General features: G+C 61.7%; 59 protein-coding genes, 1 tRNA gene and 1 pseudogene (1 of these 61 cut by a window edge). 34 read left to right on the top strand and 27 right to left on the bottom strand.

Translation table 11 applies throughout. The features are described 5' to 3' along the window. Positions 1-153 precede the first annotated feature (153 nt). A complete protein-coding gene (locus ATY78_RS25055) occupies positions 154-435 on the top strand; it encodes a hypothetical protein (RefSeq protein ID WP_088685141.1) in 282 nt (93 codons plus the stop codon). Positions 436-507: 72 nt separating this feature from the next. Here ATY78_RS25055 and ATY78_RS25060 read toward each other — a convergent pair whose 3' ends face one another. Further along, positions 508-762, bottom strand: a complete 255-nt coding sequence (locus ATY78_RS25060) for a GlsB/YeaQ/YmgE family stress response membrane protein (RefSeq protein WP_088685003.1) — start codon at positions 760-762, stop codon at positions 508-510. 539 nt (positions 763-1,301) lie between these two features. Between ATY78_RS25060 and ATY78_RS25065 the strand changes: the two genes are divergently transcribed. The 3 genes from ATY78_RS25065 (at position 1,302) to ATY78_RS25075 (ending at position 3,716) form a co-directional block, all read left to right on the top strand. Further along, entirely contained in the window at positions 1,302-1,457 is a 156-nt protein-coding gene (locus ATY78_RS25065) for an entericidin (RefSeq protein WP_088685004.1), read from the top strand. Between the two features lie 464 nt (positions 1,458-1,921). Beyond that, positions 1,922-2,794 carry a transglutaminase family protein gene (locus ATY78_RS25070; protein ID WP_088685142.1) on the top strand — a complete coding sequence of 291 codons (873 nt, stop codon included), beginning with the start codon at positions 1,922-1,924 and terminating at the stop codon, positions 2,792-2,794. Positions 2,795-2,888: 94 nt separating this feature from the next. Beyond that, on the top strand, positions 2,889-3,716 hold the full coding sequence (locus ATY78_RS25075; protein ID WP_088685143.1) for a transglutaminase family protein: 828 nt from the start codon (positions 2,889-2,891) through the stop codon (positions 3,714-3,716). Between the two features lie 45 nt (positions 3,717-3,761). Here the strand turns inward: ATY78_RS25075 and ATY78_RS25080 are convergent, their stop codons facing one another. The 4 genes from ATY78_RS25080 to ATY78_RS25095 form a co-directional block, all read right to left on the bottom strand. Continuing rightward, positions 3,762-3,986: an alkylphosphonate utilization protein gene (locus ATY78_RS25080; protein ID WP_010035073.1), complete on the bottom strand. Its 225-nt coding sequence runs from the start codon at positions 3,984-3,986 to the stop codon at positions 3,762-3,764. A 141-nt stretch (positions 3,987-4,127) separates the two neighbouring features. Further along, positions 4,128-4,457, bottom strand: a complete 330-nt coding sequence (locus tag ATY78_RS25085) for a hypothetical protein (protein WP_245313628.1) — start codon at positions 4,455-4,457, stop codon at positions 4,128-4,130. A gap of 283 nt (positions 4,458-4,740) precedes the next feature. Beyond that, positions 4,741-4,830, bottom strand: a tRNA-Ser gene (locus ATY78_RS25090). 235 nt (positions 4,831-5,065) lie between these two features. Then, entirely contained in the window at positions 5,066-5,887 is an 822-nt protein-coding gene (locus ATY78_RS25095) for an Ig-like domain-containing protein (RefSeq protein WP_088685005.1), read from the bottom strand. Positions 5,888-6,385: 498 nt separating this feature from the next. Between ATY78_RS25095 and ATY78_RS25100 the strand changes: the two genes are divergently transcribed. From ATY78_RS25100 to ATY78_RS25115, 4 genes are all read left to right on the top strand, one after another. Next, positions 6,386-7,492 (top strand): septal ring lytic transglycosylase RlpA family protein, encoded by a 1,107-nt coding sequence (locus ATY78_RS25100; protein WP_088685006.1) that lies wholly within the window; start codon positions 6,386-6,388, stop codon positions 7,490-7,492. Between the two features lie 72 nt (positions 7,493-7,564). Beyond that, positions 7,565-8,758 carry a D-alanyl-D-alanine carboxypeptidase family protein gene (locus tag ATY78_RS25105; protein WP_088685007.1) on the top strand — a complete coding sequence of 398 codons (1,194 nt, stop codon included), beginning with the start codon at positions 7,565-7,567 and terminating at the stop codon, positions 8,756-8,758. A 132-nt stretch (positions 8,759-8,890) separates the two neighbouring features. Further along, positions 8,891-9,574 carry a dTMP kinase gene (tmk, locus tag ATY78_RS25110; RefSeq protein ID WP_088685008.1) on the top strand — a complete coding sequence of 228 codons (684 nt, stop codon included), beginning with the start codon at positions 8,891-8,893 and terminating at the stop codon, positions 9,572-9,574. Then, positions 9,567-10,592: a DNA polymerase III subunit delta' gene (locus tag ATY78_RS25115; protein WP_088685009.1), complete on the top strand. Its 1,026-nt coding sequence runs from the start codon at positions 9,567-9,569 to the stop codon at positions 10,590-10,592. Before tmk ends, ATY78_RS25115 begins: the two co-directional genes overlap by 8 nt. Positions 10,593-10,637: 45 nt before the next feature. On the opposite strand, the gene ATY78_RS25120 is transcribed toward ATY78_RS25115, so the two are convergent. Next, complete coding sequence (locus ATY78_RS25120; RefSeq protein ID WP_088685010.1) at positions 10,638-11,426, bottom strand: sulfite exporter TauE/SafE family protein; 789 nt, start codon at positions 11,424-11,426, stop codon at positions 10,638-10,640. Between the two features lie 233 nt (positions 11,427-11,659). On the opposite strand from ATY78_RS25120, the gene metG reads away from it, so the two are divergent. The 3 genes from metG to ATY78_RS25135 are packed head-to-tail and all read left to right on the top strand — an operon-like array spanning position 11,660 to position 14,826. Continuing rightward, complete coding sequence (gene metG, locus ATY78_RS25125) at positions 11,660-13,210, top strand: methionine--tRNA ligase (protein WP_088685011.1); 1,551 nt, start codon at positions 11,660-11,662, stop codon at positions 13,208-13,210. 4 nt (positions 13,211-13,214) lie between these two features. Then, positions 13,215-13,997 carry a TatD family hydrolase gene (locus ATY78_RS25130; protein ID WP_088685145.1) on the top strand — a complete coding sequence of 261 codons (783 nt, stop codon included), beginning with the start codon at positions 13,215-13,217 and terminating at the stop codon, positions 13,995-13,997. A gap of 4 nt (positions 13,998-14,001) precedes the next feature. Next, positions 14,002-14,826, top strand: a complete 825-nt coding sequence (locus ATY78_RS25135) for an MBL fold metallo-hydrolase (RefSeq protein WP_088685012.1) — start codon at positions 14,002-14,004, stop codon at positions 14,824-14,826. 29 nt (positions 14,827-14,855) lie between these two features. On the opposite strand, the gene ATY78_RS25140 is transcribed toward ATY78_RS25135, so the two are convergent. Further along, entirely contained in the window at positions 14,856-15,464 is a 609-nt protein-coding gene (locus ATY78_RS25140) for a TerC family protein (RefSeq protein ID WP_088685013.1), read from the bottom strand. A 262-nt stretch (positions 15,465-15,726) separates the two neighbouring features. Between ATY78_RS25140 and ATY78_RS25145 the strand changes: the two genes are divergently transcribed. Both ATY78_RS25145 and ATY78_RS25150 read left to right on the top strand, forming a co-directional pair. Further along, complete coding sequence (locus tag ATY78_RS25145; protein WP_088685014.1) at positions 15,727-16,413, top strand: hypothetical protein; 687 nt, start codon at positions 15,727-15,729, stop codon at positions 16,411-16,413. 67 nt (positions 16,414-16,480) lie between these two features. Continuing rightward, positions 16,481-16,849: a hypothetical protein gene (locus ATY78_RS25150; RefSeq protein ID WP_088685015.1), complete on the top strand. Its 369-nt coding sequence runs from the start codon at positions 16,481-16,483 to the stop codon at positions 16,847-16,849. Between the two features lie 235 nt (positions 16,850-17,084). Here the strand turns inward: ATY78_RS25150 and ATY78_RS25155 are convergent, their stop codons facing one another. Together ATY78_RS25155 and ATY78_RS25160 are read right to left on the bottom strand one after the other, a co-directional pair. Beyond that, the gene (locus tag ATY78_RS25155; protein ID WP_088685016.1) at positions 17,085-17,303 is read right to left on the bottom strand and encodes a hypothetical protein; all 219 of its coding nucleotides are present in this window, start codon (positions 17,301-17,303) and stop codon (positions 17,085-17,087) included. A gap of 200 nt (positions 17,304-17,503) precedes the next feature. After that, positions 17,504-17,869 (bottom strand): hypothetical protein, encoded by a 366-nt coding sequence (locus tag ATY78_RS25160; protein WP_088685017.1) that lies wholly within the window; start codon positions 17,867-17,869, stop codon positions 17,504-17,506. A 227-nt stretch (positions 17,870-18,096) separates the two neighbouring features. Here ATY78_RS25160 and ATY78_RS25165 point away from each other — a divergent pair, with 227 nt between their 5' ends. Continuing rightward, a complete protein-coding gene (locus tag ATY78_RS25165; protein ID WP_088685018.1) occupies positions 18,097-18,927 on the top strand; it encodes a universal stress protein in 831 nt (276 codons plus the stop codon). Positions 18,928-18,973: 46 nt separating this feature from the next. Here ATY78_RS25165 and ATY78_RS25170 read toward each other — a convergent pair whose 3' ends face one another. Beyond that, the gene (locus tag ATY78_RS25170) at positions 18,974-19,429 is read right to left on the bottom strand and encodes a pyridoxamine 5'-phosphate oxidase family protein (RefSeq protein ID WP_088685019.1); all 456 of its coding nucleotides are present in this window, start codon (positions 19,427-19,429) and stop codon (positions 18,974-18,976) included. Positions 19,430-19,754: 325 nt separating this feature from the next. On the opposite strand from ATY78_RS25170, the gene ATY78_RS25175 reads away from it, so the two are divergent. Both ATY78_RS25175 and ATY78_RS25180 read left to right on the top strand, forming a co-directional pair. After that, positions 19,755-23,000, top strand: coding sequence for an adenylate/guanylate cyclase domain-containing protein (locus tag ATY78_RS25175; protein ID WP_088685020.1), 3,246 nt, complete (start codon positions 19,755-19,757; stop codon positions 22,998-23,000). Positions 23,001-23,066: 66 nt separating this feature from the next. After that, entirely contained in the window at positions 23,067-23,747 is a 681-nt protein-coding gene (locus ATY78_RS25180; protein WP_088685021.1) for a peroxiredoxin-like family protein, read from the top strand. Positions 23,748-23,767: 20 nt separating this feature from the next. Here ATY78_RS25180 and ATY78_RS28930 read toward each other — a convergent pair. Next, a pseudogene (locus tag ATY78_RS28930) lies at positions 23,768-23,887 on the bottom strand (cytochrome C); the annotation flags it as partial. Positions 23,888-23,963: 76 nt separating this feature from the next. Here ATY78_RS28930 and ATY78_RS25190 point away from each other — a divergent pair. The 8 genes from ATY78_RS25190 (at position 23,964) to ATY78_RS25225 (ending at position 29,466) form a co-directional block, all read left to right on the top strand. Then, complete coding sequence (locus ATY78_RS25190) at positions 23,964-24,467, top strand: cytochrome b/b6 domain-containing protein (RefSeq protein ID WP_088685022.1); 504 nt, start codon at positions 23,964-23,966, stop codon at positions 24,465-24,467. 110 nt (positions 24,468-24,577) lie between these two features. Then, the gene (locus ATY78_RS25195) at positions 24,578-24,982 is read left to right on the top strand and encodes a hypothetical protein (RefSeq protein WP_190237522.1); all 405 of its coding nucleotides are present in this window, start codon (positions 24,578-24,580) and stop codon (positions 24,980-24,982) included. A 92-nt stretch (positions 24,983-25,074) separates the two neighbouring features. Then, positions 25,075-25,302: a hypothetical protein gene (locus ATY78_RS25200; RefSeq protein WP_088685023.1), complete on the top strand. Its 228-nt coding sequence runs from the start codon at positions 25,075-25,077 to the stop codon at positions 25,300-25,302. Beyond that, positions 25,299-26,762, top strand: a complete 1,464-nt coding sequence (locus ATY78_RS25205) for a TolC family protein (protein ID WP_088685024.1) — start codon at positions 25,299-25,301, stop codon at positions 26,760-26,762. Before ATY78_RS25200 ends, ATY78_RS25205 begins: the two co-directional genes overlap by 4 nt. Positions 26,763-26,776: 14 nt before the next feature. Then, positions 26,777-28,123: a copper oxidase gene (locus ATY78_RS25210; RefSeq protein WP_088685025.1), complete on the top strand. Its 1,347-nt coding sequence runs from the start codon at positions 26,777-26,779 to the stop codon at positions 28,121-28,123. A 35-nt stretch (positions 28,124-28,158) separates the two neighbouring features. After that, the gene (locus ATY78_RS25215) at positions 28,159-28,638 is read left to right on the top strand and encodes a plastocyanin/azurin family copper-binding protein (RefSeq protein ID WP_088685026.1); all 480 of its coding nucleotides are present in this window, start codon (positions 28,159-28,161) and stop codon (positions 28,636-28,638) included. 21 nt (positions 28,639-28,659) lie between these two features. Then, a complete protein-coding gene (locus ATY78_RS25220; RefSeq protein WP_088685027.1) occupies positions 28,660-28,947 on the top strand; it encodes a copper-binding protein in 288 nt (95 codons plus the stop codon). A 57-nt stretch (positions 28,948-29,004) separates the two neighbouring features. After that, a complete protein-coding gene (locus ATY78_RS25225; RefSeq protein ID WP_088685147.1) occupies positions 29,005-29,466 on the top strand; it encodes a DUF411 domain-containing protein in 462 nt (153 codons plus the stop codon). 34 nt (positions 29,467-29,500) lie between these two features. On the opposite strand, the gene ATY78_RS25230 is transcribed toward ATY78_RS25225, so the two are convergent. Beyond that, positions 29,501-29,863 carry a hypothetical protein gene (locus ATY78_RS25230; protein WP_088685028.1) on the bottom strand — a complete coding sequence of 121 codons (363 nt, stop codon included), beginning with the start codon at positions 29,861-29,863 and terminating at the stop codon, positions 29,501-29,503. Positions 29,864-29,944: 81 nt separating this feature from the next. Continuing rightward, entirely contained in the window at positions 29,945-30,379 is a 435-nt protein-coding gene (locus tag ATY78_RS25235) for an EF-hand domain-containing protein (protein WP_088685029.1), read from the bottom strand. A 342-nt stretch (positions 30,380-30,721) separates the two neighbouring features. Between ATY78_RS25235 and ATY78_RS25240 the strand changes: the two genes are divergently transcribed. Continuing rightward, a complete protein-coding gene (locus ATY78_RS25240) occupies positions 30,722-31,690 on the top strand; it encodes a substrate-binding domain-containing protein (RefSeq protein WP_088685030.1) in 969 nt (322 codons plus the stop codon). A gap of 73 nt (positions 31,691-31,763) precedes the next feature. On the opposite strand, the gene ATY78_RS25245 is transcribed toward ATY78_RS25240, so the two are convergent. From ATY78_RS25245 to ATY78_RS25270, 6 genes are all read right to left on the bottom strand, one after another. After that, the gene (locus ATY78_RS25245) at positions 31,764-33,029 is read right to left on the bottom strand and encodes an ABC transporter substrate-binding protein (protein WP_088685031.1); all 1,266 of its coding nucleotides are present in this window, start codon (positions 33,027-33,029) and stop codon (positions 31,764-31,766) included. 26 nt (positions 33,030-33,055) lie between these two features. Continuing rightward, on the bottom strand, positions 33,056-33,889 hold the full coding sequence (locus ATY78_RS25250; RefSeq protein ID WP_088685032.1) for a carbohydrate ABC transporter permease: 834 nt from the start codon (positions 33,887-33,889) through the stop codon (positions 33,056-33,058). Beyond that, on the bottom strand, positions 33,886-34,809 hold the full coding sequence (locus tag ATY78_RS25255; RefSeq protein WP_088685033.1) for a sugar ABC transporter permease: 924 nt from the start codon (positions 34,807-34,809) through the stop codon (positions 33,886-33,888). Before ATY78_RS25255 ends, ATY78_RS25250 begins: the two co-directional genes overlap by 4 nt. Further along, entirely contained in the window at positions 34,802-35,983 is a 1,182-nt protein-coding gene (locus ATY78_RS25260; RefSeq protein WP_088685034.1) for an ABC transporter ATP-binding protein, read from the bottom strand. The genes ATY78_RS25255 and ATY78_RS25260 overlap by 8 nt, the downstream gene beginning before the upstream one ends. Continuing rightward, a complete protein-coding gene (locus ATY78_RS25265) occupies positions 35,980-36,810 on the bottom strand; it encodes a metallophosphoesterase (RefSeq protein ID WP_088685035.1) in 831 nt (276 codons plus the stop codon). Before ATY78_RS25265 ends, ATY78_RS25260 begins: the two co-directional genes overlap by 4 nt. Before the next feature lie 158 nt (positions 36,811-36,968). Further along, positions 36,969-37,364: a hypothetical protein gene (locus ATY78_RS25270; protein ID WP_088685036.1), complete on the bottom strand. Its 396-nt coding sequence runs from the start codon at positions 37,362-37,364 to the stop codon at positions 36,969-36,971. Positions 37,365-37,560: 196 nt separating this feature from the next. Here ATY78_RS25270 and ATY78_RS25275 point away from each other — a divergent pair, with 196 nt between their 5' ends. From ATY78_RS25275 to ATY78_RS25290, 4 genes are all read left to right on the top strand, one after another. Beyond that, positions 37,561-37,749, top strand: coding sequence for a hypothetical protein (locus ATY78_RS25275; protein ID WP_088685037.1), 189 nt, complete (start codon positions 37,561-37,563; stop codon positions 37,747-37,749). Positions 37,750-37,868: 119 nt separating this feature from the next. Further along, positions 37,869-38,372 carry a helix-turn-helix domain-containing protein gene (locus ATY78_RS25280; protein ID WP_088685038.1) on the top strand — a complete coding sequence of 168 codons (504 nt, stop codon included), beginning with the start codon at positions 37,869-37,871 and terminating at the stop codon, positions 38,370-38,372. 13 nt (positions 38,373-38,385) lie between these two features. Further along, complete coding sequence (fabF, locus tag ATY78_RS25285; protein WP_088685039.1) at positions 38,386-39,651, top strand: beta-ketoacyl-ACP synthase II; 1,266 nt, start codon at positions 38,386-38,388, stop codon at positions 39,649-39,651. An 80-nt stretch (positions 39,652-39,731) separates the two neighbouring features. Further along, a complete protein-coding gene (locus tag ATY78_RS25290; RefSeq protein ID WP_088685040.1) occupies positions 39,732-40,160 on the top strand; it encodes a DUF4864 domain-containing protein in 429 nt (142 codons plus the stop codon). Between the two features lie 17 nt (positions 40,161-40,177). On the opposite strand, the gene tgt is transcribed toward ATY78_RS25290, so the two are convergent. From tgt to coaD, 5 genes are all read right to left on the bottom strand, one after another. Then, positions 40,178-41,308, bottom strand: coding sequence for a tRNA guanosine(34) transglycosylase Tgt (gene tgt / locus ATY78_RS25295; RefSeq protein WP_088685041.1), 1,131 nt, complete (start codon positions 41,306-41,308; stop codon positions 40,178-40,180). Next, complete coding sequence (gene queA, locus ATY78_RS25300) at positions 41,305-42,390, bottom strand: tRNA preQ1(34) S-adenosylmethionine ribosyltransferase-isomerase QueA (RefSeq protein WP_088685042.1); 1,086 nt, start codon at positions 42,388-42,390, stop codon at positions 41,305-41,307. The genes tgt and queA overlap by 4 nt, the downstream gene beginning before the upstream one ends. Positions 42,391-42,462: 72 nt before the next feature. Beyond that, a complete protein-coding gene (locus ATY78_RS25305; RefSeq protein ID WP_088685043.1) occupies positions 42,463-42,972 on the bottom strand; it encodes a peptidylprolyl isomerase in 510 nt (169 codons plus the stop codon). 28 nt (positions 42,973-43,000) lie between these two features. Then, positions 43,001-43,573, bottom strand: a complete 573-nt coding sequence (locus tag ATY78_RS25310; RefSeq protein WP_088685044.1) for a peptidylprolyl isomerase — start codon at positions 43,571-43,573, stop codon at positions 43,001-43,003. Between the two features lie 26 nt (positions 43,574-43,599). Beyond that, on the bottom strand, positions 43,600-44,094 hold the full coding sequence (gene coaD, locus ATY78_RS25315) for a pantetheine-phosphate adenylyltransferase (RefSeq protein ID WP_088685045.1): 495 nt from the start codon (positions 44,092-44,094) through the stop codon (positions 43,600-43,602). 105 nt (positions 44,095-44,199) lie between these two features. Here coaD and ATY78_RS25320 point away from each other — a divergent pair, with 105 nt between their 5' ends. From ATY78_RS25320 to ATY78_RS29020, 3 genes are all read left to right on the top strand, one after another. Then, the gene (locus ATY78_RS25320; RefSeq protein WP_088685046.1) at positions 44,200-44,529 is read left to right on the top strand and encodes a hypothetical protein; all 330 of its coding nucleotides are present in this window, start codon (positions 44,200-44,202) and stop codon (positions 44,527-44,529) included. A 93-nt stretch (positions 44,530-44,622) separates the two neighbouring features. Continuing rightward, positions 44,623-44,778 carry a hypothetical protein gene (locus ATY78_RS28645; protein WP_190237523.1) on the top strand — a complete coding sequence of 52 codons (156 nt, stop codon included), beginning with the start codon at positions 44,623-44,625 and terminating at the stop codon, positions 44,776-44,778. Between the two features lie 36 nt (positions 44,779-44,814). Further along, entirely contained in the window at positions 44,815-44,949 is a 135-nt protein-coding gene (locus ATY78_RS29020; protein ID WP_010056528.1) for a hypothetical protein, read from the top strand. A 140-nt stretch (positions 44,950-45,089) separates the two neighbouring features. Here ATY78_RS29020 and ATY78_RS25325 read toward each other — a convergent pair whose 3' ends face one another. Both ATY78_RS25325 and gyrA read right to left on the bottom strand, forming a co-directional pair. After that, entirely contained in the window at positions 45,090-47,090 is a 2,001-nt protein-coding gene (locus ATY78_RS25325; RefSeq protein WP_088685047.1) for an ABC transporter ATP-binding protein/permease, read from the bottom strand. Between the two features lie 172 nt (positions 47,091-47,262). Continuing rightward, positions 47,263-50,067 carry a DNA gyrase subunit A gene (gyrA, locus tag ATY78_RS25330; RefSeq protein ID WP_088685048.1) on the bottom strand — a complete coding sequence of 935 codons (2,805 nt, stop codon included), beginning with the start codon at positions 50,065-50,067 and terminating at the stop codon, positions 47,263-47,265. A gap of 226 nt (positions 50,068-50,293) precedes the next feature. Between gyrA and ATY78_RS25335 the strand changes: the two genes are divergently transcribed. Beyond that, positions 50,294-50,941: a MarC family protein gene (locus tag ATY78_RS25335; RefSeq protein WP_088685049.1), complete on the top strand. Its 648-nt coding sequence runs from the start codon at positions 50,294-50,296 to the stop codon at positions 50,939-50,941. A 750-nt stretch (positions 50,942-51,691) separates the two neighbouring features. Here ATY78_RS25335 and ATY78_RS25345 read toward each other — a convergent pair. Further along, entirely contained in the window at positions 51,692-52,213 is a 522-nt protein-coding gene (locus ATY78_RS25345) for a single-stranded DNA-binding protein (protein ID WP_088685051.1), read from the bottom strand. 282 nt (positions 52,214-52,495) lie between these two features. On the opposite strand from ATY78_RS25345, the gene uvrA reads away from it, so the two are divergent. Then, positions 52,496-54,531: the 5' portion of an excinuclease ABC subunit UvrA gene (gene uvrA, locus ATY78_RS25350; protein WP_088685052.1), read on the top strand. The gene runs 886 nt beyond the window's last position; the window shows 2,036 of its 2,922 coding nt (coding positions 1-2,036); the start codon lies at positions 52,496-52,498; the stop codon falls past the right edge of the window.

Raw genomic sequence — 54,531 nt, forward strand, 5'->3', positions numbered from 1 at the left:
ACCCGACAGGAAATGAAGGGTTTGTCGCGCGAAAAGCTGCGCGGGGCGACGGCCGTCGCGACCGGTCCCGGCGAGGAACAAAAGATCGGCTGGAACGGAACCTTTCCGGCCGTCATTTCGTTGAAGCGGCATCCCATGAAACAGGAGCAGACCATGGCAGAATTGAAAACCGCTTCCGCCGAATCCACCGCTGCGCGCGTCAAGGCTGATATCGCAGCAGACGATCTGTCGGCGCAGGTCACGGCGCTGCGCGAAGACCTCTCCAGGCTGACGGAAAGCGTGCGGGCGCTGGGGCAGGGAGCAAAGTCGGTCGTTACCGACGAGGCTTCGCTGATGACGGAGCGGCTGCGCGACAAGGTGCGCGAAGAACCGCTCATGGCGCTCGCGATGACGGCGGGCATAGCCTATCTTTTCGGCCTGCTGAGCCGCCGCTGAACTCGGACATTGGACAAGGAAAAAGCCGGACGCGATCAGCGCCCGGCTTTCGGTGTTGTCTGCAATAAAGGGTTAGCGGCGAATGACTCGCCCGACCGCGATCAGGATGCAGGCACCGACGAAACCGGTGATCAGATAACCCAGCCAACCGGCCAGCGGCTGGATGTGCAACAGACCCAGGATCCAGTTGGCGACGATAGCGCCGACGATGCCGAGCAATATGTTCATGAGCAGGCCCATATTGCTGCTCATGACCTTTTCGGCCAGCCATCCGGCGATACCGCCAATGATGATGGCCGCGATCCAACCCACGCCTGCATTTTCCATAATAGTTTCCCTCCTGATGAAATGCCTCGTCACTATGCACGAAACGAAAAAAAGTTCCACTCCTGGAAGAACTTAAGCCTTCACGGCTGCAACAGGGTGACCGGAGTTTCCAGTGCATGAACGGCGACCTGGAACAGGAGGCCGGCAATGGCGAGCACGGCGAAGCCGACAGGCATGATCAGACTTTTGCTAAACATCTTCCTCTCCCTTTTGAGTAAAGCATAAGCTGAAGATGACGCCGCGCAAGGATATTATTAATGATTAGTTAAGCGCCATATTTGATTAAAATTTAATACATCAAAATGGTACAAGGTGTTATTCTATGGGACATGGCAAGAAATACTCGAGCAGATGATGCAGCTGACGCGATATGTGGCTTTCTGCGATTTTCGTCACTTCGGAAAGCAACGATCTGGTATAACCGCCATCGGTCTACACCAGCCATTCCGCAATTGTTGCGCTCCGGACCTCCGGCGATTGATTTTGCCGCGGAGTGCATCATTTTCTTCTGATCACGATTCATCCGGGGAAGACACTCGATGCCAAAAGCTGCCATCGCCATTACCTGCATCTGCCTGCTCACGCTTTCCGGCTGCGGCAATACCGCATACGGGCTGAAGAAGGATGGGCAGGAAACCAGCCACGCACTGGACAATGCAACGCATCGGGTGCTTTCGGCCGGCGCCAAAAAGTAAAGCCGGGCGGCCGGAATAACCGCGCAAAAAAGCCCGCCTGGGGTGAGGCGGGCTTGGTAACAGAGAGAAATAACGGACAAGCCGTCTGGAAACTAATAGCGCAGGGCTATGTCATTCGACGTCACCGCGACCGACACCGTTCCGGCAAGGATCGGCACAATCGAGGTCAGAAGTTGCCCCAGTTCTGAGCGCGGGCACGGGCGCGAATAATCCGGTATTCGCGACCGCCATAGAGCGAACCGATTGTCAGCAGAAGCGTAAGAACGTCCCAGGCGATATGCATCGTACCCTCCTTAGGTTGGACGGCTCTGCCGTCGATCGGTGAAGCTACAATAGCAATCTTTCGAATCCGCTTATATGACAAGAAATCGGGATGAGCGAAGAAGTGGGCAGGGCACGTCCAAGGGAAAGGCGGCATGGCCGCCTTGGAGCAGCAACGTGAACAGATCGCGGGGCGGCGGCCCATGACAATTTTCACTGTCCGCCATATCACCTCCTATCGCTATCTCAGAGAGGTCTATTTCGGCCAGCATCGCCTGATGTTCCGGCCACGCGACAGCTTCGACCAGCGGCTCATGGAGGCGTCGTTGACGATCTATCCGGAGCAAAGCCGCGTGCGCTGGATCCACGACGTCTTCGGCAACTGCGTCGCACTCATCGATATTCCGACCCCATCCTCCGAACTTCGTTTCGAAACCTGGATCACGCTCGATCATACGCCTCAGGTCGCGCTCGATCTCCGGGTCGAAGATGCGGCCCTGAGCTATCCCTTCCCCTACGATCAGGACGAAATCGCCGATCTCGCGCCATCGATGCAGCGTCATTATCCCGATCCGAATGATGAGGTCGGGCGCTGGGCAAGCCGGTTCGTGCGACAGGGGCGCCCGACGGAAACCGGGCATCTGCTGATGACGCTCTGCTACGCCATCCGGGAAAGCTTCGTTTATGCGCGGCGCCTGGAACATGGAACGCAGCCGCCGGTCCAGACCTTGCAGCTTCGCTCCGGCACCTGCCGGGATTTCGCGCTTCTGATGATGGAAGCGGCACGGGCGCTCGGCCTCGCGGCGCGATTCGTCACCGGCTATGTCTATGTTCCCGACCGGGACGGCTCCACCGTGCTAGGCGGCGGCTCCACCCATGCATGGTGCCAGATCTATCTTCCCGGCGCCGGCTGGGCGGAGTTCGACCCGACCAACGGGATCGTCGGCAACCGCGACCTCATCCGCGTCGCCGTTGCCCGCGACCCCCGCCAGGCGGTCCCGTTGAGCGGCAGCTACGACGGTGGGCAAGGGGATTTCGACGGCATGACCGTGCAGGTCAACGTCACGACCGGATAGCCGCGCCGAAACGCCCGCAGCCTGCGGAACCGCGCAGCGCCGATCAACGTTCGATAGGCAGCCGCACATGCGCAATCGCGACGAGGAAGCCGCCATGAAGATACGCGCCGGGTTTCATCTGGGATACGAATGCGTACAGCCGACACCCATGCTGCTCGTCCTCAACATTCATCCCTCGCGGCGTGCCGATCTTCTGAGCGAACAGGTCCTGACATTCGACCGGCCGATCGAAGTCTGGGAGTATATTGACGTGTTCGGCAATGCCTGCAGCCGCATCGTGGCGCCACCCGGACTGACGACGATTTCCACCGAGTTCGAGATCTACGACAGCGGCCAAGCCGACATCGTCCCTGAGAATGCCGTGCAGCACGCGATCAAGGACCTGCCTGACGAGGTGCTCGTCTTCCTGCTCGGCAGCCGCTATTGCGACACAGACAGGCTTTCGGATTTCGCCTGGGCGACCTTCTCGTCGACGCCGCTCGGATGGGCGCGCGTCCAGGCGATCTGCGATTTCGTTCACAGCCATATTACCTTCGATTACCAGAAGGCCGATGTGCTCAGGACCGCGCATGGCGGCTTCACCGACAAGAGCGGCGTCTGCCGCGATTTCGCCCATCTCGCCATCGCGCTTTGCCGGTGCTTGAACATCCCGGCCAGATACTGCACGGGCTATCTCGGCGATATCGGCGTTCCGATCGACCCCAATCCGATGGATTTTAGCGCCTGGTTCGAGGTCTTTCTCGGCGGTCACTGGCACACGGTCGATGCCCGCCACAATACGCCGCGCATCGGCCGGATATTGATGGCGACGGGCCGCGACGCCACCGACGTCGCGATGTCGACGGCCTTCGGCCCGGCAACGCTTTCCCGTTTCGAGGTGATCACCGCGGAAGTGCCTCAGGAAGACGCCGACGAGGAGTGACCCGCAGGATCTGTCTCGGAATGCATCGGCGAGGCGAGGGAGGTCCTACGCCTTCTTCAGGAATTCCGTTTTCAGCACGAGACCTTTGACCTGCTTGGTGTTGCACTCGATCTCGCCGGGATTGTCCGTCAGACGAATGCCCTTGACGAGCGTTCCGCGCTTCAGCGTCTCGGAGGTTCCCTTGACCTTGAGGTCTTTGATCAGCGTCACGGAATCACCGTCGTGAAGCTGGCTTCCGTTGCTGTCCTTTACAATGATGTCGTCTGCCATGATGTCCTCGCTTGATGATGCGGGACGGGAAATCATGGCAGCACGGGATAGTCAACCGCTGTCGGCGGGTCGACCTGGTGCCCGGAGCTAGATTTACGCCATAGCGCCCTAGCAGGCCTGTCGCGCACAAGCCGGCGGGATTCAGCCTGCCTCACGCTTGCCGGTCAGGCGGTTTCGCCCCTTCCAATATGAGCAATCAGGGCAGGCTTCGCCGGACGGATAATCGATCCCCTCCTCGTGAGGACAACCGAAAATCCCCTCCATCGCCGCCACCGATTTCACATCATTTTCGCGCAGGAAGGCGGCGATCTCGGCAATGATAGTATCGTCCGTCCTGAGATCGCCGGTTTCGGCAAACCATCGGCGCAGATCAGCCGCGTCCGAATCCGTCGCCGGGATGATGGACACGGCCGCCTTCGTGGCGCGGCGGTTGTCGGGACCATAGTAGGCGATCGGACCAAGGTCCGACACGCCCCGGACTTCATGCCCATAGCAACTCTCAGCCGCGACGATAGATTTTTTCGGCACGCATGAAGGTATTCGGAGTTTTTGCTGTGACTAAGATCATCGTCGCGGGGATGATATTGACGCCCGTCATCTTCTGGGGGGCTATTGGCGTCCTGATATATTCACTGTTGTCGTAGAGCTCTTTCGCGCATCACGAATGAGGATGAGCGAACCGGCAGCGCCCCGAAACCGCGGCATCGCGCGCCATGGCGTCGGTCTTGAACGATCATAAAATTTGCTTGGAAATTGGCGGAAGAGGTGGGATTCGAACCCACGGTACGGTTTCCCGCACGCCGGTTTTCAAGACCGGTTCCTTAAACCACTCGGACACTCTTCCAGGCAATTGAGAAGCCCAAGGAAATTCCGTTTCGGTATTCCGTTGGATCGGTGTCTTCCACCGATTTGCCGCCCATCACACAGGCGGGCTTTGTAGCAGCTTTGACCGCAGCGTCAACTTGTTCCGCGCCGTTCGCTTCATACCGGCATGGTAGGAATAAATCGGTTGCTTCGAAAGCGCTTAGCGCTCACGAGAGCCTCAAGGAGCGACTTCAACGGCCGCTTCTCGACCGTCGTCAGACGAGGACGGTGAAGTTGTCGAAGGCGAGCTGCGGAAAGCCCGTGGGCTCGACATCAGGCGCGATATCGAAACGGACGAAATCGACTGCTCCAAGCGCTTCCAGTGAAATATGCTGGCCATCGGCGATGGTGTCGCCATAAACCTTCACGGTCATCTCGCTCACCTTGTTGCCATCGATGTAGCCCTCGAAGGTCACGAGGGCATCGACCCCTTCATAGCCGGGGTCGAAATTGGTCGCGACGTCGACGCCTTCTATCGTGAAGAGCTTGCCGTCGACACGATCGAAAAAGGGATTGTAGGGATTGCTGACGACGTATTCGTTGCCGGCGGCTTCCGCGACCGCCCAAAGGTTGCCGTCGACTTTGTCGCCGAACTTGAAGCCTGCATAGCCGGAGGCGATATCGGATTGCCCGGGATATTCCGTCGGCGCGTTCTCGAAATCGATCGAATAGAGTCCTTGCGGCGGCGTGTTGACGGCAATGTGAAAATTGGCGACGTCGGTGCCGCCTTTTCCATCGGAGACCTTGAAAGAGAATTTCTCGGAGAAGGCCCCGCCGGGCTCGAGGCTCGCCGGATCGTTGACCTCGTAACTATAGCTGCCGTTGCTCCAGATCGTCAGCGTCCCGTGCTCGCCCTCGACGGTAAGATATCCGGGCTCGCCTACCTTGCTGGGAATTCTCATCCCGTTGACGAACTGAACCTGAAGCAGGTCGCCATCCGGATCCGATGCGTTGTCGAGAAGGCTTCCTTCGATGGCTTCCGTAGGTGAATAGTCGTGGATCGACACGCTAGGCACTGTTGGCTTGTGATTTGCCATGGCTCGTCCCCCTAAAGGTGAGCGTGGAAAGGACGCCGGGCTACCACCCGAACGCCCGCAAATAAACTTTCTACTCCACTTTGAGTCAAGAAATAAACTACACGTTCAAAGGGAGGCGCTACCGGTGTTGGCGGTCGGCAGCGAATACCTGATGGCGACCACCTGAGCCTCATACTACCAGAGGATGAAACGAATAACTTCGGCTGATGCCGCCCATCGGAGCCTATTTCAGCATAAGGACCCACCCGCTCGTTTACCGTCTGTCACATATCGGCACGGTAAATTCCGGCTCATGGGCGCCGCTGGAGGGCAGGGCAGGGATCGCCGCGTTAGCAATTTATAAACCATAATCCCTAGAATTGTCGCTATCGCTGCGAAATCGTTCGCAAATTTGCCACGAAGCTCGCAAGATTAAGGTCTCGTTAGGCGGGTGGGAATAAGGCGCTATTGACCCATTATCGGGCAGGGTTCCTTAACCATATAAGCGGCGTGGGACACATGAAACTGGAATACGGGGCGGCGTCATTCGCAACGACAGCGCGGTGGCTGGCGATATCGGCGATGTGTGCGACGGTTGCGGCATGCGGCACGACGCAGGCGGTGCCTAAAAAGAAAGCCCATGGCAAAGAGTATTTTTCCGAATCCGAATATGGCGTGAAGGCAAGTCCGCGCGTCGCCACCGGCAACAACATCCCGAAGGGCGGCGGCCGTTACATGGTCGGCAATCCCTACGAAGTGAAGGGCAAGTGGTATTATCCGAAGGAAGACTTCTCCTATAACAAGGTCGGCGTCGCCTCGTGGTATGGCTCGGCCTTTCATGGGCGCCTGACGGCGAACGGCGAAGTCTACGACCAGATGCATCTCTCCGCGGCCCATCCGACCTTCCCGCTGCCGAGCTATGCGCGCGTTACCAATCTCGAATCCGGTTCCTCCGTCATCGTGCGCGTCAACGACCGCGGCCCCTATCACGAGGGCCGCATCATCGACCTTTCCAACAAGACGGCCGATATGCTCGATCTGCAGCACAGCGGCACCGGCAAGGTGCGCGTGCAATATGTCGGCCGCGCCCGCATGGACGGCCACGACATGCCCTATCTGATGGCATCCTACGTGCCGAAGGGCAGCCGCATTCCCGGCGTCAATCCGGAAGGGCAGATCGCAACCGGCGTCATGGTCGCCTCCAACAGCCGCAAGATCACCCGTGATCAGCTGCAGAGCGCGGAAAGCTACGAGACGCCCGCGAACGTGCCGGTGCCGATGTCGGCCACCTCCTATGCCGGCTCAACGCCGAGTGCGCGCTACAATGCAGCGCCGGCGCTCGCCGCCCCGGCTCATGTTCTGGTCGCGCCGTCCGCGCAATCCGCAAGCAACGGTGCTCCTGCTTTCGAGCAGATGGTCATCCTGCCGGAAATCGGACCCATGCCCTATGAGCGGCCCTATGGCGGGCGTCAGGGCTCGCTTGCGCTCGGCTACCAGAACGAGGAGGTGAAGACGGTGACTGTCGATCTCGCCTTCGACGCGGTGATGGCGCGCAATGACGGGCTGACGCAGGAATCGATCCTGGCCTCTGCCAAGCGTCGGCAGGCAAAATCCGCCGCGCGCTGAGCATGGCAATTGCATCGGATTTCCTCTCGCTCTAACCTTCTGAAATCTGCCGCTCGATCGATGGAAATTGCAATGCTGAAGCCCTTGCTTCGCCTTTTTGCATGCCTGATGCCCCTAGCCACCGGCGCGCTCGCAGCCGACGGCGGCGCCTCCGGATTTGCTACGAAGGCAACGCAAGCCTACATGATCGAGGCCTCCACCGGCACGGTGCTTCTTGCCAAGAACGAGGACCAGGGCTTTTCGCCGGCTTCGCTTTCCAAGCTGATGACACTGGATCTCGCCTTCGAGGCGGTGACCAAGGGCCAGATCACGCTGGATACTGAATATCCCGTTTCGGAATATGCCTGGCGGACGGGCGGAGCGCCGTCGCGGACGGCAACGATGTTTGCCGCGCTCAAATCGCGCGTGCGCGTCGAAGATCTGCTCAGAGGGATCGCCATCCAGGGCGCCAATGACGGTTGCATCGTGCTTGCGGAAGGCATGGCGGGAAGCGAACAGCAGTTCGCCGAATCGATGACGCGCCGCGCCCGCGAACTCGGCATGGAGAAGGCGGTGTTCGGCAACTCCACCGGACTTCCCGATGGCAAGAGCAAGGTGACGGCGCGCGAAATGGTGACGCTCGCCGCCGCCCTTCAGCAAAACTATCCGAGCCTCTATCCTTATTTCGCGCAGCCGGAATTCGAGTGGAACAAGATCCTCCAGCGCAACCGGAACCCGCTGCTCGGGCTGGATCTCGGCGCCGACGGGCTGGCAACCGGCTTTGCCGAGGGCGAGGGCTATTCGATCGTCGCCTCGGTCGAGCGCGACGGCAGGCGGCTATTTCTGGCGCTTGCCGGCATCGCCTCCGACAAGGAGCGGACGGAGGAAACCAAGCGCGTGCTCGAATGGGGGCTGACGGCCTTCGAGAGCCGGCAGGTCTTTGCCGACAAGGAAGTGATCGGCGCAGCCAGCGTCTATGGCGGCACGGCGCGCACCGTCGATCTCATCGCCAAGGCGCCGGTCAGCGTCTATATTCCGATCAGCAACCCGGACCGGTTGTCGGCGCGCATCGTCTATCGCTGGCCGCTGATGGCGCCGGTCAAGCCGGATACCCAGGCCGGCACACTCAGGATTTTCGCGGGCAGCCGGCTGCTCAGGGAAGTGCCGCTCTATACCGTGGAGGCGGTAGGGGAGGGTTCGCTCAGCAGCCGGGCGGTCGATGCCATGCTGGAACTCGGCGAATCGCTGTTCTTCTCCTGGCTCTGGGATAAATCTGCGCCGGGTTGAACGCCTTCTTTCCGATACGATTTATCGGGAAAGGTGAATATGTCGCCGCGGCGAAAGGTTTTCCTCCCCGCTATCTTCGGATAGATAGAAGGAGCGGGGCGCATATGGCGCCTGGAATGCGGGAAGCTATCATTGTCCTCCGGTACGGGATTGTTCGTTACGTTTGAAGGCGGGGAAGGCGCTGGGAAATCCACGCAGATCCGCCGCCTCGCCGAGGCGTTGAAGAGCGAAGGCCATAACGTTCTGGTGACGCGGGAGCCGGGCGGATCGCCGGGTGCGGAAGCCGTGCGCCATGTGCTTCTTTCCGGCGCCGCCGAAGCCTTCGGCACGCGCATGGAGGCGATCCTCTTTGCGGCAGCGCGCAACGACCACGTCGAAGAGGTGATCCGGCCGGCACTTGCCGAAGGCAAGGTCGTGCTCTGCGACAGGTTCATGGATTCCTCCCGCGTCTATCAGGGCGTCACCGGCAATCTCGAACCGGATTTCATCGAGACGCTGCAGCGCGTGGCGATCAACGGCGTCGTGCCGGATTGCACCGTGATCCTCGACATCCCTGCCAGGATCGGTCTGGAGCGGGCGCAGAAGCGCGCCGCGGCCGAGGCTCCCGACCGCTTCGAAAAAGAGCAGCTCGAAACGCACGAGAAACGGCGCGAAGCCTTTCTGGATATCGCCGCCCGCGAACCGGAGCGCTGCCATGTGGTCAACGCCCTACAGGCAGAAGAGGCGATCGCAGCCGAGATCCTGGCGATCGTCAAGCAGCTCAAATCGCCGCCCGCAGGTCATATCAGAACGCCGGAAGCCGCCCATCATGAGTGAGGAAAGGCCCGGACTGCTCGACGGCGCCATCTGGCCGGCGGAAAATACCAGGCTGTTCGGCCATGAGGAGGCGGAGTCCTTCCTTGCCCAGTCCTATCGGTCCGGCAAGGGCCATCACGCCATCCTGATCGAGGGACCTGAGGGCATCGGCAAGGCGACGCTCGCCTTCCGCTTCGCCAATCATGTGCTTTCGCATCCCGATCCCGGCACGGCGCCGGAGACGATCGCCGATCCGGATCCCTCCTCGACCGTCAGCCGGCAGATCGTATCCGGCGCTTCGCACAATCTCCTGCACCTTGCGCGGCCCGTGGATGAGAAGACCGGCAAGGTGAAATCGGCGATCACCGTCGACGAGGTGCGCCGCGCAGGCAAATTCTTTTCGCAGACGTCGGGCACCGGCAACTGGCGGATCGTCATCGTCGACCCGGCCGACGACCTGAACCGCAATGCGGCCAATGCTATCCTGAAAATCCTGGAGGAGCCGCCGAAGCGGGCGCTGTTCCTGGTGCTCTCGCACGCGCCGGGACGGCTGCTGCCGACGATCCGCTCACGCTGCCTGCCGCTGAAACTGGCGCCGCTTGCCGACGACGCGCTCGCCGCCGCCCTTGGCAATCTCGGCATATCGGGCGAGGACGGGGCGGTGCTTGCGGCCGCCAAGGGCAGCGTCGGCGAGGCTCTGAAACTACTGAACTACGGCGGCGGCGAGATCATCGCCGCCTATGACGAAATGCTTTCCGCCGAAGGGCCGGCGGCCCGCAAGGCGATGCACCGGCTGGCCGACGCGCTGTCCGGCAAGGAAAGCGACACGATCTTCGATTTCTTCGTCAGCCATATCGGCGACGACATCATGAACCGGGCGCGTGTGGCGGCGGGTGAGGGGAAGATCACTGCCGCGGAGCGGCTGGCGCGGCTCTATTCCGAGATCACCGAGCGGCTGACCGTTTCCGATGCCTATAACCTCGACCGCAAGCAGACGATCATCGGCATTCTCGCCGACATCAAGCGGCCTGGCCTCTAAAGCGCATCGCATCGAACTTGATTCATGCTCGGCATCAGGCCCTGATCAGCCGGCCAGCAGCTTGCATGCGACGAGTGCAAGCGTGACGGCAAGGACGATGCGAATGGTGCGCTCGTGCAGCTTCGGCGCCAGAAGGCTTCCGATGATGATGCCGGGGATAGAGCCGATGAGCAGGGCAAACAGCATCGACCAGTCGATCTCGCCGATGAACCAGTAACCCATGCCGCCGATCAAGGTCAGCGGTACGGCATGGACGATATCGGAACCGACGATCTCGCGCACATCGAGCCTGGGATAGAGGACCAGCAGGATGGTCACGCCGAGCGCACCGGCGCCGACCGAGGTCAAGGTGACGAGCACGCCGAGAAGGAAGCCGAGGATGACGGTGAAGACGATGATGGTCATCGGCTTCGGCGGCGTGCGATCGCCGATGGCGCGGCGCGCGAACTCGAGTATCTGCCCCCGGAAGACCAGCATGATCGCGGTCATGACGAGAAGCCAGCCGAGCGCAGTCGTGATGGTGTTCGTCACGCCGATGCTCTTGCGATCGACGCCGGCCAGCAGCCAGAGCATCAGCAACGCGGCCGGCACGCTGCCGGCGGCGAGACCTCCGACGATCTTCCAGTTGATGCGTCCGTGCATGCCGTGAACGGCCGTGCCGGCCGTCTTGGTGATCGCCGCATAAAGAAGATCGGTGCCGACGGCGGTGGCGGGGTGGACGCCGAAGAGCAACACCAGCAGGGGCGTCATCAGCGAACCGCCGCCAACGCCGGTGATGCCGACAAGTGCCCCGACAAGCAGGCCCGAAAGCGAATAGAGAGGCTCGAATGTCAATCAAGCGCCTCCGACGGCGCGCGGCTGCGACGCTTCCGGTAGATGAAAACTAGCACTTCGTTCTGTCCCGCCCTCTTTTTCATGACGGGTAAATTGCGGCGCAACATGAGTCAAGTTCACGACGCCGTATCCCGGAAATCATTGGCGGCGGCGAAACTTGATGTTTCGCTCGGCGGTGACATGCGCTAAGAGCGGCTGACCATTTTTATAGAGTTAGCCGGACATTGGCCGCCATGACAGACAAGACACCCTTCTACATCACCACCGCGATTTCCTACCCCAACGGCAAGCCGCATATCGGCCACGCCTACGAGCTGATCGCGACGGATACGATGGCGCGCTACCAGCGCCTGGACGGCAGGGACGTATTCTTCCTGACTGGCACCGACGAACACGGCCAGAAGATGCAGCAGACGGCGCGCGCCGAGGGGATCACCGCGCAGGCGCTCGCCGACCGCAACTCCGGCGAATTCCAGGCGATGGCGAAGCTGCTCAACGCCTCGAACGATGATTTCATCCGCACGACGCAGGAGCGCCATCACGAGACCTCGCGCAATATCTGGAACCTGATGGCCGACAACGGCGACATCTACAAGGACAGCTATGCCGGCTGGTATTCGGTGCGCGACGAGGCCTATTACCAGGAAAACGAGACGGAGCTGCGCGCCGACGGCGTGCGCTACGGGCCGCAGGGCACGCCTGTCGAATGGGTGGAAGAGGCAAGCTATTTCTTCAAGCTCTCCGAATACCAGGACAAGCTGCTGAAGCACTACGAGGAGAACCCCGATTTCATCGGTCCGGCCGAGCGCCGCAACGAGGTGATCTCCTTCGTCAAGTCGGGCCTCAAGGACCTTTCAGTCTCGCGCACGACTTTCGACTGGGGCATCAAGGTGCCGAACGATCCCGCCCACGTCATGTATGTCTGGGTCGATGCGCTGACCAACTACATCACGGCGACCGGCTATATCGAAGACAGGAACGGTCCCCGGGCGAAATACTGGCCCGCCGACGTGCATATCATCGGCAAGGACATCATCCGCTTCCACGCCGTCTACTGGCCGGCGTTCCTGATGTCGGCGAAGCTGCCGCTGCCGAAACGCGTCTTTGCCCACGGCTTCCTGCTCAACAAGGGCGAGAAGATGTCGAAGTCGCTCGGCAATGTCGTCGATCCGGTCAATCTCGTGAACCATTTCGGCCTCGATCAGGTGCGCTACTTCTTCCTGCGCGAAGTCTCCTTCGGCCAGGACGGAAGCTACAGCGAAGAGGCGATCGGCACGCGCATCAATTCCGATCTCGCCAACGGCATCGGCAACCTCGCCAGCCGCTCGCTGTCGATGATCGTCAAGAATTGCGACGGCAAGATCCCTGAATGCGGGCCGCTGACCGACGAGGACAAGGCAATGTTGGCGCAGGCCGACGCGCTGCATGCATCGACCCGCGAAGACATGGGCAAGCAGCTCATTCATCGTGCGCTTGCCTCGATCATTGCTGTCGTTTCGGAAGCCGACCGCTATTTTGCCGGGCAGGCGCCATGGGCGCTCAAAAAGACCGATCCGGCACGCATGGGCACTGTGCTTTACGTTACGGCCGAAGTGGTTCGCCAGATCGCGATCCTGCTGCAGCCCTTCATGCCGGAATCGTCAGGCAAGCTGCTCGATCTGGTGGCCGCACCTGCCGACAAGCGCGATTTTGCCGCCCTCGGTGAGGCAGGCCGCCTCGTTGCAGGAACGGCGCTCGAGGCACCGGCGCCGGTCTTCCCGCGCTATGTCGCTCCGGAGGCTTGAGGCCGTGCTGGTCGATACGCATTGCCATCTTGATTTCGCCGACTTCGAAGCGGAGCGCGACGAGATCGTCGCGCGCGCCCATCAGGCGGGCGTCGCGCAGATGGTGACGATCTCGACGCGGGTGCGCAAGCTCGACGGGCTGCTCGCCATCACCGAGAAATATCCATCCGTCTTCTGCTCGGTCGGCACCCATCCGAACAATGCCGGCGACGAGCTGGATATCCAGACGGAAGATCTGGTGCGGCTGGCCAATGCCCATGAAAAGGTCGTTGCGATCGGCGAGGCCGGTCTCGACTATTTCTACGATACGCAGAAGCCCGAGGACCAGCAAACCGGCTTTCGCCGGCATATCGCCGCCGCCCGGCAAACGCAGCTTCCGCTCGTCATCCACAGCCGCAGCGCTGACGAGGACATGGCTGCGATCCTGACGGAAGAAATGGGGAAGGGGGCCTTCCCCTTCATCCTGCACTGCTTTTCGGCCGGCCCGGAACTGGCGAAGGCCGGCGTCGAGCTCGGCGGCTACATCTCTTTCTCGGGCATCCTGACCTTCCCGAAATCGGAAGAGCTGCGCGAGATTGCCAAGACGATCCCGCATGAGCGGCTCCTCGTCGAGACCGACGCACCCTATCTCGCGCCGAAGCGCTGGCGCGGCAAGCGCAACGAGCCTTCCTACGTCGTCAATACGGCGGAGGTGCTCGCCGACACCATCGGCCTTTCCTATGCCGACGTCGCACGGATCACGACGGATAACGCTTTCCACCTGTTCTCGAAGATGCCGAGGATCTGAGAGCGTGCTCTACCGGCGGCGTTTCACCATTCTCGGCTGTTCGTCGTCACCGGGCGTACCACGCATCACCGGCGACTGGGGCGCCTGCAATCCCGACAATCCGAAGAACCGGCGCACGCGCGCCTCGTTCATGGTGCAGCAATTCGCGCCTGATGGTGGTGTGACGACCGTCGTCATCGACACGGGACCGGATTTTCGCGAACAGATGATCAGGGCAGGGGCGGACCATGTCGATGCCGTGCTCTACAGCCATCCGCATGCCGATCATATCCATGGCATCGACGATCTGCGCGGCTATTTTCACAATACGCGCCGGCGCGTGCCGATCTTTGCCGATCAATTCACGATGGACAGGCTGCGCGAAGCCTTCGGCTATTGCCTGGAAACGCCGCCCGGCAGCAACTATCCGCCGATCGTGCTGCCTGTTGTCATCGAAAACCTGGATGGCCCCGTCGAAATCCGCGGTCCTGGGGGCAGGATAGATTTCTATCCGCATATCCAGCAGCACGGAGACATCCACTCGCTCGGCTTCCGGATCGGCGATGTCGCTTATTGCAGCGATATCAGTGACTTTCCGCCCCAAACCGTCGACAAGCTTCGAGATCTCGACGTGCTGATCATCGACGCGCTGCAATATACCTACCATCCGAGCCATCTGTCGCTGGAACAGTCGCTTGACTGGATCGGCAGGCTGAAGCCGAAGCGCGCGATCCTCACGCACATGCACACGCCGCTCGATTACGACGCGGTGATGGCTGAAACGCCGGACCATGTGGAGCCGGCCTATGACCAGATGAGTTTCGAGACCGAGGTCAGGATCGGGGGCTGAGCCCGCCCCCGAACCGAACTAATGAAACGTCACTGCACGTAGGGCAGGACTTCGGTGGCGCCGCGATAGATCATGTCGAGCGAGACGTAGAGGATGATCAGCAGGCCGACATAGGCGATCCAGCGGTGGTTGTTGAGCAACCGGGCGATCAGGTTTGCGGCGAGGCCCATGAGCGCGATCGACAATGCAAGACCGATGATCAGAACGCTCGGATGTTCGCGCGCCGCGCCGGCGACGGCAAGCACGTTGTCGAGCGACATCGAAACGTCGGCGATGACGATCTGGGTCGCAGCCTGGAAGAAAGTCTTTTTCGGCGCGCTTGCAGCGCCCCCCGCTTCGTGATGTTCGCCATGGCCGGCACGCAGCTCACGCCACATCTTCCAGCAGACCCACAGGAGCAGCAGGCCGCCGGCCAGCAGCAGGCCGACGATCGCCAGCAGATAAACCGCGACGCTGGCGAAGAGGATACGCAGAATGGTCGCGGCGAGAATGCCGACGATGATTGCCTTGCGGCGCTGCGCGGCCTCAAGGCCGGCGGCGGCAAGGCCGATAACCACGGCGTTGTCGCCGGCGAGAACGAGGTCGATAGCAATGACCTGCAGCAAAGCCGTCATAGCGGCTGCCGAAAAGAAATCCATGATGAATTATCCCCGATACGTTGAAAGCGTGCTAGCGCCTCGAAGGTTTGACGTCAACCGCTCAAGGCGCGCATCGAGCAGCGTGATCCACGACACTTCGCCTCTGAGGTAATTTGGGCACGTTATGGAACCGAGGGCAAGGGGCGGCCACCGCCGCTCTCATCGCCATTGTCTTGGAACCTTCACTTCATCCGCCGGTTCTCCGTTTCAGGAAGCCAGACGTCGATCGGCGGCTGGATCTGCACATCGAGAGGAGAGCCCCGTGAGCAGCATTTACAACGATACCAACCCGGCCTTTTCAGGCCCGACGGGCGGCAGCAGCCTTACGGCATTTTTCGATAGCCGATCGGAAGCCGAGTCTGCCGTTTCCCGTCTTGAAGACGCGGGCGTGCCGGTTGCGCGAATACGGCTGATGCCCGGATATGAGGCGGATGGAAAAAATGCCGGCGCGATGAGGGACGACCGCAGTGGCTTCTTCGATGCGCTGGCAGACTTTTTCCTCCCCGACGAGGATCGCGCTGTCTATGCGGAAGGGCTGCGGCGAGGCGGCTTCCTCGTCCAGGTCAACGATATCGACGATGCGCTCTATGAGACCGTCCACGATATCCTGGACGACGAGGGCAGCATCGATATGGATGAGCGGGCAGATCTCTGGTCGTCAGAGGGCGCCTTCCAAGGCGCCTCGAACACGGGCTTTGCCGGATCGGCCCACGGGGGCAAAGCTTCCGATGACCTCGCCGTGTCGGAGAGCGCATTCGAAGGCCGGGAATCCGTTTCGGCTTCCGACGACGCTCGCCCGGTCGCGACGCGCGACACCACGCATGGAAGCGCCAAAGTACGCGCCTACACCTTCACCGGTTCGGCGCCACCCGACGCTGATGATCGGCAATCGCAGACCCAGTCGCAAGGCGGCTCGCAACAAAGCCAGCGTTTCCGACGCGATCACTGATGTTCACGAGGCCCCGCGGTCACGCGGGGCCTCAATTCGTCCTGCTCGCATATTCGAGGATACGTCCATGCAATCATCCATCAACCGCGACGGGTTCCTTCCGCCGGATCCCGATGAACTGATAGAGGAAGGTGAACTGCCTTTTGTCGATGCCGCGCGCGACGATGCCGACCAGAGCCTGGCCGCTCTGCAGCGGGAGCTAAGGCTGCTGCGCGCCCGCATCGGCATGCTGCGCGAAGATGCGGAAACGGCGCTGAAAGCCAAAGCGGCATCGATCGATGCAAACGCCCACGTCCAGCTCGGAGATTATCCTTGGGCAAAGCTTGCCTTGGCCACAGGCGCTGCTTTCGTTGCCGCCAGGGTCATTCGAAGTGTCCCGTTCGGTGTCGTGCTTGCCGGCCTGGCAGGGCATTTCTCCGAGGCGAGACAACGATGACAGGATATCAGATATCGAACGTCGTCATCCGGTGCGATTATATGGCGGACTGAACGAACTGGGCACGTCCGGCAAATTAGTGCAAAGGGCGGAAACCGCAGGCCCTTATGCATCAGGGCATACGCCAATGTTCCATAATCTATCTTATGCGATCAAGCCACGATCGAACTGCATCATATTTCGGTCGCCAAGGAGACGCTGCGGCAATGAATGACCGAGACCTGCCCAACCAAGCTCAGACTGTCCGTCCGAGTGTTGCCAACGCATCATGCAATCTGAGCGTCGCCAAGGCCCTGGTTGCCTCTTCGGGAGGCCACCCTGCTTCCACGGCGGCGGCAAGAAGCGTCGACTCCGTCTGCATTTCCAGCTTTTCGTAAAGTGGCTCGAGAGCCTCGCGGGCTGTAACGACGTGTTCGTCAGGTGGCGTGACCTGCGTCGCTGCGAACGTAGGCATGAAATCCTCCTCTTCTTGCACCGAAGAGCGAAAACGCGGAAGGCGTCGACTTGTTCCAACGCGATTGCTTTTTCTTTGAGTTGCAGCCTGAGGTGGTTTCCCGCGCGCCAACCGGTCGGAATGCGGCAGCAGCTCAAGCTGGTCTCTGTTGAGCCATTCGTTCCTGAAAGGCCGTGACTTGCATCGCAAACTTTCCGAAACTAGCGGCGTTGCGGAGCTCGCACTGCCCTGAGCCGGCGGATTGCATCGCAGCCGTCAGCGGTTCGCGAAACTCTCGGCTTCTTTCCGGCCGCTTCCGCGGCGGCTTCCACCAGTTGGAATGCATACTCCACCGCCGCCTCCGTATCGTCACGGCAGAGTTTTTCGCCCTCGCAACGGGCCTCCAGCAATCGCCTGACTCGACGTTTGATCACCGGCACGGCGGCGGCACCGGAGTGAGTGAGAAGCTGTCGCAGGCAGCTGGTCGCGACGACTTCGCACACCAATAGCTTTCCCTCGATTTCGCCGAATGTCGGCACGGCAAAACGTGCGCCTCCTTCCTGGCAGTCACGATCTGTAATCAACATCTTCGCTCTCCTGTCACTCACTTTTCGTCGGCTCTTCACGACGTAAGTGGGAGCCTGTGGCGAATCCGGCAGTATCGCGAAAATATAAATCGGATCTGACGCCGTCCGCCCTCACCTATCTGAGCATCCTAGTCTTCGCGAACTTCGCCGCTTTGCGACAGATCAATGCATGACATGAGCATGGATGATTAAGCTTCGCCATCTCCAACAGGAAAGGCGATCCGATCATGGCCATCAAAACTGTTTTGAGTGTTCTCGGCGTCAATCAATTCCACGAGGATTTGAAAGTCGCGATAGATTTTTGCGAAACCCATGGCGCCCATCTGACCGCCATGGTGATTTCGATGGGCGCAACGGCCACCGGTTCCTACGGACTCGTCTCGACGGTCTGGATCGAAGAGCGCCAGCGCGACATCGAACGCCTCGCGGAAAAGGCAGCCGATATCAAGTCGATCCTCGCACAGAGCGAGACCTCCTCCGAAGTGGTGGAGATTTATACCGACTTTGCCTGGGCGGATGAAGATATTGCCGAGCGGGCACTCTATGCCGATCTTGTCCTGATCGGTCCGCAGGCCGCAAGTGATGAAGACCTCCGGCGCAGAGTCATCGATGGCGCCTTGTTCCAGTCGGCGACACCGATGCTGATCAGCCCAAGAAAAACGAGCATCGCCTACGCTCCGAAGACAATATTGCTGGCCTGGGATTCCAGCAACCAGGCTTCGCGGGCGGCACGACAGTCGATCGAGTTCTTGAAGGATGCGCAGTCTGTGCATGTCACTCTTGTCGATCCGCTGGCATCTTCATCAGCGAACGGCGAAGAACCAGGCGCCGACGTGGCGACCTTCCTGGCGCGCCATGGCGTGAAGGTCGATGTCGATCGCGTGGCAAGCGGCGGGCGCAGCGTCGACGAGGTGCTGCGCCAGCGCGCCCTCGACATCGCAGCCGACATGATCGTCATGGGCGCCTATAACCATCCTCGGCTGCAACAGCGTCTCTTTGGCGGTGTAACGCGATCGATGCTGGAGGAAAGCCGGGTTCCCCTCTTCCTCGCCCATTGAACAAGGCGCCCCGGGATCATCGTCCCGGGGCGCCCCTGCCATTGTCTCAATCAATCGAAAGCGCCGTCCGACCGGTCAACTCCCGGACGAATATGCCGTAAAAGATGGGATCGGAGGCCGTGTTCGTTTGCTCCGCCGGTTTCAGCACGCCGATTTCCCACCAGTCGAAATGCTTTTGCAACAAAGACCACGCATGCAGTCTTTCCTCGCGCCAGAGATCGCTATCGGGAAACTCCTGAAAGCGTCCATCGATGACGACACTGGTCCAGCCTCTACCAGTGCCGCGCTGATCGATCTGGAGACACACATTTTCGTTCGCGCGCATCCAGTCGACTTTCTGGCCCGGCATTGAAAAACTGTAGATCGCGCCCTTTGCATAGGCGAAATAGATGGGCACGACGTAGGGCCGATCATCCTTGCAACACGCCAGATGGCCAAAGCGGGACTGCTCAAGAATGGCCGAGCATTCTGCTGGGGTCAGGTTTTTCAGCATATAGGTCATCGGCATCTCTCCCTGCAGCCAACGGGTCGCCACAATACAACCCAATCACGACCCCGTCGTTGATGGAGCGCAAGGAAGCGGTTTCTTCTCCATCAAAACATCTGAGAACCGCGACAATGATGCGTCCCGATGCTTGTTCCAGTGCGCGTGAATGATCCATCAAGCGGCGCGCAGTTCCGCGGAATTGCCTAAGGCCGCGACCGCCGCCGTGCAGCCGCTTGTTAGCGCTTGCGGAGTTGGGGCGGCAGGTTCATTCTGGCTGTCGTTGGCTCGTGGGTTGCGGCTGAACGATCGTGACGCATCGAGCTTTCGGTGAGACGCTCCGATGGAATGCGCCGGCTGCGGTTTCGATATTCAGAGCGATTTTGCTTTCTGTCCGCGATGCGGCGCAAAGCAGCCACTCTCCTGTGCCGCCTGCGGCTATCCCTCTCAGCCCGACTTTGCCTTTTGCCCCAAATGCGGTGCGTCGCTCTCGAACAAAGCTCAACCTGCGGCGAAGCCTCCCATCGAGACGGTTCCGTCTCAATCAGACGGCGATGCCGACCGGCGGCCGGTGACCGTGCTCTTTGCCGATCTCTGCGGCTTCACGACGCTCAGCGAGCAGATCGATCCGGAAGTCATGCGGGTGCTGCAGAACGAATTGTTCGAAGAGATGACCCAGGCGGTCGAGGCCTATGGCGGCTTCGTCGACAAGTTCGTGGGCGACGCGCTCCTGGCGCTGTTCGGCGCCCCGGTCGCACATGAGGACGATCCGGTGCGGGCGCTGAGCGCCGCCCTCGATATGATTGATCGGGCTAGCAAGGTTGGGAAGCGCTGGCATTCGCGCGCCGGCGTGCCGCTTCGTCTGCATATCGGCATCAACAGCGGCCCTGTCGTCACGGGCGGCTTCGGTGCGGTCAGCGCAAAATCCTACTCCGTCACCGGCGACACGGTGAACACCGCGCAGCGCCTGCAATCCATGGCCGGCGAAAACGATATCCTCGTCGGGCCGCTGACCTATCGCCTCACCCGCCATGCCTTTGCCTTCGAGAGCCTCGGCGCGCAGGCATTGCGCGGCAAAAGCGGAAACGTGCTCGTCCATCGGCTGACAGGGCTGCTGGAGGCGCCCCATACGGCGCGTGGGCTCGAAAGCTTCGGCCTCGAGGCGCCGATGATCGGGCGGGACACGGAGTTGTCGCGGTTGCTGACATGCCTCGATCTTGCCTGCGGCGGCGCGGCACAGCTTGTCCGGCTGATCGGCGAAGCGGGCATCGGCAAATCGCGGCTGGCGAATGAATTCGTGACAATCGCCGGCAATGCCGGCCGTTTCCCGGGGCTGGCCATTCGCAAAGCCACCTGCTCTCCCCTTGGCGAACAATCCTATGGCACGCTCGCCGCCGTCGTGCGCAGCGCCTACGGCATCGGCGAGCGGGATGATCCCGACACAACGCGGCAATTGCTGACGACGGGCTTTCGTGCATTGGATCTTACGCAGGAGGACGTCGAGGGGCTTTTACCGCTTTTCCTGCACGTCCTCGGGCTCGGCGATCCCGACGGCGTATTGCGGCATATCGAACCGGAACAGCTGCGGCGGCAGATCTTCTATGCAATCCGCACAGTCTTCGAGCGGCGGCTGGGGCAAGGTCCGCTGCTGCTCATCATCGAGGATCTGCATTGGGCAGACGCCGCCTCGCTCGAGGTGCTTCGCTTCATGATGGACCGGCTGGAACGCAGCCGCCTCATGCTGCTCGCGATTTACCGGCCGACATCGCAGACCGATCCGCTGAATTCCGGTCGTGTCAGCGTCACCGTGCAGCGTCTCGGCCCGCTTGCTGCAACCGATGGGCAGAAGCTGCTGGCCGCCTTCTTCGGCGAGAGTCACGGCAAGCTGCCAGTGGCGATGCGCAAACGAATCCTGGAGCGCGCCGGCGGCAATCCGCTTTTCATCGAGGAATTCCTGCGGGGACTGATCGACATCGGCGCGCTGCACAAGGACGGTCAGCGCTGGCATGTGGCGGCCGAGGACACAGATGCCGATATTCCGGTCAATCTGCAGGCCTTGCTGCTTGCCCGTGTCGATCGTCTGCCGCAGGAGATAAGACGGCTGGCGCAGGAGGCGGCGGTCGTCGGCCCGAAGTTCGATACCGCCCTCCTCCGCGCTGTCGCCACCGATCCGGCCGGCATCGACGCCGCCCTGGATTATCTCTGCGATGCCAACATCGTCGAGGAACTGCGCGGGCCAGATGCCGTGATATCGCCGGGCTATCGCTTCAGCCAGACGCTGATGCACGACGTCATCTACCATAATCTCCTGCTGCAACGGCGTATGGAGCTCCATCGGCGGATCGGCGAGGTTCTGGAACATCAATATGGCGCGGCGCCCGACCGGCCCGAGCATCTGTCACAGCTCGGCCATCATTTCAGCCTGACCACCGAAAAGGCCAAGGGGGCCAGCTATCTGATGGCGGCGGGCGATCTGGCGCGCAAGACCTACGCCAATGACGACGCGATGCGCCTCTATCGTCAGGCGCTTGCGGCCTTCGCAAACGAGGCGAAAGTGACCCCGGAGCAACTGGCGCTCCTCGAGCGTCTCGCCGATCTCTGCGGTCCTGCGGGCCTGCGCGAGGCCGCGTTGAACCATTATCAGCAAGCGCTTGCGATCCACCGCGGCAAGGACGATCCCATCGCCGCAGCGAGGATATTGCGGAAGATCGGCCGTCTGCATCTCGACGCAGGCCGCCGCGATCAAGCCGAGATCCATTGCGCCGAAGCCGAAGCGATGATCGCGTCGATCGATGCGCCGGTCGAACATGCGCATCTCCTGCAGGAGCGCGGCCATCTGGCTTTCCGCATGGGGGATCAGGCCGCCGCCGCCGAATGGGCGACACAGGCGCTCCAATGCCTGCAGACGCTGCCGATCGACGGAACGACCGAAGCCGGACGGGAGGCAGCGCGGGCGATGGCCGAGGCGCTGAACACCAAAGGGGCGGCGCTTGCGCGGCTCGGGCGCCGCCGCGATGCCGTGCAGGAAGTGGAGCGCAGCCTCTCGGTCGCCGAAAGGGCCGATCTTCAGAGCGCCGCCTGCCGCGCCTATTCCAATCTCGGCGTTCTCTACACGATCGTCGATCCCGCCAATGCCATCAAGGTCTGCCGGCGCGGGCTGGAGGTCGCCACCCGCATCGGCGATCTCGGCTTCCAGGCGCGCCTTCTCGCCAATCTCGCGGTTTCCTGCTGCACCTTCACCGATCGCTGCGGCGCCGAGGGCGTACCGGCAGCTGAGAAGGCCGTCGAAATCGACAGGGCACTCGATCAGCGCGACCATCTTTCCGTGCCCTTGATCGTGCTCGGTCAGATTCACCAATGCCACGGGCAGCCGAAGCTAGCTCGTAAGTATTACGAAGAAGCCCTTGAGGTTGCAAAAGAAATTGACGAGCCGCAACTGCTCTTTCCGTGCTATGATGGCTTGGCGACATTAAGCCTCGAATACGACGATATGGATGAGGCGGAACGATATTTCGCGCTGGCGCAGGACGTGTGCATCCGCCACAACCTCGATCCGTCCACGCTCGTCGTCCTGCCGTTTCTAGACTGATCGCCGTCATTACCATGAGGGTCGGTTAGTCCAGTCGATTCAAAAGGATAAAGGGAGGAACGAAACATGCAGGAGAACCACGCTGAAAGACCGTTACAGCCCGGCGATCGCGCGCCGAACGTGGTGCTGGATGCGATCACCCGCCAGGGCAAGATAGCCATCGACGATTTTCGCGGCCAAAAGCCGGTGCTCGTCGGCTTGTTTCGCGGACTGCATTGCCCCTTCTGCCGGCGGCAGATCGCCGCCATGGCCGAACTCACCGATGCTCTGCAGGAGAAAGGCATCGACAGCCTGACCGTCGTCAACACGCCGATCGAACGCGCCCGCCTCTACTTCCGCTATCACCCGCTTCCCAACCTGCTGGCGGCCTCGGACCCGGAGCGGGTATCGCACCGAGCCTTCGGCTTGCCGAGCCTTCAGTTCACCGACTCCGAGGACGACTGGCCACACAAAATCAGCATGGGCACGGTGACCTCGATGCGCGTGGACATGCCGAACGAGCTCCCTGCTCCGATGAACGTGATGGCGGCGACGGAATACCTCGACAAGGCGGATGGCTATGAGTTCACCGAAGACGACACGCGAATGATCGCTTCCGGCGAAGGCCAGCTCGTCGGGGAATTCCTGCTCGACCGCGATGGCGTGGTGCGCTGGTGCTTCACGGAGGTCGAGGAGGCTGGCCGCCATATGTTCGGCGTTCCCGCCCCTCGGGAAGTGATGTCGGCGGCGTCGAACATGGCTGTTTGAACGTGTAGCGGCAATACCTGTTGCGCCCTGAACCTGGCGTGGCAGGTCGTGCAGGTCTGGAGCATGAGGTGAAAGGCGTGCTCCGCCGGCATTGCCGACAGCGCCTGCTCGCTGCGGACGTGCGTGCCGAGCGCTCCCCCGAGGTTCCCGACTATTGCCTATGAGGAAGCGTTAACCGCCGCCGATTAGTCTGCGCCTCTGGCAGGGAGAGGATCGATGAAGGGTGGCTATTCGCTCGCTCAAATAGGGCTTCACTGGCTGGTCGCCCTCATGGTGCCAGTGCAGTATCTGACTGGCGGCAGCATCGAGAGAATTCATCATGCCGTCCATATGGGGACGACCCCATCCGCGTGGGACGTCGTCCAGCATCAGGTCCACAACTACGCTGGGATCGGCATCGGCCTGCTGATGGGCATCCGGCTCGTTCTTCGCATATTTCAGCCACCCGAGCCTGCCGCGCCCGGCACATGGACCGGGCGGATCGCCACGGCGCTTCATCACGCCTTCTACGCCGCGATCATCGGACAGGCCTGCATGGGATTCATCGCCAGCTATTTCTGGTTTGGGATCGCGCCCTACCATGTCATCGGGTCGAAGATCATCCTGGCGATGGTGGCGCTGCATCTTGCCGCAGCGGCCTGGCACACGCTGGTCGCCCGTGACGAGACGGTCGACCGGATGCTGTTGCCGCGCCGGAAGCGGCCGGCAGAAAACGTCTAAGTGGCCAGCGTCACACGTCTTGCGGGATACGTCATATAAAGGACTCGAACGTCGGCGGTAGATAGTTTCCGCGATTGAAAACGAGCTGCTTTACCTGTAGCTCTTCGGGAATGGGCAAGATGTACCGAATCACAATGAGCACGTTGCTCGTGATGATGCGGCTGGTGATCATCGTATCACTGGCGGGGTATTCGCTGTCGAACGCCAGCGCGGCGATGCATGGTTCCCCGTTCCCCGAACTGCAAGTCGCCGAAGAGGTGATGCTGTCCCATGAAGGCCACGACATGGCGGAAGCGGGCCATCACGACCACTCGCGCATCGACATGCCCGATGACGACAGCGGCACATCGAAGCTCGTCAAGCAGGAATGCTGCAAGGATTTCTGCGGCGGGCTCGGCATCATTTGCGAAAGCCCCGACGTCGGCGGGCCTGTCGTCGCCTCGATCCGTCAGTTCGTGGACGACCGCACGACCTTCGGCGAACTGCCGCCGCTCCACCGCCCCCCGAATATCTGAATAGAGACGCGCCCGCTCGATCGGGTCCATTCGGTCCCCGCCTGACTCCAGGCGAGCGCCCGCAAGGTTATCTCTCATTCGGAAATTTCATAATGAAACCCTCGCTTTTCGTGGTGGGGCTGCCGCTTGTCATCGGCGGCTGCGCATCCACGCTTCCTCCCGACGTGGTGGCATCTTCCGCCGCGGTCGAACAGCCGTCGCCGCGCCCGACCGCATATCGGTCGCCGGTTTCGGGCTATGTCGCCAGGCAGCCCGTCGATCCCAAACCATGGCGCAGACAGAACGATCTGCAGTCTCCCGCGAAAGGAGACACCCCATGATCGGCCTTGGAAAACTGACGGCCGTGCTGGCGTTCCCACTGGCGCTGAGCGGCTGCGTCACGGGCGCCGAATATTCCGGCAAGCAAGCAGGCTTCGCTTCCGTTGCCGACAAGACGGCCATCGCGACGGCGAAGCAGACGGTCTGGATCCAGAACCAGCATCAGGCCCGGTCGGCCGCCGCCGAGGTCAAAAGCCTGCTCGCGCGAAGAAAAGTCCTCGACGTCGAGACGGCCGTCCAGATCGCCCTGCTCAACAATAAGGGCCTCCAGGCCGCCTACGCCGATCTCGGGGACAGCGCGGCCGATGCCTGGCAGTCGACGATGCTCATCAACCCGACCGTTTCCATCGGTACGACCGGCATGGGCACGCCGGAACTGGAGGCGTTCAAGACCATCGAAGGGATGATCGCGACGAACATCCTGGCGCTTGTGACGCGGAACCGGGATGTGGCGATCGCCGACACCCGTTTCCGGCAGGCGCAACTGACCGCCGCTGTGAAAACGCTGGAGGTTGCCGCCGATACGCGGCGTGCCTGGATCGGGGCGGTGGCGGCCTGGGAAAACGTCGGGCAGCTCCGGCGCGCCCAGGCGACGGCGGACGCCGCTTCCGAACTTGCGGAAAAACTTGGCGAGACCGGTGCGATGACCAAGGGCGCCCAGGCGCGCGAACATGTCTTCGTCGCCGAACTCGCCGGCGAGACGGCGAAGGCCCGCCTTTCGGCACGCCTCGCCAAGGAGGAGCTGACGCGGCTGATGGGGCTCTGGGGATCGGATCTGGACTACCAGATCCCGAACAGCCTGCCGCCGCTGCCCAAGTCCGTCGTCAAACGCGATACCATCGAGGCCGAAGCTCTGAGGAGCCGCATCGACCTTCAGGTGGCGAAGCTCGAACTGGAGGCGACAGCCAAGTCCTACGGGCTCACCGAAGCGACGCGCTATGTCACAGATCTCGAAATTCTGACGGGCTTCGAGACGGAACGGGAAATCGAGGACGACGAAAAGACCACCAGAACGACCGGCCAGGTCGAGCTGGAATTCGCAATCCCGATCTTCGACACCGGCAAGGCCCGGATGCGCAAGGCCGAAGTGGCATATATGCGCGCGGCGAACCTGCTTGCGGAGAAGGCGGTGAACGTCCGCTCGGAAGCACGCTCCGCATATGAGGCCTATCGCTCGAACTACGACATCGCGCGGCACTACCGCAACAATGTCGTGCCGCTGCGCACCAAGGTCGAGGAGGAATCCCTGCTGACCTACAACGGCATGATCTCCAACACCTTCGAGCTGCTGGCCGACACCCGCGACAAGATCAATTCCATTCTGCTCTCCGTCAACGCCAAGCGCGACTTCTGGCTCGCCGAGGCCAATCTCGCGCCGGCGATCTACGGCGGCGGCGCGGCCAGCGCGTCTGAAGAGACGGACGTCGCCGCTGCCTCCGGCGGCGGCAGCGGCGGTCATTGAGAAAGGAACTCACCATGTTCAACAGACGACAACTCTTCGGCGCAAGTGCGGCCTTGCTGGCGGCCGGCGCCTGGACGAAGACCTCGGCGATGGGCCTGCCCGACGCCCCGACGATGGAATCGGCGGACATGCAGCCGCCGCTCCACCCGACCACCGGCCCGGACTACCAGCCGGTCGTCACCCTCAACGGCTGGACGCTTCCGCATCGGATGAACAACGGCGTCAAGGAGTTCCACCTCATCGCCGAGCCGGTCGAACGCGAGATGGCCGAAGGCATGACCGCCTATCTCTGGGGCTACAACGGCCAGTCCCCGGGTCCGACAATCGAGGCGGTCGAAGGCGACCGGGTCCGCATCTTCGTCACCAACAAGCTGCCGGAACACACGACGGTCCACTGGCACGGCATGATCCTGCCATCGGGCATGGACGGCGTCGGCGGGCTGACGCAGCCGCACATTCCGGTCGGCAAGACCTATGTCTACGAGTTCGACCTCGTGAAATCGGGCACCTTCATGTACCACCCGCATTCCGACGAGATGGTGCAGATGGCGATGGGCATGATGGGCTTCTTCGTCGTCCATCCCAAGGACCCGGCGCTCATGCGCGTCGACCGCGATTTCGTCTTCCTGCTCAATGCCTACGACATCGATCCGGGCTCCTACGTGCCGCGGGTCATGGAAATGACCGACTTCAACATGTGGTGCTGGAACAGCCGCGTCTTTCCCGGCATCAGCCCGCTCGTCGTTTCCAGGAATGACCGAGTGCGCGTGCGTGTCGGCAACCTGACGATGACGAACCATCCGATCCACATGCATGGCTATGACTTCGAGGTGACATGCACGGATGGCGGCTGGGTGCGGCCGGAAGCACGGTGGCCCGAGGTGAGCATCGACATTCCCGTCGGCGCCATGCGCGCCTACGAATTCGATGCGAAATACCTCGGCGACTGGGCGATCCATTGCCACAAGTCGCACCACACGATGAACGCCATGGGTCATGACATTCCGACCTTCATCGGGGCCGACAAGTCCAAGGTTGCAGAGAAGATCAGGAAGCTTCAGCCGGATTACATGCCGATGGGCACCAAGGGCATGGCCGACATGGGCGAAATGGAAATGCCCATTCCCGAGAACACGCTTCCGATGATGACCGGCTGGGGGGCGCACGGACCGATCGAGATGGGCGGCATGTTCTCGGTCGTGAAAGTCCGCGAGGGGATCTCCTCGGACGATTACTCCGATCCCGGCTGGTACGAAAACCCGCCGGGAACGCAGGCCTGGGAGTGGACCGGCGAGTTGCCGGACGCAACCAAGGCCAAGGACGCGAAGACGCAGATTACACCGAAGCCGACGAACGGCTGAGGCCCAACCTCCCACGTCAAAAGAAGGATCTACGCATGAAAAACCTCATATTGGCATTGGCGCTTGCCGCGCTTGCAACTCCTGCCCTCGCCTCCGGCAACCATGCCGGCGGTCACGGCGAAAAAATGGCTGTCGGAGAGCCCGGCGACAAGGCCAAGGCGACGCAGACCATCCGCGTCACGATGAAGGAAACCGACGACGGGAAGATGTTGTTCATTCCTGCGGTCTTCAACGTCCGCAAGGGACAGACGGTCAAGATCGCGATCAAGAACGCCGGAACCGTCGACCATGAATTCGTGCTCGATCAGGAAGACAAGATCCTGGAGCACAAGAAGGTCATGGAGAAGTTTCCGGAAATGGAACATGCCGACGCCAATTCCATCCGCCTTCCGGCCGGTCAATCCGGCGAGATCGTCTGGAAGTTCACGACCGACGGCGAGTTCAAGTTCGCCTGCCTGATCCCCGGCCACTACGAAGCCGGCATGCACGGCGACGTCAGCGTCGCCGGGAAATAATCCCAACAAGGAGCCACGAATATGAAAACTGCGATGATCAAAATCAGTCTAGCCGCCCTGCTCTCCGTCAGCGCGGCCTTCGGGGCGCTCGCCGAGGAGTTTACCAAAGGCGTCGTCAACAAGGTCGACGCCAAGGCGAAGAAGGTCACCATCAAGCACGAGGACCTGAAAAACCTCGACATGCCCGCCATGACGATGGTCTTCCGGGTCGAAGATCCGGCTCTCATCGACAAGCTGAAGGAAGGTTCGAGCATCGAGTTCGTCGCCGAACGGGTGAATGGCAAGCTGACCGTCACTAACGTCAAGTAGCTGAACTCCTGCCGCCCGGCTCCGCGTCCGGGCGGCAGCGAACGAGGAGTGGAGATGATGCATAGAAGAAGCTTCATTGCACTGGCGACTTCCGCCCTGGCGTTCCCCGGCGGCTGGGCCCTCGCCGCCGCGCCGGCGAAGATGACAGTCTACAAGGACCCCAACTGCGGCTGCTGTCATGAGTGGTCGAAGGCGATGGCTGCGGCAGGATTTTCCGTCGACACCCGCGATACCGACGACCTTGCCGCCGTCAAGGCGCGGCTGGGTGTGCCCGCCGACCTGGAGGGATGTCACACCGCCGTGGTCGAAGAATATTACATCGAGGGGCATGTGCCGCTCGAAGCCGTCCAGCGCCTGCTGCGGGAGCGACCACCGGTCAGGGGGCTGGCCGTGCCGGGCATGCCGCCTGGCTCATTGGGGATGGGCGACGACCCGCAAGCGTCCTATGACGTCTACGCCATCCCCTCCGGCGCCGGAGCACCCTACTTGTTCATGGAGATCCGTCCGCGCAAAGGTTGACGCCGCGAGCGATCGGGCCGCGCCATACCACCGGTCAGAAAGCCGGAGCGGTGCATAGCCTCGCCCAGAGATCGTGCTTCCAATCGGTTGCCGGCCGGGCCGAAACGTCGACGGCATGTTCGGTGGAATTCACGCGCACGGTGGCAGGCGAAACGCAGCGCACGCTTGCCTCGTGCCTTCCTCCGTCCTGATAGAACACGACCCCGCCGCGGTCGATTTCCGATAGCGTGATGACGACGTCGAAATCGAAGGCGGGATCGTCGGCCGGCCAGCCCTCGGCCAGACTGAGGCTCACCGACCGGCTGCCGTCGAACGCAGTCGTGTAAAAGACGCCTGATGCGGCCGACATCGATGCGGACTGGACACAAAGGATCAGAGACAGAAGGATCCGGCGCATCTCCCCCTCCCGCGGTCAATGCTCTTTCAACCTATCATATTCCAGGAGGTACCGCGACTGCCGGTAAACTGCGAACCCCGATTACGGCCGCCAAAACGCCTGCATCTCCTCGCGCGTAACCTTGCCGTCCCCGTTGGCGTCGACACTATCGAAAATGCGCTTGTGGATAGCTGTCACCTCCTCGAAGGACAGTGCCTCATCCCCATCCGCGTCGGCGATCGCAAACATGATCTTCATCACCTGTCCGCGCATGCCCATCGGCGGCATGCCGCCCATCATGCCCGGCCGCATCATCATGCCTCGTCCCATCATTCCGCCGGGCATCGAGCCGGAACCGGGCATGGCCTCTTGGTCCTGTCCGGTCGTCGCCTCCGTTCCCGCGGGCGAGGCACCCTCAGATCCATTCGCGGGATGATGCGGATCTGCCCCGCTCGTCTGTGCGATGGCAAGTCCCGCACTGCCGCCGGCGATCGCCGCGGCCAGCAAGACCGCGGCTGCAATTCTTGTCGTTCTCATGTCGTTTCTCCTTTCGCTTGGTCTGCATCCGCCTGTCCCCGAACTGGGTGGCGGAATTTCGGAGCCGTGTCCGGTGAACGCAGCCATCGAGCGATCCTCCCATATGCAGCCGTGGCGATAGTGCGATCATCTGCCCGCTCGTCGTAAACGTCCTTGATTCAGGTCAAAACATTGCGGCCCCGACACTTGGGCTCGCCTGGCGCCTTCGCCCGCTTGATCGTGTCGAAAATGAAAGTGCGTGTGGTCAAACGGCGCTCCTGAGCGGTGAGCGAGTGTCAGATCACTGTCATCGAACCCACCTAAAGGATTGCGCCTCGATACTGTCACCAGGAGGCGTTTTCGATGGCGACTTTGGAGCAGGTCGCATTCCGGGCAGGTTGCTCGCTGGCGACCGCAAGCCGCGTTCTCAACCGCAACGGGCCCGCCAGCGAGCTGATGGTGCGCAAGGTGCGCCGCGCCGCAGCCGAACTCGGCTATCACTCCGCCGGGCGGCCCGGTCGCCGGCCGGTGGTCGGCGTGCTGATCCCGAGCATCACCAATCCGGTCTTCGCCTCGTCGCTGTCGAGCATTCAGAACCGCATGCTGGTGGCCGGCCACGGTGTTCTGATCGCCCAGTCGAATTACGATCCGGCACGCGAGGCCGATGCCGTCGCCGCACTCCTGAACGACCGGCCGACCGGGCTGATCCTGACCGTCTGCGATCCATCGACCAGCGAGGCGCTGCTTGCCAGGCTGCCGCCGACCGTGCTTCTCAACAACCTGCCGACGGCGCAGTTTCCGGCGGCTGTTACCGCCGACAACCGCGGCGCCGGCCGCGAGATCACGAGCTTCCTGATCGGCATGGGCCATCGTCACATTCTCTTTCTCTCCGGTAATTTCGCTGCCTCCGACCGCGCCCGTCTTCGCTACCAGGGCTATCTCGACGCCATGGCAGAAAACGGCCTGACACCGCTCGATGCGATCCAGATCTCCTTCGTCGGCGGCTATGACCAGCTCGATCTCCACGCGGCGATGAATTCGCTTTTGCCGACGGCGATCATCGCCTCCAACGATCTCCTTGCGCTCGGCGTTATCGGCGCGCTGAAGCGCGAGGGGCTGTCGGTGCCGGGGGATGTTTCGGTCGCGGGCTTCGACGGCATCGCCATCGGCCGGCTGATCGATCCGCCGCTGACGACGATCGAAATGCCGGATGCCAGCATGGGCGCGACGGCCGCCTCCCTGCTTCTCGACATGGCGGAGAATGCCGCCCCTGCCCGCCATCTCGACGTCGCCTATACGCTTCGCCGCGGCGGCACGGTGCGCACCATCTGAAATGCCAGGAAAAGAAGAGGCCGCCACGCGCTTGGCGTGGCGGCCCCTGTCCTGTTGCCTGCGGGGAAGCCGATCAGCTGCGCGGCAGCATGCCCTCGACATCGGCGGCCGCGTCGTCAAGCGCTTCCTTCGGATCGGCCGACTGGTCGACGATGCGCGAGAGATTGTCGACGATCGTCTGCGTGACCTTGACGCCGTTGGAGCCGGGGAAAGCATACCAGGGGATCATCACCGGCATCTGGCTGAGGCCTGCCTGGAACAGCGGGTTCTGCTTGTAGAAATCGCCGAGATATTCGGGCGACTTGGCGGCAAGCTCGTTGTTCGGGACATAACCGGTGCCCGGCACGACCACCGAGGCGCCATAAGGGCCTGCGGCGAATTTGGCGAACTTCCAGGCGGCGTCCTGCTTGGCGGCGTCGTGCGTCAGGATGACGACCGCGTTGCCGCCCGTCGGCAGGCGGCCGTTCACCGGATCGATCAGCGGGATCTTGGCGGTGCGCAGATCGAACTTGTTGCCGACGTTCTTGATCGTGTTGCGCAGCGCGCCCGTCGTCTGGAATTCGAAGCCGACCTTGCCGGCCGCGAAGGCCTGCTCACCGGCAGGTTTGGTGAAGACGGGCATCCCGCCTTCGGTGGCGAGACGATGCAGGACTTCGACGGCCTTCTGGCCTTCCGGACCGTTGAAGGCGACCTTGCTTTCATCGTCGCTCAGCATCTTGCCGCCGGCGCCGAAGAGCAGCGCGGAAAACATCCAGTCGTCGCCCTGCCAGCGGAAATCGATGCCGTCGACGCCATTGCCGAGCGCCTTGATCTTGCCGCCGAGCGCGATGACCTCGTCCCAGGTCTTCGGCGGATTGTCGGGATTACCGCCGGCTGCCTTCACGAGATCGGCGTTGTAATACATGATCGGGTTGGACGTGGCGAAAGCGAGACCGACCTGCTTGCCCTTGACCTGGGCGAGCTTGAGGATCGTGTCGGAGAAGCCCTGTTCGGCCATGTTGCCGTCCTTCTGGACGAGCGGGCCGAGATCGACGGCGACGTCGCGCTCGTCGAGCATACGCAGGCGGTTGAGGCCGATGAAGGTGATGTCGGGCATTTCGCTGGTGCCGGCCTGGCGAAGGATCGTCTGGATGCCTTCCTCATAGGTCGCGGACGGGCTGGCGAACTGGATCTTGATGTCGGGGTTTTCCGCCATGAACTTCTTGGAGATCGTGTCCATTACGTCCTTGAAGAAGCCCGGCATCGGGTAATGAACCGTCAGCGTCGTCTCGGCATGCGCGGGAAGCGCGATTGCCAAGGATACGGCCGCTGCGGCGAGAAGCTGGGTGATATGTTTCATCGCTCGTTCTCCTGGGTTGAAGCCGGTCAGCCTTTGAGACCGGTCATGGTGATGCCCTCGACGAAACGCTTCTGCGCAAGCAGGAAGGCGGCGACGAGGGGAAGGGTAATCATGAGGGTGGCGGCCATCAGCGCGCCGTAATCGTCGCCGGCTTCGGCGGCGCGGAAATACATCAGCCCAAGCGGCGGCGTGGCGTAATCCTGCTTGCTGATGACGACCAGCGGCCAGTAGAGATCGTTCCAGTGCGCGACGACCGAGAAGATGGCGAAGGCGGTGACGGCCGGCCAGGCATTCGGCACGATGACGCGGGCGACGATGCCGAGCTCCGACATGCCGTCGAGACGCGCGGCATGGATGAGGTCATCCGGCATGGCGCGAAAGAACTGCAGGAACATGAAGATCGCGAAGACCGAAATGGTGAAAGGCGCAACGAGGGCGGCGTAGCCGTTGAGCAGCGAGGCGCGGTCGAAGGCGACATAGAGCGGCAAGGCGGTGGCATGGATCGGCACAAGCAGGCCGAGCATGACCAGCACCATCATGGCGCGCGCCGCGCCGAAACGCAGCTTCGCCATGGCATAGGCGCAAGGGATCGCCACCAGCACCTGGAAGAAGAAGATCAGCCCGCAGACGACGACGCCGTTCCACAGGAGCCGTGCCATCGGCACCCGGCTCAGGGCCTTGGCAAAATTCTCCGCATAGGCGAAGTGCGCCGGGATCAACGACAGCGACGAAGTGAAAATATCGCTCTGCGCCTTGCCCGCCGCCGAAATCATGAAGACGTAGGGCGAGAGGAAGATGATCGCGCCGAGGGAAAGCAGCGTCAGGCGGATAATCCGGCCGAGGGAAAAAGCGCTCGTCATGTGTAATGCACCCGCCGATCGAGGATGCGGTACTGCAGGAACATCAGCACCACGAGGATCAGCAGAAAGACGACGGTCATCGCCGAGGCGTAGCCGACGCGCAGGTAGACGAAGCCTTCCTGGTAGATCGTGAAGAGCAGCACCTCCGACGCCTTGTTCGGGCCGCCTTCCGTCAGTGTCTTGACCGTCTCGAAGACCTTCACGGCGTTGGTGATGCTGATGGTGATGACGAAGAGCGTGGTCGGTCCGAGCATCGGCCAGGTGACGAGCAGAAAGCGATCGAGGGCGGATCTGGCGCCGTCCACTTCGGCGGCTGCGTAAAGCTCGCGCGGGATCGCGGTCAGCCCGGCCAGGAACAGCACCATGCTGAAGCCCGCCGACTGCCAGACGCCGATGATCGAGAGGCTGTAAAGCACCGTGCCGGAGCTGCCGAGCCAGTTCGAGCCAGGCAATCCCGCCAATGCCAGAAGCGCATTGATCGGGCCGATTGTGGGATGAAACATGTATTGCCAGACGGTCGCCATGGCGACGATCAGCGAGGCGACCGGCAAGAAATAAGCGGTGCGGAAGAAGCTGCGCGCGGCGGTCTCGCTCTCGATCAACATGGCGATGCCGAGGCCGAGAAGGATCGAGACGGGCGCGACGATCGCCGTATAGACCGTCGTATTCCACAGCGACTTGCGGAATGTGCGGTCGGTGATCAGGTGGGCGTAGTTCTCGAAGCCGACGAAACGGAACTTGCCGTAGCCGAGTTCGAAATCGGTAAAGCCGAGGAAGATGACAGCCGCGACCGGCAAAAGCACGAAGAGGAACAGCAGCACGATCGCCGGCAGCACCAACATCCAGGCGATGCGGGCCTCGCTGCGTCGATGCGCAACGGCGGGATTGGCTGGCATGGCCATGGAGACGACGCTAGCCATGCGCCCTCTCCCGCGCGATGTCGCCCGCGGCGAGCCCATTGGCGGCCTCGGCGCGAGCGGCCAGCCGGCTGCCGTCCTTGGCGAAGGCCATCGTCCGGCCTGTGGCAAGCAGCAGCCCGACCGGATCACCGGCGGCGAGGCCCGCGGCTTCGGGCGGCTGAACCTTGGCGATCACGGTCTCGCCGATCGCATCGAGGCGGCAGTAGAGGATGACCTCCGAGCCCAGGAACTCGACTCGTTCGATCCGGGCGGCAAGCCCGTCCTGGCGGCTCCGCTCGACAGCGACGAACTCGGGGCGAATGGCGAGCGTCACCGGAATCTTGCCGGCAGGCGGGTTTTCCAGTGTCAGGCGCTGGTCGCCGAAGGCAACCACGCCGCCCTCGGCTTCCGCCGGCAGCAGATTGATGCGCGGCTGGCCGATGAAACGGGCGACCTCGACATGGGCAGGATCGTCATAGATGACCTCAGGGCTTGCAATCTGCAGCAACCGGCCGCCCATCATTACGGCGACGCGGTCGGCCATCGACAGTGCTTCCGCCTGGTCGTGAGTGACGTAGAGCGTCGGCACGCCGGCGCGGCGATGCAGATCGACGATCTCGCCGCGGGCATGGACGCGCAGATTGGCGTCGAGGTTGGACAGCGGCTCGTCCATCAGGAAGATGCTCGGCCGGCGCACCATGGCGCGGGCGAGCGCCACGCGTTGGCGCTGGCCGCCGGACATCTGGCCGGGCTTGCGGTCCAGCAGGTGTTCGATTTTCAGCGATGTCGCCATTTCCCTGACGTCGCGGGCGATCGCCGCGCGGATCGCGCGTTGGCCCGGCATCAACGAGCCGATGAATGGCAGCCGCTGCGTCGTCGACAGCCGGCGCATCGCCAGCGGCACGGCGATGTTCTCAGAGGCCGTCAGATGCGGATAGAGGGCGTAGGACTGAAAGACCATGGCGATGTTGCGGTCGGCGGCCGCGACCCCGGACATATCTTTCCCGCCGATCAGGATCTCGCCACTATCGGCATGGTCGAGGCCGGCGAGGACGCGCAACAGGGTGCTCTTGCCGCAGCCGGAGGGGCCGACCAAGGCGATGAATTCGCCAGGTTCGACGTCGAGGCTGACGCCATTCAGAATGTGGTTGCCACCGAAGGCCTTGGTGATGCCGCGAAGCGAGAGCGCGCTCATTCGGCGGGCTCCCGCTGCTTGACCGCCTGGGGATAGACTTCCTGCACGACATCATCGAGCACATGCGCGGTCATGCCGGGAACGGCGACGATCGTGCTTGCGACCGATGCATCGAATTCATGGATGACGGCGCCGATCAGGCGTTCGCCCGGCATTTCCCGCTCCATCTTGTCGATGATGAAGGCGGCCGAGGGACCCCATGTCAGCGCGGTATTGCCGAAACGCCCCTGCCAGGCCCAGTGAAGATGGCCGCTCGCGAAAAGCGCCACGTCATGGGCCGCGATCAGATCATAGAGCCGCCGGCGCTGCGTGGGACGAACGCTCCAATATCCGGTATCGCCTTCGTCGGAAGCATCGACGAACAGCGGCTTGTGGGCGAAAAGCGCCACGCGCCGCCCAGCCCTTTCGGAAAGCGCCTTGGCGAGCCATTCGAATTGGCTTTCCTCCTCCTCGTCCTCGTGACCGAGAAGCAGCGAGTTCAATCCGACGAAACGCCAGCCGGCCGCATCTTCGAGCCAACGGTCGTCGCCGGCAAGGCTGCGCCAACGCGCGAGCCGCTCGGCATTGACGGGCTGATCGGATTCCCTGAAATGGCCGACGTCGTGATTGCCGGGGACGATCAGCATCGGGATCGACACCTGACGCATGAGATCCATCGAGAAGGTGATGTCCTCGTCCTTGTCGGCTCCGTCGACGGTGAGATCACCGGTATGGACGATCAGATCGGCGCCTGTCCCTTCGATCCAGCTCAGAAGCGGCGCCCAATTGCCGTTGAAATGCGGCTTGTTCGGGCTGAAATGGGTGTCGGTGATCTGAATGATTTTCATGGGGCGCAAGCGTCTCCGAGACCTTGGAAGCGCGGCATGTACGCTTCCTTCTCGGGCCCTCTCTAGAAGGCTCCCATGTCAAACAGGTGCTGGCGGTTTTCAGCTGTTTTTCAGTTTCGACATCAAACTGTCATGCGGGCAGACCTGCCGTCCGCAGATCAGCGCCGCGGAGCGCTGGCGGGGATGGACGAAACCGTTGCCGAAACCGGGTCGCTCGCCGGAAACGTATCCTCAAGCCCCTCCTCGAGTTCGTCCTCCAGCGTTTCCCGATCTTTACTCGAGCGCGCGCTGGCCTGGCCGGTCAGGCCCCGGCTGCCCTCATCGAAGTTGCCGTTGCTCAAGGCATCGTAGCGGTTGACGCTGCCGTCGGTGCCGGGCCCCGTAAAGGCCGTCAATTGAACCATCATGACCTTGGCGTGATCCACCGCCGTTTTCTCATCGAGCTCGCCATTGGAATTGTCGATCCTGACGGAAACCGATTCTCCTCCCTCGCCCAGGAATTCGACGGTGAGGAAGCCGTCGGCCTGTGTCACCCGAGTGTCTGTCAGTTGCATGGAAACCTCCTGTGCTCATCGACATCAACGGTGGGCAAGGTTCGGAGTTCCATCGAGACACCTTCGACGCCGTGACGGCGGCCGAGTGAAATGCGCGCTCTGCGTCGCTTATGGTTAATTTATTAATAATTCAGGATTTATAAATGGAACCAATCGACCTGTCCGAATGTTGACGGTACGCCTCGGAGGAAGCCCGATGATCCTGAAAATCCTTGCCCCGAAGATCGACGCAGATTGCCATGACACCGGCACCTATGCCGATGGAATCTTTGCCGAAAACCGGATCGATCTTTCCAGCCGCCATCACGTCCGCCGACGCTCGCCCCATGAGCGCGACTATGGCGCCGACCGGAAACTGGAAAACCTCCCGCTCGGCTTCGCCTGAGCGTTCAGCGGGCGGCGCTTCCGCACTTCATTCGCGAACATCCTGCTCGCCCAGCTTTTCGAAGACGACGCTAGATAGTAACTTGCATGATGATAGTCACTGATGTAGTGACTATCATCATGCAACGAACGAGCTTCAGCGACTTCAAATGCCCGGCGGCGCGCGCGCTCGACAGCGTCGGCGATTGGTGGAGCATCCTGATCCTGCGCGATGCCTTTCATGGGCTGTCGCGCTTCGACGAATTCCAGAAGAGCCTCGGCGTGGCGCCGAACATTCTCACCCGGCGGCTCAAGCATCTAACGGATGAAGGGCTGTTCGAACGGCGTCTCTACCATCAGCGCCCTGCCCGCTACGAATATGTGCTGACGGAAAAGGGCCGCGATTTCTTCCCTGTCCTCATGGCGCTGTTTTCCTGGGGAAGCCGTCACATTCCGGAAGAGGATCTCGCCTTCCTGCTCGGCGACGCCTCCGGCAGAGAGCGTCGGACGATGCTGGTCGACGCGCAAACCGGAGAAGAAGTAACACCCGAAAACACCAGCCTGCTTGCAGGTCCAGCCGCCGACGACGAAGCGCGCGAGCGGATCGCCCGCATGCGCGCCTGGTATCTCGGCATCGACGCATAGAAAGGAAAGTGGAATGGATCGGATCGTTGTCACCGGCATGGGACTTGTCTCGCCACTCGGCACGGGCGTCGAGCCCGCCTGGAAACATCTCCTCGACGGCGCTTCGGGTCTGAGAGTGCTGGCAGACAATGTCGTCGGCGAGCTTTCGGCCAAGGTCGGCGGTGTCGTCCCCGGCATCGCGGAGGATGCGCAGGCCGGCTTCGACCCGGACCGGTATGTGCCGCCCAAGGACCAGAAGAAGATGGACCGCTTTATCCAGTTCGCCATGGCGGCGACGGAGGAAGCGGTGAAGCAGGCCGGCTGGACGCCGGCCGACCAAGGCGAACGCGAGCGCACGGCAACGATCATCGCCTCCGGTGTCGGCGGCTTTCCGGCCATCGCCGAGGCGGTGCGGATCGGCGAAACCCGTGGGGTACGGCGGCTGTCGCCCTTTACCGTGCCCTCTTTCCTCGTCAACCTCGCCGCCGGTCAGGTCAGCATCCGCTACGGCTTCAAAGGGCCTCTCGGAGCGCCGGTGACGGCCTGTGCGGCCAGCGTCCAGGCGATCGGCGATGCGGCGCGGCTGATCCGCTCCGGTGAAGCTGAGGTGGCGATCTGCGGCGGCGCCGAGGCCTGCATCGACAAGGTAAGCCTCGGCGGCTTTGCGGCGGCGCGTGCCCTTTCCACCGGCTTTAACGAGACGCCGGAGCTTGCTTCGCGGCCCTTCGACACGGCGCGCGACGGTTTCGTCATGGGCGAAGGCGCCGGCATCCTCGTCATCGAAACGCTGGAGCATGCACTTGCCCGCGGCGCCAAGCCGCTCGCAGAACTCGTCGGTTACGGCACGGCGGCTGATGCCTATCACATGACGTCAGGCCCCGAGGACGGCGACGGCGCGCGGCGCGCGATGGAAGCAGCACTCCGGCAGGCGAAGATTCCGGCTTCCGAGGTCAAGCATCTCAATGCGCATGCGACCTCGACACCGGTCGGTGACAAAGGTGAGATCGCGGCGATCGGCACGGTCTTCGGCCGCAATGGCGGCATCGCCGTCAGTGCCACGAAGTCGGCGACCGGCCATCTGCTCGGCGCTGCCGGCGGGCTTGAGGCAATCTTCACCATTCTCGCGCTGCGCGACCAGATCGCGCCGCCGACCCGCAATCTGGATGAAGCTGATCCTGACGCCCACGGCATCGATATCGTCGGCAAGATGGCGCGGCCGCTGGCGATGGACTATGCCATCACCAACGGTTTCGGCTTTGGCGGCGTCAATGCCAGCGCCCTCTTCCGGCGTTGGTCGTAAAGTCCGCTTTTCTTGCGCTGAAATTGGCCTACACTTCCACTCCATCGGGGCTCACTCCCCGATGGAGCCGGAGATCAACCATGCGCGCTTTCTTCGCAGTTCTCATTCTGTGTGCCGCGTCCGCCCTTTCTCCTCTCTCGGCTCGCGCCGAAGACCCGATCGACACGACGCGGACGATGATCGAGGAGCAGATCAAAGCCTTCCTTCAGGACGATGCCGAGACCGCCTATTCCTTCGCCGCCCCCGGCATCAAGGCGATGTACCCCGACAAAAACCTGTTCTTCGCGATGGTGAAAAAGAGCTACGAGCCCGTCTACCATCCCGGCAACTACGCCTTCGGGCGCAGCCGCTCGATCGACAACGGCGCGCTGATCTATCATGAGGTGCTGATCTCCGGCCGCGACGGCAAGGATTGGACGGCGATCTACCAGATCACCCGGCAGCCCGACGGCAGCTACCGGATCAACGGTGTGCAGATCATGCCGGATGCCGACAGCAAAGGCATCTAAGCAGCGCCCACTCGGGATTACACGGGTTCCAGATCGCCCCTCGCCCACTCCTCCTGCGTCTCCGCCATGAAATCGGCGAAGCGGCCCTCGGCGATCGCCTTGCGGATGCCCTGCATCAGTTCCTGGTAATAGGCGAGATTGTTCCAGGAGAGCAGCATGCCGCCGAGCGCCTCGTTGGAGCGGACGAGATGGTGCAGATAGGCGCGCGAATAATCGCGCGAGGCCGGGCAGTTCGATTGTTCATCGAGCGGGCGCATATCCTCGGCATGGCGGGCGTTGCGGATATTGACCTTGCCGCGGCGGGTGAAGGCCAGGCCATGGCGGCCGGAACGGGTGGGCATGACGCAGTCGAACATGTCGATGCCACGGGCGACCGATTTCAGGATATCGTCTGGCGTGCCGACGCCCATGAGGTAACGCGGCTTTTCCAAGGGCAGGACGGGAAGCGTCTCCTTCAGCATGTTCAGCATCACTTCCTGCGGCTCGCCAACCGCAAGACCGCCGACGGCATAACCCTTCAGATCGAGCTTGGTGAGCTCCTCGGCCGAACGGACACGCAGCGCCGGGATATCGCCGCCCTGGACGATGCCGAACATCGCTTTGCCGGGCTGCTCGCCGAAGGCGACCCGGCAGCGCTCAGCCCAGCGCAACGACATTTCCATGGCGCGCTCGATCTCCTTCGGCTCGGCCGGCAGCGCCACGCATTCGTCGAGCTGCATCTGGATATCGGAACCGAGCAGCCCCTGGATTTCTATAGAGCGCTCCGGCGACATATGATGCAGGCTGCCGTCGACATGCGACTTGAAGGTAACGCCCTGCTCATCGAGCTTGCGCAGACCAGACAGCGACATGACCTGGAAACCGCCCGAGTCCGTCAGGATCGGGTGCTCCCAGCGGATGAGCTTGTGCAGGCCGCCGAGACGGGCGACACGCTCGGCCGTCGGGCGCAGCATCAGGTGGTAGGTGTTGCCGAGGATGATGTCGGCGCCGGTCTCGCGTACCTGGTCGAGATACATGGCCTTAACAGTGCCGACAGTGCCGACCGGCATGAAGGCCGGCGTGCGGATATTGCCGCGCGGCATGGAGATTTCACCGAGGCGTGCGCCGGCATCGGTCTTCTTCAAGGTAAATTGGAAGGTCTCGGTCATTGGTCTTTCCGGAAAAGAAGGCTGGCGTCGCCATAGGAATAGAAGCGGTAGCCTGTCGAAATGGCATGTTTGTAGGCCGCGTGCATGGTCTCGAAACCTGAAAAGGCCGAGACCAGCATGAACAGCGTCGAACGCGGCAGATGGAAATTCGTCATCAGGATATCGACCGCCTTGAAGCGGTAGCCCGGCGTGATGAAGATGCCGGTCGCGCCCGCCCAGGGCTTGATCTCTCCCGTCTCTTCCGCGGCGCTCTCGATCAGCCGCAGCGAGGTCGTGCCGACGCAGATGATGCGCCCGCCCCTCTCCCGCACGGCATTCAGCCTCGCAGCGACCTCAGCGCTGACATAGCCGCTTTCGAGGTGCATCTTGTGATCGGCGGTATCATCGGCCTTCACAGGCAGGAAAGTGCCGGCGCCGACGTGGAGCGTGACGAAATGGCGCTCGATGCCGGCCTTGTCGAGCACCTCGAACAAATCAGGCGTGAAATGCAGGCCGGCGGTTGGAGCGGCGACAGCGCCCTCCTCGCGGGCATAGATGGTCTGGTAGTCGGCGCGGTCGCGCTCATCCTCCGGCCGCTTGGCGGCGATGTAAGGCGGCAGCGGAATATGGCCGACGGCGGCGATCGCCTCGTCCAGGGCCGGGCCGGAAAGGTCAAAGGCGAGCGTGACTTCGCCGGCCTCACCCTTTTCCTCGACGGTGGCGTCAAGCGAGCCGAGAAAGCAGCTTTCGCCGGAATGACCGAAGGAGATGCGATCACCTTCCTTGATGCGTTTGCCGGGCTTGGCGAAGGCTTTCCAGCGGCTCGCGCCGACGCGCATGTGCAGCGTCGCGGAAATCTGCTGGCCGCCGGCGCCCTCGCGGTAGCGGATGCCTTCGAGCTGGGCCGGAATGACCTTGGTGTCGTTGAATACAAGCGCGTCGCCGGCCCGCAGGAACGACGGCAGATCGCCGACGCGATGATCCGAAAGGCTCTCCGCCGCATTGGGATCGACGACCAGAAGGCGTGCGCTGTCGCGCGGCTCGGCGGGCCGCAGCGCGATGCGTTCATCCGGCAGGTCGAAATCGAAAAGGTCTACGCGCATAGTGGCACTTTCAGGCAAAGCGAAACCCGCCCCGCGCTCTCGCGCAAGGGCGGGTTTCAGCAGAAATCACAATCAGACGTCGGCGGCAACCCGCAGCGAGACGATCGAGTCCGGATCGGAAACCGGCTCGCCGCGCTTGATCTTGTCGACGTTGTCCATGCCTTCGATGACCTGGCCCCAGACGGAATACTGCTTGTTCAGCCAGGGAGCATCGGTGAAGCAGATGAAAAACTGAGAGTTGGCCGAGTTCGGGTTCTGCGAACGCGCCATCGAGCAGGTGCCGCGCACATGCGGGGTGGCGGAGAATTCAGCCTTCAGGTCCGGCTTGGAAGAGCCGCCCATGCCGGCACGGCCGGGATTGAAGGTTTCCGAGCCCTTCTTGCCGAATTCGACATCGCCCGTCTGGGCCATGAAATCCTGGATGACGCGGTGGAAGACGACGCCATCATAGGCCTTCTCGCGGGCGAGTTCCTTGATGCGGGCGACATGCTCCGGGGCGACCTGCGGCAGAAGCTGAATGACAACCTTGCCCTTGGTGGTTTCCAGAATGATGGTGTTTTCGGGATCCTTGATCTCGGCCATTGTCTTCTCCTCTTGTTTCTCTCGTAATTTACTTCTTGCCCAGAGTGACCTTGATCATCCGGTCGGGATTCTTGACTTCGCCGTTCTGGCCTTCGCCGCGCTTGATCTTGTCGACATTCTCCATGCCGGAAACGACCTTGCCGACCACGGTATACTGGCCGTTGAGGAAGGAACCGTCGGCGAACATGATGAAGAACTGCGAATTGGCGGAATTCGGATCCTGCGAGCGGGCCATGCCGACCGTGCCGCGCACGAACGGCGTCTTGGAGAATTCAGCCGGAATGTCGGGCAGATCGGAAGAGCCGGTGCCGGCGAGGCTGGCATCGAAGCCCTTTTCCATATTGCCGTATTTGACGTCGCCGGTCTGGGCCATGAAGCCTTCGATGACGCGGTGGAAGGCGACGTTGTCATATTCGCCCTTCTTTGCCAGCGCCTCGATCTGGGCGACATGCTTCGGCGCCACATCAGGCATGAGCTGGATGACGACCGGGCCGTTCTTCAGCTGGATGGTGAGGTAGTGGTCGGCCGATTGGGCGAAGGCATCCCCCGCGAAGGAGGCGAGATACAGCACGCCGGCAAATGCGAGATAAAAGAGTTTCATATGAGCTCCGTTGCGGCGATTTCCGCCTAGTTTTGGCGCTTGGATGTGAGGGCTTGCAAGACGGCGGCCGGCACGAAGGCACTGACATCGCCGCCCATGGCGGCGATCTGGCGGACCAATGTGGCGGTAATGGGCCGCGACGCCGTTCCGGCGGGCAAAAAGATGGTCTGAATATCCGGCGCCATCGTCCTGTTCATGCCGGCCATCTGCATTTCATAATCGAGGTCGGTGCCGTCGCGAAGGCCGCGGATCAGAAGCGAGGCGCCGTGGGCGCGGGCGGCATCGACGACCAGATTGTCGAAGGCGACGACTGATATGTCCCCGGTCTTGCCTGGCAGCGCCTCGGCCAGCGAATGGCGGATCAGCTCGGCTCTCTCCTCGAAGGAGAAGAGCGGCGCCTTGCCGGGATGAATGCCGATCGCAACGATGACCTTCTCGGCGACATTCAGCGCCTGAACCAGAACATCCACATGTCCGTTGGTGATCGGGTCGAAGGACCCCGGATAAAAAGCTGTCGTCATCTGACCCGGCCGTTGGTTTGACGCCTTTTGTCATGGATGCCGCCTTGCCGCAAGTAATTTGGCCGCAAGTGATTTGGCCGGCCGCTCCCGGCGGCTGAACGATGGATGAATGTGCCGTTCAAGGCCGTTTCAGACGCAATCCGCTTAGATCGGATCATCAAGTCGGCGGATGCCATTCCGGCATCCGGCGCTCCCGGAAAGACCAAATCCATGTTGATCGTGCTCGTTGCACTAGCCGTTATATCCTCTCTCGCCGCCGAGATGGCCTATGGCTATTTCGCCGATCGTTATGAGGTGAACTGGGTACGGCCGGAACTTGCCGAGCATGCGGCGATCGTGCGCGCAGCACGGGGCCAGTCGCGCCAAAAAACGAGCTTCGAATCTGAACGCCAGATGAACGAGACATTCAAAGTCGCTTCAGATCGGGCTTGGTAAACACCCGCTCAACATCCGGCGGAACCAATTTCAGACGGATGCGTTCATTCAACCGACACATAGATGCGACAAGCGCGCCAGGAAGGACTGCAGATGCCCGGCAAGATTACGATGATTAACGTGCTCTGGATCGCAATGGTCACGGGCATGCTGACCGCAACCGTCGCGCTCTATGATCAGAAGGTCGATACCTCCAAGGTTTATGGTCCCTATGCTTCGGCCCGGACGGCCGTGCTGGGCCAGTACTGAGGGGCGAGAACGCAACTCCCCAGGAAAGGAATGCCTATGTTCACGATCTTGACAGTGCTCACAGCCCTCATCAGCGTCATGTTCATAGTGTCCGTGGCCTCGACGATCTCCGCGCTCAGGCGCGAAGGCGAAGAGGTGAAGGCGCTGAACGAGAAACATAGCGCATTCTGACAATCCGCTCTTCCAATCTCTTCCCACCCTGGAGCGACACCCTTCCATCGCCAGGGCCATTCAAAGCCGGATGCACCAAGCGTCCGGCTTTTTTCTGGCCGGCGCCAACAGGTTCACCAAATCCTCCAGCCAGGCGAATTTCAGGTCTTATTTTGAGGGGCTTTACCTAAAGTCAGGCTGCCTTTCGGCAGCGAGCGCCGGTCCTCCAGAAGGCGCAAAAGTACGTTCCGTTTTCTCTCGCGTGGAATAAGGTCGATATCGCTGACCAGCTTTGCGCCGCCCTCGCGACGCTCCAAGGTGATCTTGCGGCTATGGAAGGCCTCCAGCTCGGCGCGATGCGCGACGCTGATGATGGTCACCTTCGGCAATTCCCGGATCACCATGTCCATCATCTTGTCCTGGCTCTTCTCATCGAGCGCCGACGTTGCTTCATCGAGCACGATGATATCGGGATTGTGCAAGAGGAGACGCGCAAAGGCGAGCCGCTGCTTTTCGCCGCCAGACAGGATCTGGTCCCACGGCGCCTCTTCCTCGATCCTCTCATTCAGATAATCGAGCCCCACCTTGTCGAGGGCCGCCTTGATTTCGTCCAGCGGCCATCCATCGGCAGCACGGGGATAAGCGACGGCGCGGCGAAGCGTGCCGGAGGGGATGTAGGGCCGTTGCGGCAGCATGAACAATCGCCTGTCGGTGCGGAAATCGACGCTGCCGTGTCCCCACGGCCAAAGACCTGAAATCGCGCGCACCAGCGTGCTCTTGCCCGACCCGGATTCGCCGGCGACGAGCACCCGTTCGCCCGGTTCGATCTCGACCCGGGTTTCCTTGACCACGGCTGTGCCGTCGTCCAGCGACACGGAGAGATCGTTGAGGCTCAGCATCGCATCGCTTCCCGTCTCGCCATGTTTGATGCGCCCCAGAGAATCGCTCTGTTCGGCCCGCTCCAGCCCATCGAGCGACGTCATCAGCGAAGCGACGCGCCGCGCGCAGGCGTTCCAATCGGCAAGGCGGGGGTAATTGTCGACCAGCCATCCGAAGGCGGACTGAACGATGGCGAAGGCAGAGGCAGCCTGCATGACCTCCCCCAGCGTCATGCTGCCCTCGAGAAATTTCGGTGCGCACAGCAGAACCGGTACGACGGGCGCAATCAGCATGGACCCATGCGAGACGAAGGTCGTGCGCATATATTGGTGGGCGAGCAGCGCCCATTGCCGCAGCACATTGCCGAACGTCTTGTCGAGATCGTTGCGCTCTTCCTCTTCGCCGCCGAGAAGCGCGATGCTCTCGCCGTTTTCGCGCACATGCGTCAGCGTATAACGAAACTCCGCTTCCATCTGGTTCTTGACTTCGGACACCTGGACGAAATGCCGGCCGATGACTGCGATCGTCGTCGACGTGATGACGGCGTAGAGCACCGCGGTGACGACGAGAAAGCCGGGAATGGTGATGGTCGATCCGCCGATCGGCAGGGTCAGGGCGCCGCCGATCGTCCATAACACCACGATGAAGGTGGAGGCCGACAGGAATGCGGAGGTGACGCCGGCGAGGAAATCGACGGGAGATTCGGTCGCGATCCGCAGATCCTCCGAGATACGCGCCTCCGGGTTCTTATGGTCGCCGCCGATGAGGTTCAGCTGATAATAACGGCCGTTGGCAAGCCAGCGCGCAATGAGCGCAGTCGCCAGCCACCGGCGCCAGCGCCGCTGGATCATCATGCGAACGTAGACCTGGGCAGTGACGAGAGCGACGCTTCCGAGCACGAGCGGCGGGAAGACGGCGCTCAGATAATAGACGGTGCCGGCATCATGCCGCTCAATGGCATCGAAAATCCCGCGGTTCCAGCGATTGATCCCATACTGGAATCCGACATTCATGACGATCATGACCAGCAAGCCAATGCAGCACGGCCAGGCGAAGCCATCGCCGCGGCCACCCCAGTAGCCGCGCGCACTGATCCAAAAGCGCTTCAGCAAATATTTCTTCCGCGCCTTTTCGGCCTCCTCGGGCGTCAGCTTCGGATCGGGTTCGATGACATCTGGCGGCGGCGCGACTTCGTCAGTCGATGCCTTCTCTTGGTGCGGCTTCTCGGCACCGTTCGGCCTGGTGCCGTCGACCGATTTCGGTTTCAATCTAGCGTCGGTCATAAGCGCAATAACGGCTTAAAAATCAAAAGGTTTCACGACAGCGCCGAAGATGGGCGGGAAGGCCGTCGAAGAACCGAATTGTCGGAGCCGGCATAATAGGAAATTGCTTTTTCTATTCGTGGCTTGGCCCCTTCAAAAGAAAAGGGCGGCTCGAAGCCGCCCATTCCTTTGATCACTCTTCGCCAGGCCCTGCCGGGTTGCCCTCGGCAGTCGGCGCGTCGTCGGGAGCGCCGCCGCCGGCGACGTCGGCCGTCTCCTCCGTCTCATCCTCTTCCGGCTCGCTGATGCGCTCGACGGAGACGACCTTTTCATCCTTGGCCGTCGAGAAAATGGTGACGCCCTTGGTGGCGCGGCTGGCGATCCGGATGCCGCCGACCGGCACGCGGATCAGCTGGCCGCCATCGGAAACGAGCATGATCTGGTCGCCGTCATCGATCGGGAAAGCCGCCACCAGTTCGCCGATCTCGCCCGTCTTCGAGGTGTCGGTGGCGCGGATGCCCTTGCCGCCACGGCCGGAGATACGGAAATCGTAAGAAGAGGAGCGCTTGCCGAAGCCCTTTTCGGAGACGGTGAGCACGAACTGCTCGCGCGCCTTCAGCTCCTCATAGCGCTCGTCGGAGAGCTGTCCCTCCTCGGTGACTTCCTCACCGACCAGAGCGATATCCTCTTCATCGACGCCCGTCGCGCGACGCTCGGCGGCGGAACGCTTCAGATAGGCGGCACGCTCCCACGGCTCGGCATCGACATGGCCGACGATCGTCATCGAGATGATGCGGTCGCCCTCGCCGAGATTGATGCCGCGTACGCCGATCGAATTGCGGCCGGCAAAGACGCGGACGTCATCGACCGAGAAGCGGATGCACTGGCCGAGCGCGGTCGTCAGCAGGACGTCGTCCTGATCCGTGCAGGTCTCGACGGAGAGGATTTCGTCACCCTCCTCATCGAGCTTCATGGCTATCTTGCCGTTGCGGTTGACCTGAACGAAGTCCGACAGCTTGTTGCGGCGAACCGTGCCGCGCGTCGTCGAGAACATGACGTCGAGATTGTCCCAGCTCGCCTCATCCTCGGGCAAGGGCAGGATGGTGGTGATGCGTTCGCCCGGTTCGAGCGGCAGCATGTTGATCAGAGCCTTGCCGCGCGAGGTCGGCGTGCCGATCGGCAGCCGCCAGACCTTCTCCTTGTAGACGATGCCGCGCGAGGAGAAGAACAGAACCGGCGTATGGGTATTGACAACAAATAGCCGGCTAACGAAATCTTCGTCACGGGTAGTCATGCCGGAGCGGCCTTTGCCGCCGCGGCGCTGCGCGCGATAGGTCGTCAGCGGCACGCGCTTGATATAGCCGAGGTGCGAGACGGTGACGACCATGTCCTCGCGGGCGATCAGATCCTCGTCATCCATTTCGAGGCCGCCGTCGACGATCTCGGTGCGGCGCGGCGTGCCGAACTCGTCACGCACGGCAGTGAGCTCGTCCTTGACGATGGTCTGGATGCGGATACGCGAGGAAAGAATATCCAGGTAATCCCGGATTTCTTCGCCTATCTTATTGAGTTCATCACCGATTTCGTCGCGGCCGAGCGCCGTCAGGCGGGCAAGACGCAGCTCGAGGATGGCCCTCGCCTGCTCTTCGGAAAGGTTGTAGGTCAGGTCTTCGTTGATGCGGTGGCGCGGATCGTCGATCAGGCGGATCAGGCTTTCGACGTCTTCCGCCGGCCAGCGGCGCGTCATCAGCTCTTCGCGGGCCGACTGCGGATCTGGCGCCTGGCGGATGACACGGATGACTTCGTCGATATTGGCAACGGCGATGGCGAGACCGACCAACACATGGGCGCGCTCGCGCGCCTTGCGCAGCAGGAATTTCGTTCTCCGGCTAACGACTTCCTCGCGGAAGGAAACGAAGGCGCGCAGCATATCGAGCAGCGTCAGCTGTTCCGGCTTGCCGCCGTTCAGCGCCACCATGTTGCAGCCGAAAGAGGTCTGCAAAGGCGTGTAGCGGTAGAGCTGGTTGAGGATGACCTCGGCATTGGCGTCGCGCTTCAGCTCGATGACGACGCGATAACCCTGACGGTCGGATTCGTCACGCAGGTCGGAAATGCCCTCGATGCGCTTTTCACGCACCAATTCGGCCATCTTCTCGATCATCGTCGCCTTGTTCACCTGGTAGGGAATCTCGGTGATGATGATCTGCTCGCGGTCGCCGCGCATCGGCTCGATGGCGGCGACGCCGCGCATGATGACCGAGCCTCGGCCGGTCTCATAGGCGGAACGGATGCCGGCACGGCCGAGGATCTTCGCGCCCGTCGGGAAATCGGGGCCTGGAATGATCTGCATCAGCTCCGGCAGCTCGATCGCCGGATCGTTAATCAGCGCGATGCAGCCGTCGATGACTTCGGACAGGTTGTGCGGGGGGATGTTGGTCGCCATGCCGACGGCGATGCCGCCGGCGCCGTTGACGAGCAGGTTCGGGAATTTGGCGGGAACCACGACCGGCTCGGAGAGCGTGCCGTCATAGTTGTCGCGGAAATCGACGGTTTCCTTGTCGAGATCGTCGAGCAGCGAATGAGCGGCCTTTTCCAGGCGGCATTCGGTGTAACGTTCGGCCGCCGGCGGATCGCCGTCGACCGAGCCGAAATTCCCCTGGCCGTCGATCAGCGGCAGCCTGAGCGACCAGGGCTGCGCCATACGGGCGAGCGCATCATAGATCGCGGCATTGCCGTGCGGATGGTATTTACCCATCACGTCGCCGGTGACGCGGGCGCATTTGACGTATTTCTTGTTCCAGTCGATGCCGAGCTCGGACATGCCGTAGAGGATGCGCCGGTGCACAGGCTTCAGGCCGTCGCGCACGTCGGGCAGCGCGCGGCTGACGATGACGCTCATGGCGTAATCGAGATACGACCGCTGCATTTCCTCCATGATGGAGATAGGCTCGATGCCTGGCGGGAGCTTCCCGCCGCCGGGGGGTGTTTGCTCAGTCAAAACAGATCACGATCTCTTCTAGAATCACTTGAAGATTTATAGCGGAAAGCCCGTTCCCACGCCAATTTCTGAGCGCGTTTTGAACAGGCTTTTGCGGCCTAAAGAGGGTAAAACACGGAAGTTTCGCGGCCGGATCGGGCAATCCGCCGCGGGATATTTGCCAAATTGAAATCCCCGTTCCACAATCGTAAAAACCCAGGCATTCATATGAGGTTCGGGAGAGACGATGGCAAGCGCCGACCAGTTGATCAACGCCTTCACGACGCTTCTCGTCACCATCGATCCGCCCGGCCTCGCGCCTATCTTTCTCGGGCTGACGATCGGCATGAGCCGAGCCCAACGCACCCAGGTGGCGCTACGCGGCTCGACCATCGCCTTCATCATCCTCGCCGTCTTCGCCCTGTTCGGCTCAGGCGTGCTCGGCGTGCTCGGGATATCGATCGGCGCCTTCCGCATCGCCGGCGGGCTGCTGCTCTTCTGGATCGCCTTCGAGATGGTTTTCGAAAGGCGGCAGGAACGCAAGGAGAAGGCCTCGGAGGCTGCCGTCACCAAGGATCATATCGAGAATATCGCCGTCTTTCCCCTCGCCCTGCCACTGATCGCAGGCCCGGGCGCGATCTCCGCGACGATCCTGCTTGCCGGCACGCTGCCGACCACAATAGAAAAAGCCCAGCTCATCGCTGTCATCGCCGCCAATCTGCTGCTGACCTTCCTCATGCTGCTCGTCGCCGAAAGGCTCGACCGCTTCCTCGGCGTCACCGGCCGGGCGATCCTGACGCGGCTCCTCGGCGTCATCCTCGCCGCGCTTGCGACGCAATTCGTCGTCGACGGCGCGAAATCGGCGTTCAATCTCATCAGCGCCACTCCGCGCTGAAACGCCAAATTAAATTACCAGAAGTGCCAACGCCTCCTCCGGCATTTCAGGGACGCGCTCCGTAGTCGAAACGCGCACGACAACTCTCGCCAACTCGCGAAAAATCTCTAGCGATGAACCTATCTCTGAATGGGCCATCCGATCAAATGACAGAACTCCGGAACTGCGCGCCCGCTCACTAATATCCTTTACCCCCTGAAAAAGTGCCGGCGTGTACTCTGCCGCAAATCCGGCAAAAACTTTGTCATAGCTTGGAGCAAGGGATAGGGACCAACTCTCTCTTTTAACGGGTTTAATTGGAACGTTTACATGCAGACATTGCGTTCCAACGGACTGATCGAAAGTTGCCGACAATAGGCCATATGTCGTCATGCCGCCAACTGGTCGAGCTATTTCGACCGTCACGCTTTTCCAATAAGGAGGGCGGTCTCCGCTGGCGAAAACTCTGCTCTCCCACAGATGGCATTGTGTCGCTTCGATCAATGGCGCTGCGGCGTTCAACCAAAGTCGGAGGCGCGCGCCAGAGGCTGTTTCAAAGGCGTGACAACTCACTCAAATCCCCGGTTTTTTTCATGCCATCCTGTCTATGGCTTCAGTTGCAATATAAAATAACGGCTTAACGACAGCTCCACATTGAACGGTACGACCGTCATCCAAGCCGATCCAAGTCTGAAGGGTGTAAAAGCAAAAAAGCATGACGCCCGCCTGGGACATCATGCTTTCAGCTGTTTTCATAAGCTACGCGGCCGATCAGAACGGGATGTCGTCGTCGAGATCGCGCGAGAAGTTGCCACCGCCGCCACCGCCGCGGTTGGACGATGAGGACGGCGACGGGGCGCCGTAATCGTCGCCGTAGTCATTGTTGCTGCTGCTCCCGCCACGGCCGCCGCCGAAGCCGGAGCTTGCGCCGCCGCCATCGCCGCGGCCGTCGAGCATGGTCAGCGTCGAGCTGAAGCCCTGCAGCACCACTTCCGTCGAGTAACGATCCTGGCCCTGCTGGTCCTGCCATTTGCGGGTCTGCAGCTGGCCTTCGATATAGAGCTTGGCGCCCTTCTTCACATATTGCTCGACGACCTTGCAGAGGCCTTCGTTGAAGACGACGACGGTGTGCCACTCGGTCTTCTCGCGGCGCTCGCCGGAATTGCGGTCGCGCCAGGTCTCCGAGGTGGCGATACGGAGGTTGGCGATCGGCCGGCCATCCTGAGTGCGGCGGATTTCGGGGTCTGCACCCACGTTTCCAACCAGAATTACCTTGTTCACGCTACCAGCCATGCTTCTCACCCTGCCTGCCGCCCTGCCCGGCGGCGTTAATCGATCAGCGCACCTTAAACCATAGAGGACCGCAGATGCGCGTGAACGGTGTTTAATCCACAATTTATCCCATCAGAAAGCCGCATGCATTCATCAGGAATTTTGTTCTTTATTTGTTCTAGTTTATCCGTATGATCCTGTCAACAGAATCGAAAACCTTGAACCTTCCAGGATATTCAGCCTCGACTCGCCCGCCGGCATCACTAAATAAGGGCTGTTATCCAGAAAACCAAAGCAGAGACGATGAGCGAACTGAAGACGATCTCCATCCGCGGCGCGCGCGAGCACAATCTGAAGAGCATCGATCTCGATCTGCCGCGCAACAAGCTGATCGTCATGACCGGGCTTTCGGGCTCGGGCAAGTCCTCGCTCGCCTTCGACACGATCTATGCCGAGGGCCAGCGGCGCTATGTCGAAAGCCTGTCGGCCTATGCCCGGCAGTTCCTCGAAATGATGCAGAAGCCCGATGTCGACCAGATCGACGGGCTGTCGCCGGCGATCTCGATCGAGCAGAAGACGACCTCGCGCAATCCGCGCTCGACGGTCGGCACCGTCACCGAGATCTACGACTACATGCGCCTGCTTTTCGCCCGCGTCGGCGTTCCCTATTCACCGGCGACCGGCCTGCCGATCGAGAGCCAGACCGTCAGCCAGATGGTCGACCGCATCCTTGATTTCGGCGAAGGCACCCGCCTTTATATTCTTGCGCCGCTCGTGCGCGGCCGTAAGGGAGAATACAAAAAAGAACTGGCGGAGCTGATGAAGAAAGGCTTCCAGCGCGTCAAGGTCGACGGCCAGTTCTACGAGATCGCCGAGGCGCCTGTTCTCGACAAGAAATATAAGCACGACATCGACGTTGTGGTCGACCGTATCGTCGTGCGCTCCGACGTCTCCGCGCGCCTGGCCGACAGCCTGGAGACCAGCCTGAAGCTCGCCGATGGGCTGGCGATCGCCGAATTCGCCGACAAGCCGCTGCCGCCGGAGGAGACTGCGGCCGGCGGCTCGGCCAACAAATCGCTGAACGAGACGCATGAGCGCGTGCTGTTTTCGGAAAAATTCGCCTGTCCGGTTTCGGGCTTCACCATTCCGGAAATCGAGCCCCGGCTGTTTTCCTTCAACAATCCCTTCGGCGCATGCCCGACCTGCGACGGGCTCGGCGCCCAGCAGAAGATCGACGCCGACCTGATCGTGCCCGAGCCGGAACGGACGCTGCGCGACGGGGCGATTGCGCCCTGGGCCAAGTCGACCTCGCCCTATTACAACCAGACGCTGGAAGCGCTCGGGAAACATTACGGTTTCAAGCTCGACACGCGATGGAAGGATCTTTCCGACGAAGCCAAGGACGTCATCCTCAACGGCACCGACGACAAGATCGAGTTCCACTACGCCGATGGTGCGCGTTCCTATACGACGCATAAGAATTTCGAGGGCATCGTCACCAATCTCGAGCGGCGCTGGAAGGAGACCGATTCCGCCTGGGCGCGCGAGGATATTGAGCGTTTCATGTCGGCCGCCCCCTGCCCTTCCTGCAACGGTTTCCGCCTGAAACCGGAGGCGCTGGCAGTGAAGATCAACAGGCTGCATATCGGCGAAGTGACCGCCATGTCGATCCGCATCGCCCGCGACTGGTTCGAGGCACTGCCGGCAAGCTTCAATGCCAAGCAGAACGAGATCGCTGTGCGCATCCTGAAGGAAATCCGCGACCGCCTGCGCTTCCTCAACGATGTCGGCCTGGAATATCTGAGCCTCTCGCGCAACTCCGGCACGCTGTCGGGTGGCGAAAGTCAGCGCATCCGGCTCGCCTCGCAGATCGGATCGGGGCTGACGGGCGTGCTATACGTGCTCGACGAGCCTTCGATCGGCCTGCATCAGCGCGATAATGCCCGGCTGCTCGACACGCTGAAGCACCTGCGCGACATCGGCAACACCGTCATCGTCGTCGAACACGACGAGGATGCGATCCTGACGGCCGACGACGTTGTCGATATCGGCCCGGCGGCCGGCATTCACGGCGGCCAGGTCATCGCGCACGGCACGCCGCAGGATATCATGGCCAATCCGAAGTCGCTGACCGGCAAATATCTCTCCGGCGAGCTCGGTGTGCCGGTTCCCGAGGAGCGCCGCAAGCCGAAGAAGGGCCGCGAGATCAAGGTGGTCGGCGCGCGCGGCAACAATCTGAAGAACGTCACGGCGTCGATCCCGCTCGGCGTCTTCACGGCGGTGACCGGTGTTTCCGGCGGCGGCAAGTCCACCTTCCTGATCGAGACGCTTTATAAATC

Origin of the sequence: Rhizobium sp. R635, assembly GCF_002211285.1 — a bacterium.
In the GTDB taxonomy this organism is placed as follows: Bacteria; Pseudomonadota; Alphaproteobacteria; order Rhizobiales; family Rhizobiaceae; genus Rhizobium.

What these genes read in the sequence shown, in the direction of transcription:
- ATY78_RS25055 (WP_088685141.1), top strand. Translation starts at nt 154, where the DNA reads ATGGCAGAATTGAAAACCGCTTCCGCCGAATCCACCGCTGCGCGCGTC.
- ATY78_RS25060 (WP_088685003.1), bottom strand. Translation starts at nt 762, where the DNA reads ATGGAAAATGCAGGCGTGGGTTGGATCGCGGCCATCATCATTGGCGGT.
- ATY78_RS25065 (WP_088685004.1), top strand. Translation starts at nt 1,302, where the DNA reads ATGCCAAAAGCTGCCATCGCCATTACCTGCATCTGCCTGCTCACGCTT.
- ATY78_RS25070 (WP_088685142.1), top strand. Translation starts at nt 1,922, where the DNA reads ATGACAATTTTCACTGTCCGCCATATCACCTCCTATCGCTATCTCAGA.
- ATY78_RS25075 (WP_088685143.1), top strand. Translation starts at nt 2,889, where the DNA reads ATGAAGATACGCGCCGGGTTTCATCTGGGATACGAATGCGTACAGCCG.
- ATY78_RS25080 (WP_010035073.1), bottom strand. Translation starts at nt 3,986, where the DNA reads ATGGCAGACGACATCATTGTAAAGGACAGCAACGGAAGCCAGCTTCAC.
- ATY78_RS25095 (WP_088685005.1), bottom strand. Translation starts at nt 5,887, where the DNA reads ATGGCAAATCACAAGCCAACAGTGCCTAGCGTGTCGATCCACGACTAT.
- ATY78_RS25100 (WP_088685006.1), top strand. Translation starts at nt 6,386, where the DNA reads ATGAAACTGGAATACGGGGCGGCGTCATTCGCAACGACAGCGCGGTGG.
- ATY78_RS25105 (WP_088685007.1), top strand. Translation starts at nt 7,565, where the DNA reads ATGCTGAAGCCCTTGCTTCGCCTTTTTGCATGCCTGATGCCCCTAGCC.
- ATY78_RS25115 (WP_088685009.1), top strand. Translation starts at nt 9,567, where the DNA reads ATGAGTGAGGAAAGGCCCGGACTGCTCGACGGCGCCATCTGGCCGGCG.
- metG (WP_088685011.1), top strand. Translation starts at nt 11,660, where the DNA reads ATGACAGACAAGACACCCTTCTACATCACCACCGCGATTTCCTACCCC.
- ATY78_RS25140 (WP_088685013.1), bottom strand. Translation starts at nt 15,464, where the DNA reads ATGGATTTCTTTTCGGCAGCCGCTATGACGGCTTTGCTGCAGGTCATT.
- ATY78_RS25150 (WP_088685015.1), top strand. Translation starts at nt 16,481, where the DNA reads ATGCAATCATCCATCAACCGCGACGGGTTCCTTCCGCCGGATCCCGAT.
- ATY78_RS25155 (WP_088685016.1), bottom strand. Translation starts at nt 17,303, where the DNA reads ATGCCTACGTTCGCAGCGACGCAGGTCACGCCACCTGACGAACACGTC.
- ATY78_RS25160 (WP_088685017.1), bottom strand. Translation starts at nt 17,869, where the DNA reads ATGTTGATTACAGATCGTGACTGCCAGGAAGGAGGCGCACGTTTTGCC.
- ATY78_RS25165 (WP_088685018.1), top strand. Translation starts at nt 18,097, where the DNA reads ATGGCCATCAAAACTGTTTTGAGTGTTCTCGGCGTCAATCAATTCCAC.
- ATY78_RS25170 (WP_088685019.1), bottom strand. Translation starts at nt 19,429, where the DNA reads ATGACCTATATGCTGAAAAACCTGACCCCAGCAGAATGCTCGGCCATT.
- ATY78_RS25175 (WP_088685020.1), top strand. Translation starts at nt 19,755, where the DNA reads ATGGAATGCGCCGGCTGCGGTTTCGATATTCAGAGCGATTTTGCTTTC.
- ATY78_RS25180 (WP_088685021.1), top strand. Translation starts at nt 23,067, where the DNA reads ATGCAGGAGAACCACGCTGAAAGACCGTTACAGCCCGGCGATCGCGCG.
- ATY78_RS25190 (WP_088685022.1), top strand. Translation starts at nt 23,964, where the DNA reads ATGAAGGGTGGCTATTCGCTCGCTCAAATAGGGCTTCACTGGCTGGTC.
- ATY78_RS25195 (WP_190237522.1), top strand. Translation starts at nt 24,578, where the DNA reads ATGGGCAAGATGTACCGAATCACAATGAGCACGTTGCTCGTGATGATG.
- ATY78_RS25200 (WP_088685023.1), top strand. Translation starts at nt 25,075, where the DNA reads ATGAAACCCTCGCTTTTCGTGGTGGGGCTGCCGCTTGTCATCGGCGGC.
- ATY78_RS25205 (WP_088685024.1), top strand. Translation starts at nt 25,299, where the DNA reads ATGATCGGCCTTGGAAAACTGACGGCCGTGCTGGCGTTCCCACTGGCG.
- ATY78_RS25210 (WP_088685025.1), top strand. Translation starts at nt 26,777, where the DNA reads ATGTTCAACAGACGACAACTCTTCGGCGCAAGTGCGGCCTTGCTGGCG.
- ATY78_RS25215 (WP_088685026.1), top strand. Translation starts at nt 28,159, where the DNA reads ATGAAAAACCTCATATTGGCATTGGCGCTTGCCGCGCTTGCAACTCCT.
- ATY78_RS25220 (WP_088685027.1), top strand. Translation starts at nt 28,660, where the DNA reads ATGAAAACTGCGATGATCAAAATCAGTCTAGCCGCCCTGCTCTCCGTC.
- ATY78_RS25225 (WP_088685147.1), top strand. Translation starts at nt 29,005, where the DNA reads ATGCATAGAAGAAGCTTCATTGCACTGGCGACTTCCGCCCTGGCGTTC.
- ATY78_RS25230 (WP_088685028.1), bottom strand. Translation starts at nt 29,863, where the DNA reads ATGCGCCGGATCCTTCTGTCTCTGATCCTTTGTGTCCAGTCCGCATCG.
- ATY78_RS25235 (WP_088685029.1), bottom strand. Translation starts at nt 30,379, where the DNA reads ATGAGAACGACAAGAATTGCAGCCGCGGTCTTGCTGGCCGCGGCGATC.
- ATY78_RS25240 (WP_088685030.1), top strand. Translation starts at nt 30,722, where the DNA reads ATGGCGACTTTGGAGCAGGTCGCATTCCGGGCAGGTTGCTCGCTGGCG.
- ATY78_RS25245 (WP_088685031.1), bottom strand. Translation starts at nt 33,029, where the DNA reads ATGAAACATATCACCCAGCTTCTCGCCGCAGCGGCCGTATCCTTGGCA.
- ATY78_RS25250 (WP_088685032.1), bottom strand. Translation starts at nt 33,889, where the DNA reads ATGACGAGCGCTTTTTCCCTCGGCCGGATTATCCGCCTGACGCTGCTT.
- ATY78_RS25255 (WP_088685033.1), bottom strand. Translation starts at nt 34,809, where the DNA reads ATGGCTAGCGTCGTCTCCATGGCCATGCCAGCCAATCCCGCCGTTGCG.
- ATY78_RS25260 (WP_088685034.1), bottom strand. Translation starts at nt 35,983, where the DNA reads ATGAGCGCGCTCTCGCTTCGCGGCATCACCAAGGCCTTCGGTGGCAAC.
- ATY78_RS25265 (WP_088685035.1), bottom strand. Translation starts at nt 36,810, where the DNA reads ATGAAAATCATTCAGATCACCGACACCCATTTCAGCCCGAACAAGCCG.
- ATY78_RS25270 (WP_088685036.1), bottom strand. Translation starts at nt 37,364, where the DNA reads ATGCAACTGACAGACACTCGGGTGACACAGGCCGACGGCTTCCTCACC.
- ATY78_RS25275 (WP_088685037.1), top strand. Translation starts at nt 37,561, where the DNA reads ATGATCCTGAAAATCCTTGCCCCGAAGATCGACGCAGATTGCCATGAC.
- ATY78_RS25280 (WP_088685038.1), top strand. Translation starts at nt 37,869, where the DNA reads ATGCAACGAACGAGCTTCAGCGACTTCAAATGCCCGGCGGCGCGCGCG.
- fabF (WP_088685039.1), top strand. Translation starts at nt 38,386, where the DNA reads ATGGATCGGATCGTTGTCACCGGCATGGGACTTGTCTCGCCACTCGGC.
- ATY78_RS25290 (WP_088685040.1), top strand. Translation starts at nt 39,732, where the DNA reads ATGCGCGCTTTCTTCGCAGTTCTCATTCTGTGTGCCGCGTCCGCCCTT.
- tgt (WP_088685041.1), bottom strand. Translation starts at nt 41,308, where the DNA reads ATGACCGAGACCTTCCAATTTACCTTGAAGAAGACCGATGCCGGCGCA.
- queA (WP_088685042.1), bottom strand. Translation starts at nt 42,390, where the DNA reads ATGCGCGTAGACCTTTTCGATTTCGACCTGCCGGATGAACGCATCGCG.
- ATY78_RS25305 (WP_088685043.1), bottom strand. Translation starts at nt 42,972, where the DNA reads ATGGCCGAGATCAAGGATCCCGAAAACACCATCATTCTGGAAACCACC.
- ATY78_RS25310 (WP_088685044.1), bottom strand. Translation starts at nt 43,573, where the DNA reads ATGAAACTCTTTTATCTCGCATTTGCCGGCGTGCTGTATCTCGCCTCC.
- coaD (WP_088685045.1), bottom strand. Translation starts at nt 44,094, where the DNA reads ATGACGACAGCTTTTTATCCGGGGTCCTTCGACCCGATCACCAACGGA.
- ATY78_RS25320 (WP_088685046.1), top strand. Translation starts at nt 44,200, where the DNA reads ATGAATGTGCCGTTCAAGGCCGTTTCAGACGCAATCCGCTTAGATCGG.
- ATY78_RS28645 (WP_190237523.1), top strand. Translation starts at nt 44,623, where the DNA reads ATGCCCGGCAAGATTACGATGATTAACGTGCTCTGGATCGCAATGGTC.
- ATY78_RS29020 (WP_010056528.1), top strand. Translation starts at nt 44,815, where the DNA reads ATGTTCACGATCTTGACAGTGCTCACAGCCCTCATCAGCGTCATGTTC.
- ATY78_RS25325 (WP_088685047.1), bottom strand. Translation starts at nt 47,090, where the DNA reads ATGACCGACGCTAGATTGAAACCGAAATCGGTCGACGGCACCAGGCCG.
- ATY78_RS25335 (WP_088685049.1), top strand. Translation starts at nt 50,294, where the DNA reads ATGGCAAGCGCCGACCAGTTGATCAACGCCTTCACGACGCTTCTCGTC.
- ATY78_RS25345 (WP_088685051.1), bottom strand. Translation starts at nt 52,213, where the DNA reads ATGGCTGGTAGCGTGAACAAGGTAATTCTGGTTGGAAACGTGGGTGCA.